Consider the following 56,651-nt stretch of genomic DNA (forward strand, 5'->3'; position numbering starts at 1 on the left):
CTCCAAAATGTACCTGGACCCCGCCCGGCCCGGCGTGGAGGACCTGCTGGATATGATCACCGCCGGCGTGCGCAGCTCCATGACCTACGCCGGAGCCCGCTCCCTGGCCGAATTCCGCGACCGCGCCGTCGTCGGCATCCAATCCGCCGCCGGCTACGAAGAAGGCCGCCCCCTCCCACAAAGCTGGTAACCGCACCGCCCGGGCGGGAATCCGTTTTCCGCCCGGGGGGCCTGGGGTAAACTGAAGCCCTTATGGACAGCTCCTCTAGGGGCCGGCCGACGAAGCAGCAGGCGTCACGGAACCGTGACCACGCCCGCCGGCCTTCGTCCGAGGCCGGCAGACCCCGACTTAATGCCCATCACCCCCTTTCTGATGCCGTCCCCGGCCGGGCGGTGAACCGTTCATGGAGTGGCTCTATCTAGCGGCGGGCCTCCTGCTGATCCTCGGCACCGGCTTCTTCGTCGCCGTCGAGTTCGCCCTCGTCGCCCTTGACCAGACCACCGTCCAGCGGGCCATCGAGCAGGGCGATAAGAAGGCCGTACCGCTGCTGCGCTGCCTCAAGTCGCTCTCCACCCAGCTCTCGAGCTGCCAGATCGGCATCACGCTGACCACGCTGCTCACCGGCTATGTCATGGAGCCGTCGGTCGGGCGCCTCTTGGAGGGCCCGCTGGCCGCGCTCGGGCTTTCCGAGGGCGTGGCGTCCTCGGCGTCGCTGATCATCGCGATCGCCCTGGCCACGCTGCTCTCCATGGTGCTGGGCGAACTGGTGCCCAAGAACATGTCGATTGCCCTGCCCTTCAAGATCGGCCGCGCCCTGGCACGGCCGCAGCTTATGGTCACGGCGGTCTTCCGGCCGGCCATCTTCGTGCTCAACGGGTTCTCCAACCGCGTGCTGAACATCTTCGGGCTCGAGGCCAAGGAGGAGATTTCCGGTGCGCGATCGCCGGCCGAACTCTCCTCGCTGGTGCGGCGGTCGGCCCAGCTGGGCACGCTCGACCAGGGCACGGCGAACTTCCTAGCCCGCACCTTCAGCTTTTCCGACCGGACGGCGGCCGATGTCATGACCCCGCGCATCCGGATGGAAACCATCGATTCCGAGCAGACCGTCGCCGACGTCGTCGAGGCGGCCCGGCGCACCGGGTACTCCCGGTTCCCCCTGATCGGAGAGTCGGCCGACGACATCCGGGGCGTCGTCCACGTCAAGAAGGCCGTCGCGGTGCCGCGCGACCGTCGGGCGTCCCTGCCGGCGGGCACCATCATGACCGATGTCCTGCGGGTCCCCGAGACCGTCCACCTCGACTCCCTGCTGCGCGAGCTGCGGGACGCGAACCTGCAGCTGGCCGTGGTGCTCGATGAGTACGGCGGAACTGCGGGGGTTGCGACGCTTGAGGACCTCGTCGAGGAGATCGTCGGCGAGGTCGCGGACGAGCACGACAAGCTCAAGCCCGGGGTGCTGCAGAGCGCCTCCGGCATCTGGTACTTCCCGGGAATGCTTCGCCCCGATGAGGTCACCGAGCAGATTCCCCTGCTCACCGTGCCCGACGATGCAGGCTACGAAACCGTTGGAGGCTTCATGATGGCCGAACTCGGCCGGATCGCCGCCGTGGGGGACACCGTCCCGGTCTCCGGCGGCACCCTTGAGGTGGAGCGGATGGACGGGCGCCGGATCGACCGGGTCCGCTTCCTGCCCGGCCCGTCCGGGGAGCAGGCCACCCGCACCGGCGCCAACGCCCTGGGCGAGGAGGGCCTACGATGAGCGACTGGGCCGGAATTGCCTGGCTGGTGGTGCTGCTGATCGGCAATGCGTTCTTCGTGGGCGCCGAATTCGCCATCATGTCCGCGCGGCGGAGCCAGATAGAGCCGCGTGCCGATGCGGGGTCCAAACGTGCCCAGACCACGCTGTGGGCCATGGAGCACGTCTCACTCATGCTTGCCTGCGCACAGCTGGGCATCACCGTGTGTTCGCTGCTCATCCTCCAGGTCGCCGAACCCGCGATCCACCACCTCTTCGTGGTGCCGCTGGAAGCGTTGGGCATTCCCGAAGGGGTGGCCGACGGCGCCGCCTTCGGCATCGCCCTGCTGATCGTGACCTTCCTCCACGTCACCTTCGGCGAGATGGTGCCGAAGAACATCTCGGTCTCCGCGGCCGACCGGGCGGCGCTGATCCTTGCGCCGCCGCTGGTGATGATCGCCCGCATCGTGCATCCGGTGATCTCGTCGCTGAACTGGCTGGCGAACCAGATCCTGCGCGCCTTGAAGGTCGAGCCGAAGGATGAGGTCACCTCCTCGTACACGCTCGAGGAGGTGCAGTCGATGGTTGAGGAGTCGACCAAGCACGGCCTCGTCGACGACGATTCCGGCCTGATCACCAGCGCCCTCGAATTCTCAGGCCAGACCGCCGAGACGACGATGGTGCCGCTGGCTGACCTCGTGACCCTCCGCACCGACGCCACGCCGGAGGAGTTCGAGCGGGCCGTAGGGCGCACCGGCTTTTCGCGCTTCGCCCTGGTTGACGAGAAGGAGAATCTCACCGGGTACCTGCACCTGAAGGACATCATGTCCATTCCGCAGGCGCTCTACCAGAGGCCGATCACCGAGAACAAGGTGCGCGCCCTTGCCAACCTCAGTCTCTCCGACGAAATCGAGGATGCCCTCGCGGTGATGCAGAAAACCGGCTCCCACCTCGCGCGGGTACTCGGTCCGGGCGGGGAGACCAGGGGAGTCCTCTTCCTTGAGGATGTGATCGAACAGCTCGTCGGGGAGATCCGGGACGCCACCCAGAACCAGGGTGCACGCCGGCTCGGCGAGGCGATGACGGAGCACAGCGGCAATCCGCTGCAGGAGGGGCGGCTGCCGTAGGCCGGGCGCGCGGCGATCTAGGCTAGACTTGATCCGCTAACGTAAACAATTCTCATTAGAGTGGATCGAGGCAGGTATGTCCCGCGCACCCTTGCGCCGCACGGCTTCACTGGCAGGACTCGCCGTACTGGCACTGACGGCTTCGGCCTGTGGCGGAAACGCCGGCGCGGGGAACGCCGCGGACACCGGGTCGGAGCCGCTTCAGGTGGTTACCGGCACCAATGTGTACGGGAGCATTGTCGAAGCGATCGGCGGGGACCGGGTGGAGGTCACGGCGATCGTCGACAGCCTGAGCCAGGACCCGCACTCCTACGAGGCGACCGTCCAGGACAAACTGGCGGTCTCGAAGGCCGACCTGCTGGTAGAGAACGGCGGAGGGTACGACGCGTTCCTGCACCGCCTCGCAGACGAGACCGGCCTGGACCATGACCGGGTCGTGACCGCCGTCAGCGTCTCGGGCCTCGAGGGCGCACCGGCGGAGGACGAGCACACCGGGGAGGCCCATGCCGAGGATGGCGGGCACGGGCACGGCTCGTTTAACGAGCACGTCTGGTACAGCCCTGCGGCGATGAAGTCCCTTGCCGGCGCCCTCGGCGACACACTGGGCACCCTCGATGAGGCGAATGCAGCCGACTACGAGGAACGGGCGGAGCGCTTCCAGGACTCGCTTTCGGCCATCGAGGAATCCCTTGCCGCCGGAGGCGAGGGCGCCTTCGCCGCGACCGAGCCCGTCCCGGTCTACCTCCTGGAGGCGGCCGGGCTCACCGACGCCACGGTGCCCGAGTACACCGAGGCGGTTGAGGAGGGCAACGACGTGCCGGTGGGGGTGCTCAACGAGATGCGGGAACTGCTCGCCTCGGGGAGCGTCGAATTCCTCGCCTACAACGAACAGACCGAAGGACCGCAGACGCAGTCCGTGCGGTCGGCCGCCGAGCAGGCCGGCGTGCCCGTCGTGGACTTCACCGAGACGCTGCCGGAGGGACAGGACTACCTGGCCTGGATGGAGGCCAATGCGGAGTCGGTCCTGGAAGCGCTGAACGCCGGGTGAGTGCCGCAACAGGCCCCGGCGGGCTGGGGCGGGCACCGGTCGTGAGCCTGCGCAACGCCGGGCTGTCCTTCGGTGAGCGCGTGCTGTGGGAGGGCCTTGACCTCGACATCCACCCGGGCGAGTTCTTCGCCGTGCTGGGCCCGAACGGCTCCGGGAAGACGAGTTTCCTGAAGGTGCTCCTGGGGCTGCAGGACCTCGGCTCCGGCACCGCCACCATCAATGGCGGACCGCTGCAGCGCGGCAACCGCGGCATCGGCTACATTCCCCAGCAGCGCCCGTTCGCCGCGGACACGCCGCTGCGGGCGCGGGACCTGGTGGGCCTGGGCGTGGACGGCCACCGCTGGGGGGTCCGCCTCCGGGGCCGCGGACACCGCGACACGGTCGACGCGCTGCTCGCCGAGGTCGGCTCGTCCTCCTACGCCGACGCCCCCGTCGGGAGGCTGTCGGGCGGGGAACAACAGCGCCTGCGTGTGGCCCAGGCGCTGGCCGCCGAACCGCGCGTTCTCTTGTGTGACGAGCCGCTGCTCTCCCTCGACCTGCACCACCAGCAGGCGGTCAGCGGGCTGATCAACCGGCAGTGCCACGAGAAGAACAGTGCCGTTGTCTTCGTCACCCACGAGATCAACCCCATCATCGACTACGTCGACCGCGTGCTCTACCTCGCCGGCGGCCGGTTCCGGGTCGGGGCGCCGGAGGAGGTCATGACCAGCGAGGTGCTCTCGGAGCTCTACGGCAGCCCCGTCGAGGTGCTCCACCACGAGGGGCGGATCATCGTGGTGGGGCTGCCCGGCACGGCGGCCCACCACCACCATCCCGCAGGAGAGGTCTGATCATGGATTTCCAGTCGTTCATGGAAGCGGTCTTCAACTTCGAGAACTACTCCGAACTGCTGCCGCTGGTGCGCAATTCGATCTGGGCCGGAGCCGTGCTGGGCCTGCTCGGCGGGCTGATCGGGACCTTCGTGATGATGCGGGACCTCGCCTTCGCCGTGCACGGCATCGCCGAGCTCTCCTTCGCGGGGGCAGCCTTCGCGCTCCTGGTGGGCGCGAACGTCGTCCTCGGCTCACTGGTGGGATCGGTGCTCGCGGCCCTGGTGCTTGGGGTGATGGGGATCCGCGCCCGGGACCGCAACTCGATCATCGGCGTGGTGATGCCCTTCGGCCTCGGGCTCGGCATCCTCTTCCTCGCTCTTTACGAGGGCCGGGCGGCGAATAAGTTCGGCCTGCTCACCGGGCAGATCGTCTCCGTGGACAATGTGCAGCTGAACCTGCTCGCGGGCTGCGCCGTCGTGGTGATGGCCGCACTGGCCCTGATCTGGCGTCCGCTGACCTTCGCCAGCGCCGACCCGGACCTGGCGGAGGCCCGCGGCGTGCCCGTGCGCGGCCTGTCAATCCTGTTCATGGTGCTGCTGGGCGTGTCGGTCGCGCTGTCCATCCAGGTGGTGGGGGCGCTGCTGGTGCTGGCGCTGCTGATCACCCCAGCCGCGGCCGCACTGAAGGTCACCTCGACGCCGCTGCTCGCGGTGCTCCTGAGCATCGCGTTCGCCTGTGTGTCGGTGGTCGGCGGGATCCTGCTGGCCCTCGGCGGTCGTATCCCGATCAGCCCCTACGTGACGACGATTTCCTTCGCGATATACCTCGGATGCCGGATCCTGGGGAACCGGCGGAGCAGCGCCCGGCCGGCCCGCGTCCGCACGGCGGCCTGACCCCTCGGTCCCTGGCGTTCGAGGTCAGCGCATCGCCTTCGCCGCAGTGCACTCGGGGCACAGCCCGAAGATCTCAACCGTGTGGGCGGCCTCGGTGAACCCGTGCGCGGCCGCCGTCCGCACCGCCCACTGCTCCACCGCTGGGGCCTCGACCTCCACGGTGCGCCCGCAGTTCCGGCACAGCAGGTGGTGGTGGTGATGCTCGACGGCGCACCGGCGGTAGACGACCTCCCCGTCGCCCCGGCGCAGGACATCCACCAGGCCGTCGTCGGCCATCGATTGGAGGACCCGGTAGACCGTGGGGAGGGAGACGGAGTCTCCCCGGGCGCCCAGGAGGCGGTGAAGCTCCTGGGTGCTCACAAAGTCCTCGAGCTCGTCAAGGGCGGCGCTGACGGCCAGCCGCTGACGGGTGACCCGCTGTTCGGAGCCCTTACGCGGGTGCTCCACGTCGGATCGCATGGGAAGCCCTTTCGGCGGAGGGAAGGAGGGGTCATCATCAAGATTATCAGCAGGGGCTGGAGGTATCCTGTGCGCTATGAAGCTCACCAAGTACACCCACTCCTGCGTCCGGCTCGAACAGGACGGATCGGCCCTCGTGATCGATCCGGGCAGCTTCTCGGAGGTCGAGGAGGCCCTCAGGGGGGCATCGGCGGTGCTCATCACCCATGAACACCCCGACCACCTCGACCTTGAGCGGGTCGCGGAGGGGATGGCTGCCGACCCGGGCCTGGAGCTGTGGGCCCCGGCAGCGGCGGCAGCCGCCCTGAGTGCGCGGCTGGGAGCCGGCGCCTCGGACCGGGTGCACGTGAGCGAGCCTGCCATCCAGTTCACCGCGGGAGGTTTCAGCGTGAGGACCTTCGGCGGGCAGCATGCGCTGATCCACCCGCACGTGCCCATGATCGCGAACGTCGGCTACCTCATCAACGACAACGTGTACCACCCGGGGGATTCCTTCATCGTGCCCGACGCCACCGAGGTTCAAACCCTGCTGGTGCCGGTCCACGCGCCGTGGTCGAAGACCGCAGAGGTGATCGACTTCATTACCTCCGTCCGTGCGGCCAAGGCGTACCCCATCCACGACTCGCTGCTCACCGACGGCGGGATTGGCCTGGTCGAGTCCCTTCTCGCCCGGTTCGGGGGGTCCGCTGGATCGCGCTACGAGCACCTGTCGCCCGGCCAGACCGCCGAGGTGTAGGCGGCCCCGGACAGGTCGGGTCCGGCCGGTCAAGCAGGAATTCCGCGCGGGGCGGGCCTTCCGTCCGGTGCGGGCCGCGGTTAACCTCGGGGGACAATGGCAGCTGCGACGCAAGGGGGCGTGATGGCAGGCAGATTCGAAATCTTCCGCGACGATCAGGAACGGTTCCGCTTCCGGCTCACCGGTGAGGACGGGTCGACCCTCATCACCAGCGAGCCTTATGAAGACAAGGAGACGACGGTCGACGGAATCAACGGGCTCCGGGACTGCGCGTCGATGGCCCTGGTCGCCGATCTGACCTGACCCCATCCGCTCCATATGCCTTTCGCGGCGGAGCGGAAGCGGGCCGGTGGAGGAGAAATAGGGCCTTTCGCCCCTGTAGTTCCGGGCGGTGCGCAGACGAACCTTAGAAAGGATCGTTGCGCACGCACGAACCGGAAGAGGAACTGCAATGGCACAAACGACCCCACCCGGTGGACGGATCAGCCGGGATGCAGGGTATTCCCGGCCCGCCCATGAGGGGAACCCGGCCGTGCAGGCCCGGCGGCGGGCTATGGAGAACCACCCATCGAGCATCGGGGCGCGCAAGCTGAGGATCCTTGTGCGTCTGGATCCGGAACTCGCGTCGGCGCGCATCTGCGTCCGGGGCGTTCTCACCCCGGCCAACCTGTATGCGCTCTACTGCATTGCCAGGCGCACCAACGGCCTGCAGCCCGGAATGCCCATCACGGTTGACCTCACGGGGGCCCAGGCCCAGGCCGATGCGCTCCAGGCGCTCCATGTGAGCGCCGCGGAACGGCGCCTGCCGGCCACCGTCGATCCGGCTGGCACCCCCTGCTGGCTCACCGTGCTGGAGCCGGGCCCCGCGACCGGCAGCCGGCGGTAGTTTAGGCACCTCCGCCCCCTGCCGTACCCGCCCGCCAGGGCTCTCGGGGGAAGGTCCGCAGCCCCGGCCCGTCGTCAGCCTTCGGGGGTGTCAATGCTGGGGTCGGCTGTTCGTCCCCGCGGCGCCATCACTCTTCGGGCCAGCCGCGCGCCGTCGCGATGAAGACGGCGGCCTGGGTCCGGCGCTGGAATCCGAGTTTGGCCAAGAGCGAGGACACATAGTTCTTCACGGTCTTCTCCGCGAGGTACATGGTCTGGCCGATTTCCTTATTGGTCAGCCCCTCGCCGATGTAGTGGAGCACCTTGCGCTCCTGCGCCGTCAGGGCATCGAACCGGGGGTCTTCGCCCTCCGACTCGGCCAGTCCGGCGGAGATCTTTTCCTTGACCTCCGGATTGAACAGCGATTCGCCGCGGGCGGCCCGGCGCACCTTGTGCACCAGGTCCGTCCCCAGCACCTCCTTGAGGATGTACCCGGCGGCACCGGCCAGGACCGCACCGCGCAGGGCCTGCTCGTCGTCGTAACTGGTGAGGATGACGCAGCGGAGGCTTTCGTCGACGGAGCGGACGTTGCGGCACACTTCGATGCCGGTGCCGTCGGGCAGCCGGGCGTCGAGGATGGCGACGTCGGGGTTCAGTGCGGGGATCCGGCGGGCGGCCTCCTCTGCGGAGCCCGTCTCACCCAGGACGGCGAATCCCTCGCCCTCGAGCAGGTCGCGCAGGCCGCGCCGCACCAGCTCGTGGTCGTCGAGGATGAACACCGTGGTGGTTCCGGTCGGCCCCGGCTGCGGGTCGCCCGATTCGTGGCGATTCATCGCCCCTCCTCATCCAGCATCGGATTCCCGGCGCATCCGAGATTCCAGACGCTGCCGTGCTCCCCATGATCCACCCGGACGGGCGGTTGCGGCAGGGCCAAAGGTCCGCAGGGCCCCGGGGCGGCGGCCGGTGCTGGGCCGGTGGCGGCCCGAGGCGGGGCGGGCGGTTAACGCACAGCGGCCGGGTACCGGATGCAGACCCCGGTCCCCGGCCGCTGCGGGTTTCCTCAGACGCGGGCGGTGTGCTTCTTGCCCAGCACCAGGGCAAGGGCGATCATGCCGACGCCGAGGAGCAGGTGCAGCCAGTTATCGGCTGCATTCAGCGGTACGAAGTTGCCTGCCGACTCCTGGTCGATTACGAGGCCATAGATCCAGAGCACGAGGTAGATGATGCCCCCGACGAGCAGGTAGGACCGGGCACCCGACGCGCTGCGGGCGAGCATAATCCCGGCGACACCGAACAGCAGGTGGACGACGTTGTGCAGCACGGAAACCTGGAACAGGCCCAGCAGCAGCGCGCCGGAGTGGTGTCCGGCGAAGGCGAGCTGGTCGTACTGAGCGGTGATCCCCGGAACGAATCCGAGGAGCCCGACCAGAAGGAAGACGGCGCCGACGGCCAGGGCCGCCTTCTGGACGGCGGTTCTCGAGGTCGTGCGGGAGTGCTGTGATGTTGTCATGAGTCTTCTCCTGAAGGTGTGCGTAATGGGAACTTGTGGTTTCCACCGCTTATTCGCACTCGGGCGGGCTCCGGATGGGAACGTGATTCAATCTTCAGCGGACTGTTGTACGACCGTTACCACACCGGTTCAGGGAGACGCGCGGGCGGAGGGTCTGTAGGGTCGGAGGCATGAGCGACCTCACCGAGTTCCTCCTGGCGCGCATTGAGGAGGACGAAGAGAACGTCCACTCCTGGTGGCACCAGCAGTCGGTCGCGGTGCTGGACCGGGCGCTCGCCGAATGCGAGGCCAAGCGCCGGATGGTGACCCACTACTGCAGCATCGACTGGACTCGAAACGAGCCGGACGGACGGGACGACGCCGTCGTCTTCATGCGGCTGCTGGCACTGCCGTACGCCGGGCACCCCGGCTACCGCAGGGAATGGCGCCCCTAGGACGGGGCGGGGTGCCCACCCTGCGCTCCCGCGGTCCCCGCGGCCCTCACCCGGGCCAGCGGCCGGTGGCGAAAAATTCCTCAAGGACCGCCTCGAACGGTTCCGGGTCCAGCCCCCGCCCCCTAAGCCAGGCGTCGTCCTCGTAGGACCCGGCATACCGATCCCCGGAATCGCACATCAGCGACACAATGCTCCCGGCCCGCCCCTCGGCCCGCAGAGCCGCCGCGAGCTGCCACACCCCCCACAGGTTCGTCCCCGTCGACGGTCCGGCGTGCAGCCCGGTGAGGCGCTTCAGGTGCCGCGCGGCCGCCACGGAGGCCGAATCGGGCACCTGGATCATTGCATCGATGACCCCGGGGACGAAGCTCGGCTCCTGCCGCGGCCGTCCGATGCCCTCGATCCGCGACGCCCGGCCGGTGGCCGGCGCCGACGGGTCCGCCCAGGCGGGAAAGAACGCCGAGTTCTCGGGGTCGACGACGGCAAGCCGCGTCGAGTGGCAGTTGTAACGCAGGTACCGGCCGATGGTCGCCGAGGTGCCGCCCGTGCCGGCACCGACGACGATCCACTCGGGGATCGGGTGCTCCTCGAGGGCCAGCTGGCCGAAGATCGACTCGGCGATGTTGTTGTTTCCCCGCCAGTCCGTGGCGCGCTCGGCGTAGGTGAACTGGTCGAGGTAGTGGCCTCCGGTCTCGCGGGCGATCCGCTCGGCCTCGGCGTAGACCTGCCCGGCGTCGTCGACGAAGAAGCAGGTTCCGCCGTACTGCTGGATCAGGGCGATCTTCTCGGAGCTCGTGGTGCGGGGCATCACCGCGATGAACGGCAGGCCGAGCAGCTGGGCGAAGTAGGCCTCGGAGACGGCGGTCGACCCGCTGGAGGCCTCAACGATGGTCGTGCCCTCGGTGATCCAGCCGTTGACCAGCCCGAAGAGGAACAGGGAGCGGGCCAGCCGGTGCTTCAGGCTCCCGGTGCGGTGCGTCGATTCGTCCTTCAGGTAGACCGAGACCTGCCATCCGGGCGGGAGGGGGACGGCGAAGAGGTGCGTGTCGGCGGACCGGCGGTTTTCGGCCTCGATCCTTCGGACAGCGTCTGCGGTCCACACGCGGCCGGCGGAGGCGCTGTAGGTGATCATTGGATCAGCCTACAAGCGCTACTGGTGTCGGCCCTGTGCCTGTGGTGGACTGGCGTTCATCAGGACCGGCCCGGTGCCGGCTTAATTTTCTAAGGAGATCTTGATGAAGACTCTGATGGACGTGCAGACGCTGCGGGACCGGATGACCTCCGGGCTGCAGACAGTGCTGCTCGACGTCCGGTGGTCGCTGGGTGATCCCCACGGCCATGGACATTACCGCTCATCGCACATCCCCGGGGCGATGTACGTGGACCTGGAGGAACAGCTGTGCTCCCGTCCGGTTCCGGCCCTGGGACGGCACCCGCTCCCGGACCCTGACGCGTTCCAGGAGACGGCCCGGCAGTGGGGCATCAACCGGCCCGACGACGTCGTCGTCGCCTACGACGACTCGGGCAACCTCGCCGCCGCACGCCTGTGGTGGCTGCTGCGGGACGCCGGGCTGCGCTCGGTCCACCTCCTCGACGGCGGGCTCACCGCCTGGCGCGCCGCAGGGTACGAACTCGAGGGCGGCGAGGAACAGCACTGCCTGGGCTCGGTCGAACTGGGCCGGGGCGCGATGCCCGTGATCGACCTCGACGGCGTGCGCCGCGGCGGGGAGGACCTGCTGCTGCTCGACGCGCGGGCCCCCGAACGCTTCAGCGGCGAGTACGAGCCCGTCGACCCCAAGGCCGGGCACATCCCCGGGGCGCGCAGCGCGCCCACGACGGACAACCTTAGGGCCGACAAGACCTTCCGGCCGCCGGCGGAACTGCGGGAGCGGTTCGCCCGCCTCGGAGCGGCGGGAGCCGGCAGTGTCGCCGTCTACTGCGGCTCCGGCATCACGGCCGCCCACGAGATCGCCGCCCTGGAGATCGCCGGCATCCCCGCCGCCCTCTACCCGGGCTCCTGGTCCCAGTGGTCCTCCCGGCCCGACCTTCCGGTGGCCACGGGAGCCTGAGCAAGAGGCCGGGGCGGAGACGGGCGCCGTCTCCGCCCCGGCTGGCAGGGACGGTGCCCAGCGGGTAGCGTCGAGGCATGAACCCCGGACGTCCCTCGCCCCCGCCGCTGCGGGGAACCATCCCTGCCGGCGGAGCGAGGCGCGCCCCTGGCGAAGGAGAGCCTGTGAGCACTGTTTTTACGCGGATCATCCGCGGCGAGATCCCCGGCCGCTTCGTCTGGGCAGATGACGACGTCGTCGCCTTCCTCACCGCCGCCCCCATCACCCCCGGACACACCCTCGTGGTGCCGCGCCGGGAGGTTCCGCACTGGCTCGAGGCGGACCCGGAGACGCTCACCCGGGTGATGGCCGTGGCCCAGGCCATCGGCAGGGCCCAGGAGCAGGCGTTCGGCGCCAAGCGGGTGGGGGTGCTGCTCGAAGGCTTCGAGGTGCCCCACCTCCACGTGCACGTCTGGCCGGCACAGGGCCCCGAGGACTTCGACGTCCACAACGTCGACCGCAACCCCGACCCGGCCGCCCTCGACGCCGCTGCGGACTCGCTCCGCCAGGCGCTGCGCGCGGCCGGCTCCACCGCCGTCCCTCCGGCCTGAGCCGGCGCCCGACATCCAGCCGGCCGGTGGAAGGAGCTGACATGTGGATCGGCACCATCGAATTCGACCTGCTGCTCGGTGATGTCCATTCACTCAAGGGCAAACGCTCGGTGGTCCGCCCGCTGGTGGCCGACCTGCGGCGCAGGTTCGACGTCGCCGCCGCCGAGGTCGAAAGCCTCGACCTGCACCGCCGCGCCGGCATCGGCGCCTCCGTCGTGGCGGCCGACCGGCGGCACGCCGTCGACGTGCTCGACGCCGTTGAGCGGTTCGTTGCTGCCCGCCCCGAACTCGACCTGCTCAGCGCCCGCCGCCGGCTGCTGAGCACGGAGGACCTTGGCTGAACCCGCCTGACAATGCCCGCCCGGGAACCCTCATGCGGGCGGCTTCAGGCACGCACCCTTAGGCGGCGAGTGCCTCGCCGAGGGCGGCCCGGATGCGCTTTTCGGAGACGCTGTAGGCAGTGCCGAGCTCCTGGGCAAACAGGCTGATCCGCAGCTCCTCAAGCATCCAGCGCACCCGCTGCAGGTCCGGCGCGCTCTTCCGCGCGCCGGCCGCCAGCGCCGCCACGGCGTCGTCGTACTCGTCCTCGAGGCGCTGCACGACGGCGGTGCCCGCACTGTCGCGGGCGACGTTCGAGGCGAGCTTCTCGAGGCGCATCTCGATGCCCCGCAGGTAGCGCGGGAGGTGGCTGAGCTGGGCGTAGCCGGTCTTCGCCACGAACCCGGGGTAGACGAGGTGTTCGAGCTGGCTGCGGATGTCGTTGAGCGCGGTGATCATCGCCAGGCTGGTTGTGCCCTTGAGCAGCTTGGAGATCCTGCGGTGGCTTGAGAGGATCTTCTCCACCGTGGCCGTCACGGTGAACACCGTGTCGATCAGCTCCGCACGCACGAGCTCGTAGAGCGCGTCGAATTCCTGCTGCGTCCAGGGCAGCTGCTCCGGGACGAGCTTGTCGATGGCGGCCAGCGAGCAGTCGGAGATGAGCGCCGCGACGGACCCGTGCGGGTTCTGGCTGAACGTGAGCTTCTCGGTGTTGCTCAGGTGCTCAAGGACGTACTTCGCCGGGCTGGGCACGCGCAGGGACAGCAGCCGGATGACGCCGGCGCGCATGGCCCCGGCCTGCTCGGCCGGGCTGGGGAAGACCCGCAGGCCCACCGCGGTGGTTTCGTCGACGAGTGCGGGGTAGCCGGTCACGAGGTGCCCGGCCACGGTGCGGGAGACCTCGCGCGGTACCGTCCCGAAGGTCCACGCCGTCGCCCCGGTCACTTCCGCAAGTCCCGGTGTGCCCCCGGCCGACGGCGTACCGCGCCCGGGCCCGCCGGCGGACTGCGGCGCTGCGGCGGGGCCTCCGTCTGCCGACGGCGAACGGCCGCCGCGGCGGGCCTTGCCGCCGCCTGCACCCGAGGCCTCCGGGCGGGTGCTTGACGGGGTCGCCCCGAGGGACGACGCGATCGCCCGGCTAACGGCGGGGGCCAGGGAGGCCTTGAGGGCGTCAAGGTCCTGGCCCTCGTCGAGCACCTTCCCCCTCGCGTCGACGACGGAGAAGGTCATTGACAGGTGCGGGGGCAGCACCGACCAGTTCCACGAGCCGGGCGGAATGATGTGCCCCTTCAGGCGGCGCAGGACGAGTTCGAGGGAGGCCTCGAGGTCGTCCTGCGCCGGATCGAAGTCCGCCTCGAGCGCGGCCACGGCGGACCGGGCCACGTCCGGCGCCGGGATAAAGTTCTTGCGGATCCCCTTGGGCAGGGACTTGATGAGCGCCGTGACGAGTTCCACCCGCAGGCCCGGGATCTGCCAGCGGAACGGCCCGGACTCCAGCTGGTTCAGGAACAGCACGGGGATGCGCACCGTGACGCCGTCGGCCGCGCCGGGGGCGCCGGGGGAGAATTCGTAGTTCAGGGGCAGTTCAAAGCCGCCCTGGTGCCAGATGGTGGGGAAGGCCGAATCGTCGAGCGCGTCGGCGTCCTCGGCGAGCAGGTCCTCCGGGTCGAAGTCGAGCAGGTCCGGGTCCGCCTGGCGGGCCTGCTTCCACCACGAATCGAAGTGCCGTTCAGAGACGACCTCCCGGCCAACCCGGGCGTTGTAGAAGTCGAAGAGGGTCTCGTCGTCGACCCTCAGGTCCCGGCGGCGCAGCCGGTTCTCGAGTTCCTCGATCTCCTGCAGCCGGGCCTGATTGCGGTGGAAGAACTTGTGATGGGTCTTCCAGTCACCCTCCACGAGAGCGTGCCGGATGAACAGCTCCCGCGCGACCTCGCGGTCGACGCGGCCGTAGTTGATGCGCCGCTGCGGCACGATGGGCACCCCGTAGAGGGTGACCTTCTCGTACGCCATGACCGAGCCCTGGCGGCTCGACCAGTGCGGTTCGCTGTAACTGCGCTTCACCAGGTGCGGGGCCACCTGCTCGGCCCACAGGGGGTCGAACCGGGCGGCGACCCGGGCCCACAGCCGGGAGGTTTCGACGAGTTCGGCGGCCATCACCCAGTCGGGGGACTTCTTGAACAGGGCCGAGCCGGGGAAGACCGCGAAGCGGGTCCCGCGCGCGCCGGCGTATTCGCGCTTGCGCTGGTCGTAGAGCCCGATGTGGCTCAGCAGGCCCGAGAGCAGGCTGATGTGGATGGCGTCGCTGTTGCCCACCGGGTCGACGGCGCCCGGGGCGAGGGTGATGCCCAGCGGCTTGGCGAGCTGGCGCAGCTGGGCGAAGAGGTCCTGCCACTCCCGGACCCGGAGGTAGTTGATGAACTCATTGCGGCACAGCTTGCGGAACTGGGTCGAGGACAGTTCCTTCTGCTGCTCCTCGAGGTAGCGCCACAGGTTGAGGTAGCCGGTGAAGTCGGAGTGCTCGTCGAGGAAGCGCTTGTGTTTCTCGGCGGCGCTCTGCTGCTTGGCCGGCTGGTCGGCGGACGGGCGCTCGCGGGGGTCCTGGATGGTCAGGGCCGCCGCCAGGATCATGACCTCCTTGGCGCAGCCCCGGCCGGCCGCTTCGACGATCATGCGGCCCAGCCGCGGATCGACCGGCAGCTGGGCGAGCTTGCGGCCGACGCCGGAGAGCCCGCCGTCGTCGTTCAGCGCCCCAAGCTCGCGCAGCAGGGCCACGCCGTCGGTGATGGCCTTGGCGTCGGGCGGCTCGACGAAGGGGAACTCGGCGATGTCGCGCGGGCTCTTCGTGACGCCCATGGCGGTCATCTGCAGGATCACCGCGGCCAGGCTGGTCCTCAGGATCTCGGGCTCGGTGAACGGGCGCCGGGACTCGAAGTCCTCCTCGGAGTAGAGGCGGATCGCAATGCCGTCGGAGACGCGGCCCGAACGCCCGGAGCGCTGGTTGGCCGAGGCCTGCGAGACGCGTTCGATCGGCAGCCGCTGCACCTTGGTGCGGTGGGAGTATCGAGAGATGCGGGCCGTGCCGGTGTCGATGACGTACTTGATGCCCGGAACGGTCAGGGAGGTTTCCGCGACGTTCGTGGCCAGCACGATGCGCCGGTTGGAGCCGCCGGCGCTGAACACGCGGTGCTGCTCCTGCAGGGACAGGCGGGCGAACAGGGGCAGCACCTCGGTGCCGCGCAGGCGCTGGGTGTTCTGGATCCGGGCCCGCAGCGCGTCGGCGGCGTCGCGGATCTCACGCTCGCCGGAGAAGAACACGAGGATGTCCCCGGCGGCCTCGCGGGAGAGTTCGTCGACGGCGTCGCACACCGCGTCGACCGGGTCGCGTGCCTCCTCGAGGTCGTCGTCGGAGTCGTTGTCGCCGACGGGCTGATCCAGCGGCCGATACCGGATCTCCACGGGGAAGGTGCGCCCGGAGACCTCGATGATCGGCGCCGGCGCTGTGTCCGCGACGGCGGCGTCGGCGGCGAAGTGCCGGGCGAACCGTTCCGGATCGATGGTCGCGGAGGTGATGATGACCTTGAGGTCCGGGCGCTGGGGCAGGATGCGCTTCAGGTAGCCGAGGATGAAGTCGATGTTGAGGCTGCGCTCATGGGCCTCGTCGATGATGATCGTGCTGTATTTCCGCAGCAGGCGGTCGTGCTGGATCTCCGCCAGCAGGATGCCGTCGGTCATGATCTTGATCTTGGTGTTGCGTCCGGTCTGGCCGGTGAAGCGGACCTGGAAGCCGACCTCCTCGCCGAGCTGGACGTCGAGTTCCTCGGCGATGCGTTCGGCCACCGTGCGTGCCGCCAGGCGGCGGGGCTGGGTGTGGCCGATCAGCCCGGAGTCGGCCAGGCCGAGCTCCAGGCACATCTTAGGGATCTGGGTGGTCTTACCCGAGCCGGTCTCGCCCGCAATGATGGTGACCTGGTTCGCGGCGATGGCCGCCATGATGTCCGAGCGGCGGGCGGAGACGGGAAGATCCGCGGGGTAGGAAATTGTCAGTGCCATAGTTGCCTCCCAGTCTAGTGCTCCGGCGCCGGAAGGGCCGGGGCAGGGAGGGAGCGGCCGGGAGGTGGCGTGCCCGCCGACCGGAACCTGTCAGCGGGCGTACACGGTTCCGGCCCGGCCGGCAGCCCGCCGCAGCCGCCCCGCAAGCTCGGCCGCCCGCACCCTCATGGCCTCGGGCTCGAGAATCTCGAACTCAACGTCGAGGGAGGCCAGCTGCATCAGGGGGTAATCGAGCGAATCGAAACCCGCCCGCAGGATCGTAGCGTTGGGGCCGTCGCTGGTCAGCTCAGCGATCTCCGCGGGAATCCGCTGCTCAATCTCCCGGATCCCCGCGGCGAGCCGGATGACGGCGTCGTAGCTGTAGGGGGAGCGGGTGATTGACTTCTGCACATACCGGGCCAGGTCCGTCGCCGGCAGCGGCCGGGCCGTGAACCGCGCGCGGGGGGAGGGGATGCTCCGGCAGCGGTCCACCCGGAACGTGCGCCAGTCCTCCCGGACCGTGTCCCACGCCACCAGGTACCAGCGCCGCCCGGTGTCCACGAGCCGGTACGGTTCGACGAGCCGGCGGGAGGATTCGCCGTCGTGCCGCTCATAGCGGAAGGCCACGATACGGCGTTCAGTGATCGCGGCCGACAGGGCTGTCAGGACCGCAGGATCAACCGGGGTGCTGGGCGCGGCCATGCGGGTGACCGCCGACCTCAGCCCGGAGAACCGGGGCCGCAGCCGCGCGGGCAGCACCTGTTCCAGCTTGGTGAGCGCCCGCACCGAGGCTTCCCCGACGCCGGCCACGGGGCTTGCTGTGACGGCGGTCAGGCCGATCGCCACGGCGAGGGCCTCGTCGTCATCGAGCAGCAGCGGCGGAAGCTGCGCCCCGGCACCGAGCTGGTAGCCGCCGGCGATGCCCGGGGACGCCGAGATGGGGTAGCCCAGCGTGCGCAGCTTGCCGATGTCCCGGCGCACTGTCCGCTCGGTCACCTCCATGCGCTGGGCGAGGGCGGGGCCCGTCCACTCCCTGCGCATCTGTAGCAGGGAGAGCAGGTGGAGGAGGCGGGCCGAGGTTTCCAGCATGAACCCAAACTACCGCGAACCGAGGACAGAACCTGTCCTCATCGCTTCCTAGGCTGGGGGAGGATTCACACCGGGTGGCCTGCGCCGCGGGCCCACGACCTTAGGAGACGCCATGGGCTCGCCATTGAATGTTCTGCTGTACCTTCCCGAGGGGATGGCCGACTGGGAGGTCGGGTACGCGTCCGCCGAACTCTCCGGCGGACAGCTCCTGCGCCCGGAGCGGCAGGTGTTCCTCTCCACCGCGTCGGCCGGCGGCGGCCCGATCCGCACCATGGGCGGCATGACGGTCGTTCCGGACGCGGCGCTCGCCGACACCCCAGGCGAGCAGCTCGATGCGCTGATCCTGCCCGGCGGGACGAGCTGGGACTCCGCCGCCAACGCGGACGTGCTTGACCTGGCGGCGCGGCTGAAGGACCGCGGTGCCCCCGTGGCGGCCATCTGCGGCGCCGTCGACGCCCTGGCCGGCGCGGGCCTCCTCAACGACGTCGCGCACACGGGCAACAGCGCCGACTCCCTCGCGTCCCACGAGGGGTACTCGGGGTCCGCACTGTACCGGGAGGAGCTCACCGTGAGCGACGGCAGGGTCGTCACCGCGGGGTCCTGGGCGCCCGTGGAATTCGCCGCCGAGATCTTCCGCACGCTCGACGTGATGGACGAGGAGATCCTCGGAAGCTGGCTGCTGTTCTGGGGCAAGCGCGACGTCCGCGGGATCTACCAGCTGATGGAGGCGCAGTCAGAATGAGCACCGCCGGAGAACTCGCCGAGCAGCTCTCCTGGCACTGGGAGAACCAGGCGCGGCCGCGGCTCGAGGGGCTGACCGATGCCGAGTACTTCTGGGAACCCGTGCCCGGCTGCTGGAGCCTTCGTCCGCGGGAGGAGGCAACGGCGCCGATCGCGGCCGGCGCGGGGCGGTTCGTCCTCGAGTTCGCCATTCCGGCGCCTGATCCCGCCCCGGTCACCACCATCGCCTGGCGGCTGTCCCACCTGATCGTGGGTGTGCTGGGGGAGCGGGTCGGCTCGCACTTCGGCGGCGAACCGATCACCTACCGCAGCTTCGATTACCCGGAGACGGCCGTCGCCGCCCTGGCCTGCCTCGACGGGCTCTACGGACAGTGGAACCGTGCGGTGTCGGGCCTGAGCGCGGAGGAACTCGCCCGCCCGGTCGGCCTCGCCGAGGGCCCGTTCGCCGAGTATCCGATGTCGGCGTTGGTGCTCCATATCAACCGGGAGATGATTCACCACCTCGCGGAGGTCGCCCTGCTGCGCGACCTGTACCGGGACGGTCCGGCGAAGATGTGACGGCACGGACCGGAGGCAAAGAAAAGCGCCGCCGTCCCGAAGGACGGCGGCGCTTGGATGCCGGTTTTTCCACCCGGCCGGTGGTGCCCTCGATAGGATTCGAACCTACGACCTTCTGCTCCGGAGGCAGACGCTCTATCCCCTGAGCTACGAAGGCATGGGACGGTTTTTCTCCGTCTCCGTAAGGGACTTAATGAGCTTAGCAGGTGGACTCGGCGGAGTGGAAACGCGCGGTTCCCCGGCGCGCGCCCGGGGCTAGTAGCCGAGGAACGCGTCGGTGGTGACCCTGCCTCCGCCGGCTTTCCGCACCGCGGCGCGCAGGTGCGAAATGATCAGCGGCGAGCCCGAGACGTAGACCCGCCGGGAGGGCAGGTCGGGCACCTCGGCGGTCAACTGGTCCGCGCTCGGGTAGCCCGCTCCGGCGTAGCGCCAGCGCGGAGGCAGACCGACGCCGTCATAGGCCGGGTCGTGCGGGGCGAAGAGGGCGACGGGCGTGCCGAACTCCACGAGCTCCTCCCGGTAGGCGATCTCCTCCGCCGACCGCACCACGTACACCAGGACGACGTCGCGGTTTTGGCCGCGCCGGGCCACATCGCGGAGCTGGCTGATGAAGGGGGTGATGCCGATCCCGCCGGCCGCCAGCAGCAGCGGAACCGAGGGGTCCTTCGGCAGCCGGAAGTCCCCGCCGACCAGGGTGCCCGTCACCACGGCGCCGGACTTCAGGCCCAGCAGCGCCTTCTTGAAGCTGCTTCCGGGCTCGCTGACGCGCAGCCCGAAGCTGAGGGTGTCCCGGTCCTGCGGGGCGGAGGTGATGCTGAAGACCCGCCGGGATCCGCGCCCGTCGGTGCGTTCGTGCGGCAGGTTCAGCTCCATGTACTGGCCCGCCTCGAAGCGCACCGGGTGCGACGGGGCGAACACCAGCTCCGAGCTCGTCGGGGTGAGGTCCCGGCGTGCCGTGAACCTCAGCCGGACGCTGCGCCGCTGCCCCATGAGGAACGCGACGGCGTTGCCGATGACGAGCGCGAACTCCGGCCCGAGGAACACCGGCCCGAGCGAGGGCTGGGCGGCGAAGACGACGGCGACGACGGCGGCGGTGACGAGCTGCTGCCAGCGCAGCGGCGGCAGAGTGAGCGGCTCGGTCAGCATGAACCCGACGAGGAAGAGCACCGGGTAGGACACCAGGACCAGCTGGGCCGCGGCCAGCGGCGGAAGCCCGCCCGAGGCCAGGCCCGCGACGAGGATGCCGGTGCTCAGCGCCACGAAGCCGGCGCCCATGATGAGCTTGCGCGTGCGGTACAGCAGCACGAGGGTGCCCACCAGGACGAAGGGGAGCAGGTACGGGTTCGCGACCCACCAGCCCGCGGCGGAGAGTCCGAGCAGAGTGGCGACGACGGCCCCGGCGGCCGCCGGGTTGAAGATGTGCCGGCCGCGCACCGCGAGGAGGAATTTCGAGGCCGCGGCGGCGAGCCCGGCGACGGCGATGCCGCCGAGCCCGGGCCCGTCCAGGGTGGGGAACATGATGAAGAACAGGATGAAGCCGGTGATCAGCGCCGACTCATTGTGCGGGCGCATCCGCAGGATCATCGCCATGATCCGCGTGCCGCCCCAGGTGGAGACCAGGGCGGTGGCCAGGGTGGCGGTGAGCTCCGAGGGGCGGAAGGCGAGCAGGCCCGCGGCCGAGAATCCGAGGGAGGCCGCCGTGAGCAGGATCAGGAGGGAGAGGGTCAGCCGGTACATCGAGATCCGGCCCAGCAGCTGGTCGATACCGTTCATGGGACGAACAGTGCTCCGTTCAGGGTCGGGGAGAAGCGGGCGTGCCCGTCGGAGAATACCTGAACGAAGTCGAAGGCGAATTCCTCGGCCAGCACGTCGGGTTCGGCGAGGAACAGTGCCGTGGCCAGGGCATCGGCGGTCATGGTGTCCGCCGCGAGGACCCAGGTCGCCACCACCGTCGAGACGCTGGTGCCGGTGCGGGCATCGACCACATGGTGGAGGCCATCGCCCCAGGCTCTGCGGTTCGAGGCGGAGGCGCACAGTGCCCGGCCGCGCAGCTGCACGGTGCCGATCACCCGTGCGGGATCGTAGGGATGTTCGAGCCCCACGGTGAGGGCCGTGGTGCCCGAGTGGAGCATATCGCCGCTGGCGTCGACAAGGAATTCGGTATGCCCCGCGTCGGTGAGCAGCCCGCCCACGAGGTCGACGAGCTGGCCTTTTCCGGCGGCACCGACGTCGAGGGTGACGGGCCCGGAGGCCGTGACGACCGGGCCCTCCCAGTCGAGCACCGCATCCCAGGACCGGGCCGGGGCGGGCGGGCCCTTGGGAGTGAAGCTGTAGTGAGCGTCATACCCCTGGTGCTCGAGGACGGACCCGACCAGGGGTGACATCGAGCCGTCCGTGAGCCGGTACAGCCTCCTGTACAGCCGGCCGAGGGCGGCGCCGTGGGCGGGAAGCTCGAGCCGCCCGCCGCCGGCGGCGAGGGCGGCCACCGCGGAGTCGGAGCGGAAGCGCGAATACAGGGCGTCGTAGTCTTCAATCAGGCCGGCGATTGCGGCACGGACCCCGGGTTCCAGCGGAGCGGCAGTGTCGATCTGCCAGCGGGTCCCGATGGCCTCAAAGACGAAGCTGCCCCCGAGCACCATCGACTAGAGCTTGGCTTCGCTCTTGATGAGGTCCGTCGCCTCGGCGAAGCCCCCACTGGTCAGGGAGGAACCGGCCACCTTGTCGACCTTCAGCTCGTCGAGCTTCTTGCCGACAATCTCCTCCTGGATGCCCCCGCTGAACCGCTCCTGGTAGAGCTTCGCCGTGGGGTTCGACGGCATCGGCTCGGTGGTCACCGCCGTCACGACGTCCTTCTCCAGGGTCAGGGTCACCCCGATCTCCTCGGTGCCGCCGGGAGAGACGTAGGAGCCGACCTGGGTGAACTCGCCGTCCTCGTACGTCTGGTCGGACGCGGCGGGGGCCGCTTCGGTGGGCTCGGCGCTGGCCGGTGCCTCGGGTGCTGCACTGCTGGCTGTTTCTCCCGCAGGTTCCGAGCCCGGCGACGGAGCCGTTCCGGCGCAGCCCGCCACACCGAGGAGCGAGGCCGCCGCCAGGGCGTGGAGCACGCGCTTTCCGGTCATGCTGCGGGTGCGGGCGTCGGCCAATCCGGCTTCGAGGTCTTTCACGGCGGTTTCTCCTTGACTGTGGGCCCGGAAATCGCCCGGCCGGGTTGTGCCGGGCGGACAGTGATACTCAACAATTGTGCAGCAGCCCGGCGGGGAACAACCCGGCTGCCCTGTATTCGTTCCCGGGAGGTGTCCGGATGGCGCCCGGAGCGCCCGACCGTGCCCCAGCTGTCCCACCCGTCACACAAAGCGGCGGCCACGGCGTGCGCCGTTATGCTGGACGGGTGACTCCTGAAGAACTCTCCTCCGCTATTTCCGCCTGCCTGAAGACCGCCGTCGCCGACGGGGAGTTCGACATCGAGCTCCCAGCGGAAGTGCGCGTCGAGCGGCCGAAGAACCGCGAGCACGGGGACTGGGCCACGAACATCGCCCTGCAGCTGTCAAAGAAGGCCGGCATGAACCCCCGCGAGTTCGCCGGGATCCTCAAGAACCGCCTCGAGGCGATCGACGGCGTCGCATCGGTCGACATCGCCGGGCCGGGCTTCCTCAACATCACCCTCGACGCCGGAGCCGCCGGCGAACTCGCCCGCACCATCGTGGAGGCGGGCACCGCCTACGGAACGAACACCACCCTTGCCGGCCGCAGAATCAACCTCGAGTTCGTCTCGGCCAACCCGACCGGCCCCATCCACATCGGCGGCACCCGCTGGGCCGCCGTGGGCGACGCGCTCGCGCGCATCCTTCAGTCACAGGGCGCCGATGTCACCCGCGAGTACTACTTCAACGACCACGGGGCGCAGATCGACCGTTTCGCCCGCTCCCTCTACGCCAGCGCCCTGGGCCGGCCGGCGCCCGAGGACGGCTACGGCGGGGACTACATCGTCGACATCGCCAACCGGGTGCTCGCGAAGGACCCCTCGATCCCCTCGCTGGACGAGGCCGACGCGCTCGAGCAGTTCCGCGCCATCGGTGTAGACCTCATGTTCGGCGACATCAAGAAGTCGCTCCACGAGTTCGGCGTCGACTTCGACGTCTACTTCCACGAGCACTCCCTGTTCGAGAACAACTTCGTCGAGGGCCTGCTCGAGCAGCTCAAGGGCTCGGGGAACCTCTTCTTCGAGGACGGCGCCTGGTGGCTGAAGTCCACCGACTTCGGCGACGACCGCGACCGCGTGGTCATCCGCTCCGACGGCACGCCCGCCTACATCGCCGGCGACATCGGCTACATGGTGAACAAGCGCCAGCGGGGGTTCGACCTGAACATCATCATGCTCGGTGCCGACCATCACGGCTACGTAGCCCGGCTCAAGGCCGCCGCCGCGGCGCTGGGCGACGACCCCGACACCATCGAGGTGATGATCGGCCAGCTTGTGAACCTGGTGAAGGACGGCACGCCCGTGCGGATGTCCAAGCGTGCGGGAACCGTCGTCAGCCTTGAGGACCTCGTCGAGGCGGTGGGCGTCGACGCCGCCCGCTACACCCTCGCGCGGTTCTCGGCGGATTCGAACATCGACATCGACCTTGACCTGCTGACCAAGCGCAGCAACGAGAACCCCGTCTTCTACGTCCAGTATGCCCACGCCCGCACCCACGCCGTGGAACGCAACGCCGTCTCCGCCGGCGTCGACACGAGCAGCTTCGACGCCTCGACCCTGGGCCATCCCACCGAGGGCGAACTCCTCGCCGCCCTCGGGCAGTTCCCCGGCGTTGTGGCGCAGGCAGCGGCCTTTAGGGAGCCGCACCGGGTCGCCCGCCACCTCGAGGTCATCGCCGGCACCTACCACCGCTGGTACGACGCCTGCCGCATCGCCCCCATCGGCGGGGAACCCGTCGAGGAGGTCCACCGCAGCAGGCTCTGGCTGAACAACGCCACCCAGCAGGTGCTCGCGAACGGACTGTCGCTGCTCGGCGTCTCCGCCCCGGAAAGGATGTAGGCATGGCGGCCGGATCACCCCTCGCCCCCGACTGGCTCACCATCCCCGCCGACCCAGCCGCGCTGGAGCGCAAACTGTGGGCCCGCGACGTGGAGCGCTCCGCCGACGGGGTGCTCGCCGTCGACGGCGTGTCCGTCGAGGAACTGGCCGCCGAGTTCGGCACGCCGCTGTTCGTCGTCTCGGAGGCCGACTTCCGTGCCCGCGCCGCCGGCTTCCGGGACGCCTTCAGCGCCGCCTTCGCCGCCATCGGCGGGGAAGTGGACGTCTACTACGCCGGCAAGTCCTTCCTCTGCTCGGAGATCGCCCACTGGGTGTCCGAAGAGGGGCTGAACCTCGACACCTGCTCCGGCGGTGAGCTCGCCGTCGCCATGCGCGCCGGACTGCCGGGGGAGCGGCTGGGCCTTCACGGGAACAACAAGTCGGCCGCGGAGATCGGCCGCGCGCTGGACCTGGACCTTGGCCGGATCGTCGTCGACAGCCTCCAGGAGATCGCGATCGTCGGCGACCTGGCCGAGGCCCGCGGGGTGCGCGCCAACGTGCTGCTGCGCCTGACCCCGGGCGTCCACGCCTCCACCCACGAATTCATCGCCACCGCGCATGAGGACCAGAAGTTCGGCCTGTCCCTGGGCGCCGACCCGTCCGATCCCGGGGGACGCTCCCCGGCCTCCCGCGCGGTCGACGCCGCGCTCGCACACCCCGGCCTGCGCCTGCTCGGGGTCCACTGCCACATCGGCTCGCAGATCTTCGAGGCCGAAGGCTTCGAACTCGCCGCCCGCCGCCTGCTTGGCTTCCTGGCCGCCGTCCGCGACCGGCACGGCGTCGAACTTCCCGAACTGGACCTCGGCGGCGGCTACGGCATCGCCTACACCGAGGCCGACGTGCCGCGCGGACCGGAGGAGATTGCCGGCGCGATGGCCGCCGTTGTGGGCTCCACCTGCGCCGACCTCGGACTCGCCGTCCCGCGGATCTCGATCGAGCCCGGGCGGGCGATCGTCGGCCCCTCGACCTTCACCCTCTACACCACCGGTACCACGAAGACGGTCCACGTCGACACGGTCCCGGCCGGGCCCGGGCAGCCGGCCACCGAGCCGCGGCGCTACGTCTCGGTCGACGGCGGGATGAGCGACAACGCCCGGCCCGTGCTCTACGACGCCGACTACTCCGCTGTGCTCGCCTCGCGTGTCTCCGGGGCCGACCCGGTCCTGTCGCGCGTCGTCGGCAAGCACTGCGAGAGCGGGGACATCGTGGTGCGCGATGTCTACCTTCCCGGCGACACCGCGGCGGGGGACCTGCTCGCCGTGCCCGGCACCGGCGCCTACTGCTGGGCGCTTTCGAGCAACTACAACTACCTCGGCCGCCCGCCGGTGGTGGCCGTCGCCGAGGGAACCGCCCGGCTGATCGTCCGCGGCGAGACCGAAGAGGACCTGCTGGCCCGCGACGTCCAGCGCGCCGCCACCCCGACCCCAGGAGCCCGATCCAGCGCATGAACCTCACTGAAGCCTCCGCGAAGCCCCTGCGCGTCGCCCTCCTCGGCGCCGGAAACGTCGGTTCCCAGGTCGCGCGCATCCTCCTCGACGACGCTGCGGCGCTCGGCTCCCGCGCCGGCGCGCCCCTCGAGCTCGTCGGCATCGCCGTGCGCTCCCTCGACACCGACCGCGGCACGGCCCTTCCGCAGGAGCTGTTCACGACCGACGCGGAGTCGCTCGTTGAGAACGCCGACATCGTCATCGAATTGATGGGCGGCATCGAACCGGCCCGCTCGCTGATCCTGCGGGCCATCGAGCACGGAGCCACGGTGGTCAGCGGCAACAAGGCCCTGTTCGCCCAGGACGGCCCGGCCCTTTACGAGAAGGCCGACGCCGCCGGAGTGCAGCTCTCCTACGAGGCCGCCGTCGCCGGGGCGATCCCGATCCTGAGGCCCATCCGCGACAGCCTCTCGGGGGACCGCATCACGCGGGTGCTCGGCATCGTCAACGGCACCACCAACTACATCCTCGACCAGATGGACGCCACCGGGGCGCAGTTCGCCGACGCGCTGCGCGCTGCGCAGGAGCTCGGCTACGCGGAGGCCGATCCAACCGCGGACGTCGAGGGGCATGACGCCGCGGCGAAGGCGGCCATCCTCGCCTCGCTGTCCTTCCACACGCGCTTCGCCCTGGAGAACGTCTACTGCGAGGGCATCACGCAGGTCACCGCCGATGACATCGCCGCGGCCCGGGCCGACGGGTACGTCATCAAGCTCCTTGCCATCGCGGAACTGCTCTCCGACGAGGCCGGCGACCCCGGCGTCAGCGTGCGGGTGCATCCCACGCTCCTGCCCCGGGACCACCCGCTGGCCGCGGTGCACGGAGCGTTCAACGCAGTGTTCGTCGAGGCCGAAAACGCCGGGGAACTGATGTTCTACGGCCAGGGCGCCGGCGGCACCCCCACCGCCTCGGCGGTGCTCGGCGACGTCGTGAGCGCCGCCCGCCGCATGATGCTCGGCGGCCCGGGCCGCACCGAGACCACCACCGGGCACGTCCCGGCGCGGAGCATCGACACCGTGAGCACCAGCTACTGCATCGGGCTCGATGTCGCCGACCAGCCGGGGGTGCTGGCGCGCATCGCGACGATCTTCGCCGACAACGCCGTCTCCATCGAAACCATGAGGCAGAGCATCCACCAGCCGGGCCCCGGCGCCGAGGGGACCGCGGAACTGCGGATCGTGACCCACCGCGCCACCGAGGCCTCACTGGCGGCAACCGTCAAGCAGGTCGCGGCGCTGCCCGTCATCAATTCAGTGACATCCGTTCTTCGAGTAGAGGGAATCTAAGTGGCACACCAGTGGCGCGGAGTAATCCGCGAATACGCCGACCGACTGCCCGTGACCGAGTCCACCGAGGTCGTCACGCTCGGTGAGGGAGGCACCCCGCTCGTGCGGGCCCGGGCTCTCTCGGAGCTCACCGGATCCGAGGTCTACCTGAAGGTCGAGGGGATGAACCCCACGGGCTCCTTCAAGGACCGCGGCATGACCATGGCGATGACCGCGGCCGTCGCTGCCGGCGCCAAGGCCGTCGTCTGCGCCTCCACCGGCAACACCTCGGCCTCCGCCGCCGCCTACGCAACCCAGGCCGGCATCACCTGCGCCGTGCTGGTGCCCGACGGCAAGATCTCGATGGGCAAGCTCAGCCAGGCCATCGCCCACGGCGCCCAGCTGCTGCAGGTCAACGGCAACTTCGACAACTGCCTCGACGTCGCCCGCAAGCTCGCCGAGGCCTACCCGGTGTTCCTCGTGAACTCGGTGAACCCGGCGCGGCTCGAGGGCCAGAAAACCGCCGCGTTCGAGGTCGTCGACAGCCTCGGGGACGCCCCCGACTACCACCTGCTTCCGGTCGGGAACGCGGGCAACATCAGCGCGTACTGGAAGGGCTACAAGGAATACGCGGCGCCCTACGCCACCGCCGACGGAGAACTCGCCCCGGTGGCGACGAAGACCCCCGTGATGTGGGGCTTCCAGGCCGAGGGCGCCTCGCCGCTGGTGAAGGGCCACCCCGTCACCGAGCCCGACACCATCGCCACGGCCATCCGGATCGGCAACCCGGCCTCCTGGGACCTCGCCGTTGCCGCGCGCGACGAATCCGGCGGCCTGATCGAGGCCGTCAGCGACGACGAGATCCTCGAGGCGCACCGCTGGCTGTCCTCCCGCGAGGGCGTCTTCGTCGAACCCGCCTCCGCCGCCGGCGTGGCCGGGCTGCTGAAGAAGCACGGCGAGGGCCTCGCCCCAAAGGGCAAGACCATCGTCATCACCGTCACCGGCCACGGGCTGAAGGACCCCCAATGGGCCCTGCGCACCGCCGACGGCTCCGACGTCGAGCCCACCAAGGTCGAGTTCGACGTCGTGAGCGTCGCGGCCGCCCTGGGGCTCGAAGAGACCGCGGACCGGGCACGTGCCTGAGGACGCGGTGCTCTCGGCCCCCGCACGCCTCGTCGACTCCGGCCAGGCCGTCCGGGTCACCGTGCCGGCGACGAGCGCGAACCTCGGCCCCGGGTTCGACAGCCTGGGGCTGGCCCTCGGCCTGTTCGACACGGTGCGCGTGCGCACCGTCGACTCCGGCACCACGGCGGTGTTCCCCACGGGGGAGGGCGCGGGGGCCCTGCCCACCGACGGCTCCCACTTGGTGGCCCGCGCCCTGCTCGGAACCCTCGCCAACGCCGGCTGGTCGGCGCCCGGCCTGGAAATCGAGACGGTCAATGTGATCCCCCACGGGCGCGGGCTGGGCTCCTCCGCCGCCGCCATCGTGTCCGGTGTGCTCGCCGCGAACGCGCTGCTGCCCGAAGCCCATCGGCTCGACGAGGCGGCGGTGCTTCAGTGGTGTTCAACCCTTGAGGGCCACCCCGACAATGTCGCCCCGGCGCTGCTCGGATCGCTGGCCATCTCCTGGGAGACCGGCAGGGCCTTCCAGAGCACCCGGGTGGAGGTCCACCCCGACATCATCCCGATCGCCGCCATCCCCGACACCGCCCTGTCCACCGAGAGAGCCCGCGGGCTGCTGCCGACGTCGGTGCCGCACGGGAGCGCCTCGGCGAACGCCGGCCGCGCGGCGCTGCTCGTTCACGCTCTCACCGTGAGGCCGGACCTGCTCCATCCCGGCACCCGCGATGCGCTGCACCAGGAGTACCGCGCCTCGGTCATGCTCCCGAGCGCGGTGCTCATGCAGGCATTGCGGGCGCAGGGCTTCGCGTCGGTGATTTCCGGTGCCGGGCCCACCGTCATGACCTTCGCCGTCGGCGAGGAGGAGGCAGCACGGGCACTCGGGGCCGCCCGCGCGCTTGCCGCCGCGTCCGACACGCCGGGCGGCTGGCGGATTCTTCGGCTCGATGTTGCGCGGGAAGGTGCTAAAGTGGAAGTGCACCAAAGGTAGGAACCGTACTTACGGTTCTGAAGAGTGCCTCTGTTGAGCCGGCCGTCCTTGTCTTAGACCGCCGAGAAACTGCAGTTTTATCAGCAGTGGCGCAATCTCCGGTGTAGCCTCCGAAATCATCGTTGTGCGGCCAGGTTCGACCTGACGCACCGAATTCCCCAGGCTTCCAGCACATGCGGCGAACCTGCCCATAACAGGTCAGCCGAACTCCTCCTGCCCATCTAGAGCGGCAGCGGGGCTAACCTACGCGGCACACTCGTGAAGTGGCCGCCCGACGAGGGGGAAGGATCCTTCGTGACTGATACCACTGACCTGTTGCCAGGTGTGGATACATCCAGCGCTGAACCAGTCAGCGCACCGGCTTCAAAGAGCAGCGGACTCGCTGGCCTGAAGCTGGCCCAGCTCCAGGCGCTTGCCGGACAGCTGGGAATCACCGGCGGTTCGCGGATGCGCAAGAGCGACCTGGTGTCCGCGATTTCGGATCACCAGCGCGGTTCCGCCGTGGCCGACCGCCAGCAGGCACCGGCCGTCGACCGCCAGCAGGCCCCGGCCGAGCGCCCGGACGCAGCCCCCGAGGCCGCCGAAAGCGCCGCCCCGGCCGAGCGCGCCCCGCGCACCCGCAACCGTAACCGCCGCGCCGGAAGCGACGGCGTAGTCACCGCCCAGGGCGCATCCGAGGCCGCTTCCGACACCGCTGTCGAGACCGCCGCCGCCGAAGCCCCCGCCGAGGCCGCAGACCGCGGCAACGGTGACCGCGAAGGCTCGGGACGCAACCAGCGCAACCGGCGCGGACGCCGGGGCGATGACCGCGCCGAGGCCCCGACCGCCGACGGCGCCGACGCCGAGGAGACCCGCACCGCCGGAGATTCCGGCAACGCGCAGCAGGGCGAAGGCCGAGACCGCAACGAGCGCCGCAGCCGCAACCGGGGCGAGCGCGAGGACGATACCCGCGGTGAGCGCAACGGGGACAACCGGGCCGACACCCGGAACGACAACCGGGCCGACACCCGCAACGACAACCGGGGCGACCGCGGGGACAGCCAGGACGAGGGCCGCGGCCGCAACCGCCGCAACCGCACCGGGCGCAACTCCCGCGACGAGGAGCGCACCAGCAGGTTCCGCGACCGCAACGAGCGCAGCGACCGCCGCCGCGGGCGCAACGCCAACCCGGACGTCGACGACGTCGAGGTCACCGAGGACGACGTGCTTCTGCCCGTCGCCGGCGTGCTCGACATCCTGGAGAACTACGCCTTCGTGCGCACCTCCGGCTACCTGCCAGGCCCGAACGACGTCTATGTCTCCCTGGCCCAGGTCAAGAAGTACAACCTGCGCAAGGGCGACGCCGTGGTCGGTGCCATCCGTGCACCCCGCGACGGCGAGACCCAGGCCAGCACGCGCCAGAAGTTCAACGCCCTGGTGCGGGTGACCTCGGTCAACGCCATCCCCGCCGAGGACCTTCGGGACCGCGTGGAGTTCGCCAAGCTGGTGCCCCTCTACCCGTCCGAGCGGCTGCGCCTGGAGACCGAGCCCAAGAAGATCGGTCCGCGCGTGATCGACCTCGTGGCTCCGATCGGCAAGGGCCAGCGCGGTCTCATCGTGTCCCCGCCCAAGGCCGGTAAGACGCTGATCCTGCAGGCCATCGCCAATGCGATCACCATCAACAACCCCGAGGTCCACCTCATGATGGTCCTCGTCGACGAACGTCCCGAAGAAGTCACCGACATGCAGCGGACCGTCAAGGGCGAGGTCATCGCCTCGACCTTCGACCGTCCCGCCGATGACCACACAACGGTTGCCGAACTCTCGATCGAACGCGCCAAGCGCCTCGTGGAGATGGGCAAGGACGTCGTCGTCCTCCTCGACTCGATGACCCGCCTGGGACGCGCCTACAACCTGGCCGCCCCGGCTTCGGGCCGTATCCTCTCCGGCGGCGTCGACTCGGCGGCGCTGTACCCGCCGAAGCGCTTCTTCGGTGCGGCACGCAACATCGAGAACGGCGGATCGCTGACCATCCTCGCCACCGCGCTGGTGGAGACCGGGTCCAAGATGGACGAGGTCATCTTCGAGGAGTTCAAGGGCACCGGCAACATGGAGCTCCGCCTGTCACGCCACCTGGCCGACAAGCGCATCTTCCCGGCCGTTGACGTCAACGCCTCCGGCACCCGGCGCGAGGAGAACCTCCTGTCGCCGGACGAGGTCAAGATCATGTGGAAGCTCCGCCGGGTGCTCTCCGGGCTCGAGCAGCAGCAGGCACTCGAGCTGCTGACCAACAAGATCCGGGAGACGCAGTCCAACGTCGAGTTCCTGATGCAGGTCCAGAAGACCACTTTGGGGTCCAAAGACTCGGATTAGCGTCCGTCCAGCCGCCCACGGGCGTGCAGGTCACTTTCGTGGTCGGCACGCCCTGGGCGGCTGTTTCGTTAACGCGGACCCGTCTGGTAGCAAACCGGCACCGCGTCGAGGCCGCAGCAGCTACCGGCCCTGCCGGCGTTCCCCTGCGATTTCTGCGTCCCCGAGTAATCACTAGACTGGCTTGCACGAGCCGAAAGAGGTAGCACCAATGTTTGAGTCCATCCAGGGCCTGCTCGACGAGCACGCGGAACTGCAGCTTCAGCTGTCCGACCCCGCCGTCCATGCCGACCAGTCGCTGGCACGGAAGCTCGGACGCCGGTACGCCGAGCTCGGCCGCATCGTCGACGCGCACAACCGCTGGAGCACCCTCGAGGACGACCTCGAGGCGGCGCGCGAGATGGCGGGGGAAGACCCCGAACTGGCCGCCGAGGTGCCCGTGCTCGAGGAGCAGCTCGCCGCAGCGCAGGAACGCCTGCGCCGCCTGCTGATTCCCCGGGACCCCAACGACAGCCGCAACGTCATCATCGAGGTCAAGGGCGGGGAAGGCGGCGACGAGGCGGCCCTGTTCGCCGGGGACCTGCTGCGCATGTACGTGCGGTACGCCGAATCCCGCGGCTGGAAGACCGAGCTCATCTCCGCCACCGAGTCCGACCTCGGCGGCTACAAGGATGTGCAGATGGCCATCAAGGGCAGCTCCAACGACCTCGCCGAGGGCGTGTACGCCCGCCTGAAGTTCGAAGGCGGCGTCCACCGCGTCCAGCGGGTTCCGGTCACCGAGTCCCAGGGCCGTATCCACACCTCCGCCGCCGGCGTCCTCGTCCTGCCCGAGGTCGACGAGCCCGAAGAGGTCGAGATCAGCCAGAACGACCTGAAGATCGACGTCTACCGCTCCTCCGGTCCGGGCGGCCAGTCGGTCAACACCACCGACTCCGCGGTGCGCATCACCCACCTTCCCACCGGGATCGTGGTGGCCATGCAGAACGAGAAGTCCCAGCTGCAGAACCGCGAGGCGGCCATGCGCGTGCTTCGCTCGCGCATCCTCGCGCACGAGCAGGAGAAGATCGACGCGGCGAACTCCGACATCCGCAAGTCGCAGATCCGGACCATGGACCGCTCCGAGCGCATCCGCACCTACAACTACCCCGAGAACCGGATCGCCGACCACCGCACCGGGTACAAGGCCTACAACCTCGACGCCGTCATGAACGGCGACCTCGAGCCGGTCGTGCAGTCCGCCATCGAGATGGACGAGCAGGCCCGCCTCGACGCCATCGGCACGGACGACTGACTCGGTGGATCCCGAAACGCCGTTGAACGACGGGCTGCGTGCCGCCGCGGCCACGCTGGCCGCGGCAGGGGTGCCCAGCCCCCGCGTCGACGCCGAACTGCTGGCGGCGCACCTCCTGGGTGTGGGCGTCGGACGGGTCCGCGCCCTCGCGCTGACCGGCGCGACGGTCCCCGCAGGCTTCCCCGAGCTCGTCGCCGAACGGGCCCAGCGGGTCCCGCTGCAGCACCTTACCGGAACGGCCTACTTCCGGCACGTCGAACTGGCCGTGGGGCCCGGGGTGTTCATCCCTCGGCCCGAAACAGAGTCCGTGGTGCAGCTGGTGGTCGACCATGCCGCCGCCCTCTCCGCCTCATCCACGATCCGCACCGACGGGGACGCGCCGGGTGCCGCGGCCGGGGAGCGGCCGGCCCTGAAGATCGTCGACCTGGGAACGGGGTCCGGCGCCATCGCCGCCGCCCTCGCCGACGAGGTCCCCGGTGCGCACGTCTACGCCGTCGAACTCAGCGAACTCGCCGCCGCCTGGGCAGAGGTCAACCTCCGCCCGCGCGGCGTGAGGCTCGTTCGAGGCGACCTCGCGACAGCGCTTCCCGAGCACGACGGCAGCTTCGACATCGTCGTGTCGAACCCGCCCTACATTCCCGCGGCCGCCATTCCCCACGAACCCGAGGTGGCCCTCCACGATCCGCCCGAGGCCCTGTACGGCGGGGGAGAGGACGGCATGGTGCTCCCCACGGCGGCGGCGGCCTCGGCGGCGCGGCTGCTGAAGCCCGGCGGCTTCTTCGTGATGGAGCACGCCGAAGTGCAGGCCGAAGCCATCGCGGCGATACTCCGGCGGGCCGGCACCTTCTCGGACGTCACCACCCACCTCGACCTCAACGGCAGGCAGCGGGCCACCAGCGCCGTGCTCGCTCCGCTCGGACAGACAATCCACCCCGCCTGACCCGCCGCCACCTCCGCGGCGGCGGGCCTCCCCGACCCAAGGACGAATGCATGACCAACGTAGCCGTAGCGGCCGTCACCTTTGACCGCCACGAGGAACTCGGGCTCCTGCTCAAGGGCCTCGCCCAGCAGAGCGTCCCCGTTACCTCGGTCGCCCTCGTCGATTCGGGCACCCGCCCGGCGGCCGACGTCGTTGCGGCGGCGGACGGCACCATCAACTACCTCCGTTCGGAGGCCAACCTGGGCGGGGCCGGGGGGTTCGCCTACGCCATCCTCGCCGCGCTGGCCAGCGGCGCCGACTGGATCTGGCTGATGGACGACGACGGGCACCCCGAGGACGCCCGCTGCCTGGAGGTCCTCCTGGCAGCGGCCGGGGAACACGGCCTGGACATCGTCAGCCCTCTCGTCGTCGCCACCGAGGATCCGAACCGGCTCTCGTTCAACTTCCGCATCAACGGCCTGCTGACCAACGACCGCACCCGGCTCGAACCTCTCGGGTACCTGCCGGACATGCTTCACTTCTTCAACGGGGCGCTGATCCGCCGTGAGGTCTTCCACACCGTGGGCCTGCCGGACCTGAAGTTCTTCATCCGCGGCGACGAGGTGGACTTCCTCGCGAAGGTCAAGAAGGCCGGCCTGAAGTACGGGACGGTGGCGACCACCGCGGTGCGACACCCCGCCTCCTGGGCCGAGATGAAGCCGATCTTCCGCGGTTTCATCACCCCGGTCATCCCCGAGGGCGACTTCAAGCGGTACTGCTACTTCCGCAACCGCGGCTACCTCACCCGCCGCTACCGCAACCTGCGCTGGTTCGCCGCCGACATTATCGGCTTCCCTTACTACTTCCTCTCGGTCCGGGACGGCGTCGGCCTGGTGCGCTGGGCGCGGGCCTATTCGGCCGGCTTCCGCGGCAGGGGCTTCGGGGCGCCGGAGGAGCTGATGAAAAGCACAGCCCGCTGAGTCCGTGAACCACCGGTCGGCGGGCCGGTGCGCCCGCCGGCCCGCCGCGGTTCGAGCCCGCGCCGGTAACGACCCGCGCAATGAAAGAATGGTCCCGTGACAACTACCTACGACTGCACCGATCCCGGCCAGCGCGGCGAGGGGCTCGCCGCCGCCCAGCGGGCCCTTGCCTCCCAGCAATGCGTGGTCCTGCCGACGGACACGGTGTACGGAATTGCCGCCGACGCCTTTTCGCCCCGTGCCGTTGCCGCACTGCTCGCCGCGAAGGGGCGCGGACGCAACATGCCGCCCCCGGTGCTGATTCCCCGGCCGCAGACGATGGAGGGACTCGCCACCAGAATCCACCCCGATGCCCGCGCCCTCGCCGAGGCGTTCTGGCCCGGCGGGCTGACGCTCATCTTCCACACCCAGCCCTCGCTCACCTGGGACCTCGGGGAAACCTTCGGCACCGTGGCCCTGCGGATGCCCGACGACCGGGTGGCCCTTGACCTGTTGACGCTCACCGGCCCGCTCGCCGTCTCCTCGGCCAACCGCACCGGACAGCCCGCCGCGCGGACCGCGGCCGAGGCACTTGAGCAGCTCGACGGTGCGGTGGCCGTCTACCTCGAGGACGGCCCGCGCGCGCCGGACGCTGTGGGCTCCACCATAGTCGACGCCACCTCAGGAGTGCTGCGGGTCGTCCGCCAGGGCACGCTGTCCCTTGAGCGGCTGCGCGGGGTGGTGCCCTCGATCGTGGGGGCAGATGGGCAGGCACCGGATCCGGCCGGCGGAGCTAGCCCCGCTTTGGGAGCGCACGCCGCAGGAGCAGATGTACCCGCCGCGGGAGCAGACGCGCACGCCAGGGGAGCAGGCCCGCACGCCGCCGGAGCGGACGTACCGGCCGCGGGAGCAGACGCGGACGCCGCGCCGGCCGGAGAGCCGGGCCGCGGCCCGGTGAAGCACCAGCCGGACCGGGGCTGATCAGCTCAGCGGGCGGCCCCGGTCAGCGGGGGCATCGGCTGCCAGGCCGGGTCCCGGCGGATCCGCCGCCCTTCCCGCCAGCCGCGCGCCAGGGCGGGAAGTCCGCTGACCGAGCGTTCGACGGCCACCAGGCGCAGCACTTCCTTGCCCGCCGTGAGCAGGGTGCCGAGGGCGAAACCCGCAGGTGCGTACCGCCCCCGGGTGCGCAGGTACTGGGCGACCAGGCCGCGGTTGCGCATCGAGTAGAACCTGCTGAGGTCGCTCGAGTCATTGAGGTGCCGGACCCCCAGGCTGATCTGGCGCTGCGGGCGCGTCTTCGCGAGCACGTACGCGTCAACGTAGGCCACCTCATGGGTCTGGGAGATGAGCCACCCGTAGGTTGAGTCGTCGCCGCCGAGGAAGAACCGGGGATCGGGGAGCCCCACCTCCCGGACAACGCTGGCATGCACAAGCATCCCTTCAAAGCAGCCCACGTTCGTGCGGAAGACGGGGGAGTGCCGGAAGACGTCGCCGGGCACCGGCAGGTGGATCCCGAGGAAGTCGACGAACCGGTGCTGCCAGAAGAACGGCCGCCCGGCGGCGTCCCAGCGGCGGCCGTGGAGGCACTTGTACCGCCCGGTGAAGGGGGCGAGGGCCGCCAGGGCGCCGGGCACCGCGGTGACGTCGTCGTCCATGATCCACAGCCAGTCGGCTCCCTCGGCCAGCGCCCGCTCCATGCCGGCCGCGAAGCCGCCGGCACCGCCGGTGTTGGTGGCAAGCCGGTGGTGAAGCACGGGGAAGGGGGTCTGCGCCGCAACCTCGGCGATCACCGCGGGCGTGTCGTCGGTGCTGGCGTTGTCGACGACGACCACCGCGGTGGGCGCGGGACGAAGCGCGCGAACCGAGTCCAGCAGGCCCCGGAGGTAGTCCGAACGGTTGTAGGTGGTGATCACGAGCATCAGGTTCTGCCCCTGCAGCGCACCGGGTGCAGCGGCGGCCTCGATGTCGTTCAAGCTGTTCCTTCCGGACCCGCGGCACGCGCCCGGCGAGGGGCGTGCGGAGGTTGTGCGGCTAGTATTCTCGGGTAGAACGAGTCTATTACACCGCCACAGGCCGCCGGCCGGGCCTGCCGATGCGGGAGCGCGTCGGCGCTGAACCTTCTGCACGACGTTGTTAGGAACCATGAGACGAACCGACGGCACCAGTGAAGCCAGGGGCACGGGCACCGAGCCCGGACGGCCGAGGACGGACAAGCCCGCGCTCTGGCTCTGGTCCCAGTACCTGCTCGACGCCGCCGCCTGGGTTGTTGCGATCCTGCTCGCGCTGGTCCTGCGGTACGAACTGATCGTCAACGACATCAATGCCGAGGGTGTGGTGGTCTTCTGCGCCGCCGCGGTCGTGGCGCAGCTCTTTGTCGGCCTCAGCTTCGCCCTGTACCGCGGGCGGTACAGCTTCGGCAGCTTCCACGAGGCAAAACTGCTCGTGATCGTCACGGTGATCGTGTCGGTGCTGCTGGTGCTCATCAGCGTCGCCTTCTTCACGGTCATCGAAATTCCCCGCAGCATCGGCATCATCGCGTTCCCGTTCGCCTGTATCTTCCTTGCCTCCACGCGCTACCTCAAGCGCATGTACGTCGAAAGCAAGGCCCGGCCCGGCGAAAACGCCCAGCGCACCCTGATCTACGGTGCCGGATTCCTCGGCAACTCGCTGGTCTCGCGCATGATGCAGGACCCCGAGTCGCCGTACTTCCCCGTCGGACTGATCGATGACGACCCGGCCAAGAAGCACCTGCGGCTTGCCACAGTGCCCGTGCTCGGCCGGCTCGAGGACCTCCCCGAAGTGGTGGCCCGCACCCGGCCCTCGGTGCTGGTGATCGCATTCTCCGACGTCGAGGCCGCCACGGTGCGCAGGGTGTCCGACCTGGTCGCCGGGCTGAACATCAAGGTGCTCGTGCTGCCGCCGCTGCGCGAGATGCTCGACGCCGGCTCCGGGCTTTCGGACTTCCGCGAGGTGGCCGTCGAGGACCTCATCGGGCGCCGCCCGGTGGACATCCACGCCGACGAGGTCTCGGGCTACATCACGGGCCGGCGGGTGCTCGTCACCGGTGCCGGCGGCTCGATCGGCTCCGAACTGTGCCGCCAGCTGGCCGGCTTCCACCCCGCCGAACTGATCATGCTCGACCGCGACGAGACCGGGCTGCAGACCACCCAGATCTCCCTGACCGGACGGGGACTGCTCACCGGACGGGACACAGTGCTCGCGGACATCCGGGACGCCGACACGCTGCTCAATATTTTCGAGGACCGCCGCCCCGAGGTCGTCTTCCATGCCGCGGCGCTCAAGCACGTCTCGCTGCTGGAGCAGTATCCCGAGGAGGCGTGGAAGACGAACGTGCAGGGCACGGTGAACGTCCTGCGCGCGGCGGCCGCCGCGGGCGTCACGAACTTCGTCAACATCTCCACCGACAAGGCCGCCGACCCCACCTCGGTTCTTGGCCACTCGAAGCGGGTGGCCGAGAAGGTCACCGCGTGGCACGCGGCGAGCACCGGACAGAAATACGTCTCGGTGCGCTTCGGCAATGTGATCGGCAGCCGGGGCTCAATGCTTCCCCTGTTCACCGAGCAGATCCGCAGCGGCGGGCCCGTCACGGTGACCGACCCGGAGGTCACGCGGTTCTTCATGACGATCCCCGAGGCCTGCCAGCTCGTGGTGCAGGCCGGAGCCATCGGCCGCGGCGGGGAGGTGCTGATCCTCGACATGGGGGAGCCGGTGAAGATCCTCGACGTCGCACAGCGCATGATCGCCATGTCCGGCAAGGAGGTCCCGATCGTCTTTACCGGCCTGCGGCCGGGGGAGAAGCTGCACGAGGACCTCGTTGGCGTCGACGAGAACGACTCGCGCCCGCTGCACCCGAAGATCTCCCACACTCCGGTCGCCCCGCTGGACCCGGCACGGCTCGACCTGCAGGAATGGAAGAACCGCGGCTCCTTCACCGCGGTGGCGCAGGCAGGCTTCCCGAAGACCCCCCAGGGCAGGGCCCTCTCGTGAGCGTCCTGCTCGTTCTCGTCGCCGGCGCGGCCTTCGCCGTCAGCGCCGTGCTTCCCTTCGTTGTGAAGCCCTTCCTCGGGCGGCTGGGGGTCCTCGATGTCCCCAACGACCGCTCCTCGCACACCACGGTGGTTATCCGCGGAATGGGCATCGCCGTCGCCGGCGGAATCACCGTCGGCCTGGTGCTCGCCCTGCTCACCGGGCTCGTCGCGGTCGACCGGTCGCTGCTCCTGATCATCCTGGCCATGCTGGGCGCGGCCGCCGTGCTGGGCTGGATCGAGGACCTGCGCGGGGTCTCAATCCTCACCCGCGCCGGCCTTCAGCTGCTCATCGGCGCGCTCGGGACGGCGGCCCTGGCCGCCGCCATCGGCCAGAGCTACTGGTGGGTGCCCGTCGGTGCCGTGGCCGTGGCGGCCTACATCAACGCGGCCAACTTCATGGACGGCATCAACGGCATCTCCGGTATGCACGGGGCCGTCGTCGGCGTCTTCTACGCCATCGGGGGAGTCCTGAGCGGCCAGCAGTGGCTCACCGTGACCGGCGTCGTCATCGCGATGGCGTTCCTCGCCTTTCTGCCGTGGAACCTCGGCCGCGGCTTCGTCTTCCTCGGCGACGTGGGAAGCTACCTGCTGGGTGCCTCGATCGCGGCGACGGCCGTCACCGGGCTGCTCGCCGGGGTGTACCTCGAGTACCTGCTCTCCCCGGTGCTCATCTACCTCGCCGATACTTTCACCACATTCCTGCGCCGTGCCCGCCGCGGGGAGCGCCTCTACGCTTCCCACCGCTCCCACGTGTACCAGCGCCTGACCGACACGGGCCTGGGCCACGTCCAGGTGGCACTGCTGGTCACGCTCAGTTCGGCGCTGACCGGTGCCGCTGGGTTCGCCGTCGCCAACGCCCAGGCGCCGGTGGCCGTCGCTGGCTCCCTGTTCGCCGCAGTCGTCGTCGCCCTCTACGTGAACTCGCCGAGGATCTTCGCCGCCCGTGCGGCCCGCCGCCGGGTGCGCCGTACCGCCTAGGTTCCCGGCCGGGCCGCGCCCGCACCGGCCGAATTCTATCTGCTGTAGAATAGAATGGCCTGCGGGAGCGCCGGCCGCTGCCCCGGCCGCGGTCCAACGGAGCCCGCAGACCCACCACTCCCCTCCACGGACGGAATGCATTGAGTACATCGGACGCCCCGGGTGTCAACGGGAGCCCGGCACCGCCCGGTGTTTCCGGCCCCACGGCCTCGCCGTGGCTGGACATCCTGAAGAAGTGCCTGCTCGCCACCGGCGCCGCCGCACTCCTGCTGTCCGCCGCGGCCGGCCTGATGGCCGGAGGCGGGGGAGCGCTCAGCGCCGCCTTCGGCTACGCCGTCGTCGCCCTGTTCTTCGGTATCAGCCTCCTCATCGGCCACTTCGCGGGCAGGACCAACCCCTCAGGGGCCCTCGGGCTCTTCGCCGTGACCTACGCGATCAAGGTCGTGGGGTTCGCGGCGGTCCTGTTCCTGCTGGGCACCCCGCCGTGGCTCGAGAGCACCTGGTTCTTCAGCGCCGCCGTCGGCACCGTCGTACTCTGGCAGGTTGTCGAGGTCTTCGTCTTCTCGAAGGCGCGCCACCAGCTCTACAACGACGATTCGGAGGCCGGCAGTGAGCGGTGAACCAGGGCCCGCAGCGGGCCGAGGGCAGGACGATCGGGGTCGGTACGGCGAGGGCGGTTACAACGCTGGAATCGCCGTGTTCAGCTACATCGCTGGCGGGATCCTGGTCTGGAGTTTGATAGGGTGGGGGCTGGATAATCTTCTGGGAACACGTTGGATAGTGCTCGCAGGGGCTCTCTTGGGTGCCGGGGGCGGTTTCTACCTCTCCCACATGCACAACCTCACCCGATCGCAACTCTCTGATTCCGGCAGCGCGCCGCAGGGCCGCCCCGAGCCTCCAGAGAACAGCCCGAAGTGATGCCTAAAAACTTAATCAGCCGGAGCAGTGTCGCTGTCACCGGTGGAATCATGCCCAACGATGGACACTGCAGAGAGGAAACGCGTTGATCGCGCTTGCGCTCCCGGCCGAAACAACCGATGAGGGTTTCGTTGCCCCCACGATTGAAGACACCCACTATCCGGACATCCTCCCCTGGGGCGGTGAATACGGCGTCTGGTTTGAAGGTGGCTTCGGCAAGCAGATGCTCCTTGTCATCTTCTCCGTCATCCTGATCGCCTCCTTCTTCATGGCCGCTTCGCGCCGCCGCCAGATGGTTCCGGGCAAGCTGCAGTTCCTCGGGGAGTCCGCCTACGGGTTCGTCCGCAACTCCATCGGCAAGGACATCATCGGCGGCCGGGACTACCTGAAGTACGTTCCGTGGCTGTTCGCCGCATTCTTCTTCGTCCTGGTCAACAACATCTTCGGTGCGATTCCGTTGCTGCAGATCCCGACCTTCTCCCACCCGGGCAGCGCCTATGCCATCGCCGCGATCTTCTACATCCTGTGGATCGCCATCGGCGTCAAGAAGCACGGCCTGCGCTACTTCAAGCTGGCCGTCGTGCCCTCGGGCGTGCCGTGGTACATCATGCCGCTGCTGATCCCGATCGAGATCATCTCCAACTTCCTCGTCCGGCCCGTCACGCACTCGCTCCGGCTCTTCGCGACGATGCTCGCCGGCCACCTGATCATCACCCTTGCGGGCTCCGCGATCGAGTACATGGCGCTCTCGGGCAGCATCCTGCTGCAGGGAACCGGTGTGCTCGTCCTGGGCGGCGCGGTGGCGATGTATATGCTCGAAGCTTTGATCATGGTCCTCCAGGCGTACGTTTTCACCCTGCTGGCCGCGATCTACATCGAGGGCGCGCTTCACGCCGACGCCCACTGATCACAAATTCTTCCCCGTCGGGGATGATCCCAAACAACCTGCCGCACCAAGGCGGCATCTTGAAAGGAACACAATGGAAGTACAGGGTAGCCTCAACCTCGTTGGATACGGTCTCTCCGCAATCGGCGGTGGTATCGGCGTGGGTCTCGTATTCGCCGCCTACATCAACGGCGTAGCACGTCAGCCCGAGGCACAGCGCGTTCTTCAGCCGATCGCCTTCCTGGGCCTGGCTCTGACCGAAGCCCTCGCGATCCTCGGTCTGGTCTTCGCCTTCGTCATCGGCGCCTAAGAACTCCAGGCTGGAAATCCGAAGACCAGTTGAAGAAAGACGGGTGAAACATGTTTAATGCAGCCATTATGGCAGCGGAAGAGGGCGCAAACCCGCTCGTCCCGAACGGGTGGGAAATCCTTGTCACGCTAGCGGGCTTCGCGGTCCTGATGTTCATCGTCATCAAGTTCGTCATGCCGGCGTTCGAGAAGACGTTCGCAGAACGCACGGAGGCCATCGAGGGCGGTATCGCCAAGGCGGAAGCCGCCCAGGCCGAAGCCAATGCGGCACGCGAGGAGTACAAGCAGCAGCTTGTCGACGCCCGCGCGGAGGCCAACCGCATCCGCGAGGAAGCCCGCGCCGAAGGTGCACAGATCCTCGCCTCGCTCAAGGAGAAGGCGGCCGCCGAGTCGGCACGCATCACCGAGCAGGCCCACGTCCAGATCGAGGCCGAACGCCAGGCCGCCGTGGTGTCCCTGCGGGCCGAGGTCGGCACGCTGGCCACCGAACTGGCAAGCCGCATCGTCGGGGAGTCCCTGGCCGATGACGCACGCTCCGCGCGCGTCGTTGACCGCTTCCTCGCCGATCTGGACAACCAGAGCGCAGGTGCAGCGAAATAATGGCCGGTGTATCAAGCCAGTCCCTCGCCACGGTCCGCCGGGAGCTCGAAACACGGCTCCCCGGCGCCCCGCTGTCATTGGCCGAGGAGCTTTTCGGAGTCCTCTCCATCCTCGACAGCAATGCGGGCCTGCGCCGTGCGCTGACCGACCCTTCCCGCACGGGCGGGGACAAAGCCATGCTGGTGGACCAGCTCGTGGCGGGCAGGGTCTCGGCTGACGCCGTTGCAGTGGTCAAGGAGCTCGTCGCCGAACGGTGGGCCAACGCCCGCGATATCGGCGATGCCCTGGAGACCCTCGCTGCGACGGTGGCCATCTCGGTGGCGGAATCCCAGGGGAGCGGCCCTCAGGGGCTGGAAAAGCTGGAAAGCGACCTGTTCTCCTTCATCGCCGTCGTCGATTCGAACCACGATCTTCAGCGTGCGCTGTCCGACCGCCAGGCGGGCCCGGAGGCGAAGGCGGCCCTTGCGCTGCGTCTCGTCCCCGAGGCCGGTGATGCGGCCAAACTCCTCATCCGCCAGGCGGTGACCGCACCGCGCGGACTCAAGCCGGCGGCGCTCATCAAGCGCTTCGTTGAACTGGTTGCCGCCCGGCAGCAGCGCTGGATTGCCACTGTCAGCGTCACCCGTCCGCTGACGGCGGAGCAGCAGTCCAGGCTTGCTGCGGGCCTCAACCGCCTTTACGGGCGCGAACTGCAGGTCAACATCAACGTTGATCCTTCCCTGATCGGCGGTGTGCGGGTCAGCGTGGGCGACGAAATGGTCGATTCCACGGTGGTCACGAGGCTGTCCGAGCTCCGCCGCAGGCTGGCGGGATAGGCGCCTTTTCGCGCCAAGCAACATCCAACATTGAATTACACACAGGTCACCGCCGTCGGCGGTGATCGCAACACAGGAGAGCAGGGACTGCAGATGGCCGAATTGACCATCAACGCCGAAGATGTCCGTAATGCGTTGAACGAATTTGCGGCGTCCTACGAACCCGGAAATGCGGAGCGCGTCGAAGTTGGCCGCGTCACCACCGCAAGCGACGGCATTGCCAAGGTTGAGGGTCTGCCTTCGGTCATGGCGAACGAGCTGCTGCGTTTCGAGGACGGCACGCTGGGCCTGGCCCAGAACCTTGATACCCGCGAGATCGGCGTGGTCGTCCTCGGCGACTACGGCGGCATCGAAGAGGGCCAGGAAGTCCACCGCACCGGGGAGATCCTTTCGGTTCCCGTCGGTGACGCCTTCCTCGGCCGCGTCGTCGACCCCCTCGGCCAGCCGCTCGACGAGCTGGGCGAAATCGCTGCCGAGGGCCGCCGCGCCCTCGAGCTCCAGGCCCCCGGCGTCACCATGCGCAAGTCGGTCCACGAGCCGATGCAGACCGGCCTGAAGGCCATCGACGCGATGATCCCGATCGGCCGCGGCCAGCGCCAGCTGATCATCGGCGACCGCCAGACCGGCAAGTCCGCGATCGCGATCGACACGATCATCAACCAGCGCGACAACTGGGCCTCCGGAGACGTGAACAAGCAGGTCCGCTGCATCTACGTCGCCATCGGCCAGAAGGCCTCGACCATCGCCGCCGTGCGCCAGACCCTCGAAGACAAGGGTGCCCTGGAGTACACGACGATCGTGGCCTCCCCGGCCTCGGATCCCGCAGGCTTCAAGTACCTTGCCCCCTACGCAGGCTCGGCCATCGGCCAGCACTGGATGTACGGCGGCAAGCACGTCCTGATCGTGTTTGACGACCTGTCCAAGCAGGCCGAGGCCTACCGTGCCGTGTCGCTGCTGCTGCGCCGCCCGCCGGGACGTGAAGCCTACCCGGGCGACGTGTTCTACCTGCACTCCCGCCTGCTGGAGCGTTGCGCCAAGCTCTCCGACGAGCTCGGTGCCGGCTCGATGACGGGTCTGCCGCTCATCGAGACGAAGGCCAACGACGTCTCGGCGTACATCCCGACCAACGTCATCTCCATCACCGACGGACAGATCTTCCTCCAGTCCGACCTCTTCAACGCCAACCAGCGTCCCGCGGTCGACGTCGGTGTGTCGGTGTCCCGCGTCGGTGGTGCGGCCCAGGTCAAGTCCATGAAGAAGGTCTCGGGCACGTTGAAGCTCGACCTGGCGCAGTACCGCGACATGCAGGCCTTCGCGATGTTCGCCTCGGACCTCGATGCGGCCTCGCGCCAGCAGCTGACCCGCGGCTCGCGCCTGACCGAGCTGCTGAAGCAGGGCCAGTACTCCCCGATGCCCGTCGAGGAGCAGGTCGTCTCGATCTGGGCCGGCACCAACGGCCACCTCGACGAGGTTCCCGTCAGCGACGTCCGGAAGTTCGAAAGCGAATTCCTCGACCACCTGCGGAACCGCTCGTCGGTCCTGACGACTCTCGCCCAGACGAACAAGCTCGAGGACTCGACGGTCCAGGAGCTTGAGAGCCAGGTCGAGGCCTTCAAGCAGGGCTTCTTCGGCCAGGGTCCCGAAAGCCTCACGGCCAACGAGAAGCACGACGCCCTTTCCGAGGACGCAGTGGACCAGGAAAAGATCGTCAAGCAGAAGCGCTAAGGGCCACCGGCCGCCGTCCCGCAGGAAAGCGGGACGGCGGCCGGCGCCTGGAGCCTTAGTCGCTCCCCGGACGGGGAGCGAAGGAAAGGACAAGTATGGGAGCCCAGATTCGGGTCTACCGCCAGAAGATCTCCTCAACGACCTCGATGCGGAAGATCTTCAAGGCGATGGAACTGATCGCGACTTCTCGCATCGGCAAGGCGCGCACCCGCGTCGCGGCGTCGCTGCCCTACGCCAATGCGATCACCCGTGCCGTTTCCGCAGTGGCGTCGCAGTCGGAGATCGACCACCCGCTGACCACCGAGCACACCGAGGTGCGCCGCGCCGCGGTGCTGGTCATGACCTCGGACCGCGGCCTCGCCGGTTCATACTCCGCCAGCGTGCTCAAGCAGGCCGAATCGCTGCTGGAAATGCTCCGCAGCGAGGGCAAGGAAGTGAAGGCGTTCCTCGTTGGACGCAAGGCGCAGGCGTACTTCGACTTCCGCAACCGTTCCTACGAGAAGGCCTGGACCGGCGGCACCGATGCGCCGGAGTTCGCCACCGCCCGTGAGATCGGCAGCGCGCTCGTCAAGGAGTTCATCACCGGCTACGAAGACGGCGGCGTCGACGAGATCCACGTCGTGTACATGCGCTTCCGTTCAATGGTGACGCAGGAGCCAACAGTCATCCGGCTGCTTCCGCTCGAGGTCGTTGAAGAGGAAACCTCGAACGCCTCCGATCTGCTGCCGCTGTACGAGTACGAGCCGGAGCCGGAGCGCGTCCTCGACGCACTCCTGCCGCGCTACATCGAGTCCCGGATCTTCGCGGCTCTGCTGCAGGCGGCCGCCAGCGAACTCGCCGCCCGTCAGCGTGCGATGAAGTCGGCGGGGGACAACGCCACCGAACTGATCAAGAAGTACACGCGCCTGAGGAACACCGCCCGCCAGGCGGAGATCACGCAGGAGCTTTCGGAGATTGTTGCCGGCGCCGACGCGCTCAGCGCCTCCTGATCCACAAGATAAACTTAGTTCCACGCCATCTACGTAAATGAAGTGAGAGAGATGACTGCCCAGACTGTTGAACACGGTACGGACTCAGTTGCCCCCGGAGCTACCGGCCGTATTGCACGTGTCATTGGCCCGGTTGTCGACGTCGAGTTTCCGGCTGACGCGATCCCCGCAATCTACAACGCGCTGACCTGCGAGATCACCCTCAACGGTGAGACGCACATGATCACCTTCGAGACCTCGCAGCACCTCGGCGACAACCTGGTCCGGGCGATCTCGCTCCAGGCGACCGACGGCCTCGTCCGCGGCACCGTGGTGCAGGACACCGGTTCGGCGATTTCCGTGCCCGTCGGCGACGGCGTCAAGGGCCACATCTTCAACGTGCTGGGCAAGCCCCTCGACGTCGAGGAATCCGCACTGGAGATCACCGAGCGCTGGCCCATCCACCGCAAGGCTCCTTCATTCGCCTCCCTCGAGGGCTCGACCGAGATGCTCGAGACGGGCATCAAGAGCATCGACCTGCTGACCCCCTACATCAAGGGTGGAAAGATCGGCCTGTTCGGCGGCGCCGGCGTCGGCAAGACCGTCCTCATCCAGGAAATGATCACCCGCGTCGCCCGGAACTTCGGCGGCACCTCCGTGTTCGCCGGTGTGGGTGAGCGTACCCGCGAGGGCAACGACCTCTGGGTGGAAATGGAAGAGGCGGGCGTCCTCAAGGACACCGCGCTCGTATTCGGCCAGATGGACGAGCCGCCGGGAACGCGCCTGCGCGTCGCGCTGTCGGCCCTGACCATGGCCGAGTACTTCCGCGACGTCCAGAAGCAGGACGTGCTGTTGTTCATCGACAACATCTTCCGCTTCACCCAGGCCGGTTCCGAGGTCTCGACCCTGCTGGGCCGCATGCCTTCCGCCGTGGGCTACCAGCCGAACCTCGCCGACGAGATGGGCCTCCTGCAGGAGCGCATCACCTCGACGAAGGGCCACTCGATCACGTCGATGCAGGCGATCTACGTCCCCGCCGACGATTACACCGACCCGGCGCCGGCAACCACCTTCGCGCACCTCGACGCGACGACCGAGCTCTCCCGCGAGATCGCCTCGCGCGGCCTGTACCCGGCCATCGACCCGCTCGCGTCGACCTCGCGCATCCTGGATCCGCAGTACATCGGCCACGACCACTACAACACCGCGGTCCGGGTCAAGCAGATCCTGCAGAAGAACAAGGAACTCCAGGACATCATCGCGATCCTGGGTGTCGACGAGCTGTCCGAAGAGGACAAGATCGTCGTCTCCCGTGCGCGCCGCATCCAGCAGTTCCTCTCGCAGAACACCTACACCGCCAAGCAGTTCACCGGCGTTGAAGGCTCGACCGTGAGCATCAAGGACACCATCGAAGGCTTCAGCGCCATCTGCAACGGTGACCTCGACCACATCGCCGAGCAGGCGTTCTTCAACATCGGCGGGCTCGACGACGTCGAGCGCCAGTGGGCGAAGATCCAAGAGCGGACCGGAAAGTAAAGCTCATGGCCTCTGCAGAGCTCGAAGTCGAAATCGTCGCGGCCGACCACTTTGTGTGGTCAGGCCCGGCGACCATGGTCAAGGCGCGCACCAGCGAGGGCGAGATCGGGATCCTTCCCGGACACTCGCCGGTGCTTGCCCTGCTCGGGGAAGGCGAACTCGCCATCCAGCCGGTGAGCGGTGAGCGCATCGTGGTGGCCGTCGACAGCGGATTCTTTTCCGTCGACAGCAACCGTGTGGTGATCGTTGCCGACAACGCCACGATCGGCGATTCGGTTTCAGCGGGAAACCGCTGACCCCACCGCCATGGACGGTCTGAGTCTGCTGTTGATTCTCATTGCGGCCGTCTTCGGCGTGCTGGTTCTGCTGGTCGGCGCCTTCCTGCTGCGCCGCTACCAGCTGGGCCGGACGCTCGGTACCTTCGACGCCTCCATCCGCCTCCCCGACAAGGGGTGGCGGATGGGGGTTTGTCGTTATACGGACACCCATCTCGAATGGCTGCGGCTGATGTCGCTCAGCCCCGTGCCGCCCCACCGCTACCTGCGCAGCTCGCTTGAGCTCAAGGGGTGGCGCCAGCCCACCGAGGCCGAGGTCGGCCGCGTACTGCCAGGCTGCATTGTGGTCACCCTGGCCTACGAGGGCTCCGAGCTGCAGCTGGCCATGAAGTATCCGGTCTACGCGGGCCTGTCCTCCTGGCTTGAGGCCGGCCCGGTGATCGGCATCGGCACCTGGCGCTAGGTGTACCCGGCCGTCAGGGCAGTTTCAGCCAGACCCCGGCCCTCAGGACCCCCAGCAGGCCGAGCCCGGGGGACACGATCACCGCGTCGGCGCGCAGCCCTGGTCGAAGGCTGCCCAGCTCATCGGCCAGCCCGAGCACGCCGGCAGGCACCGCCGACGCCGACACCACGGCGTCGTGGAGCGCAACTCCGGCCTCCACTGCGCAGCGCACCACCTCCAGCAGCGTCCGGGTGCCCCCGGCCGGTGCCTCCGACGGGCCCCTGCGGGCCACGCCGTCGCGCACCGTAATCTCGCTGCGGCCCAGCCAAAACACCCCCTCGCCGCGCCCAGCGGCCGCCGTCGAATCACTGACCAGGCAGATATTGGCCGGTCCGGCGAGCGTGAAGGCCATCCGCGCGGTGTCGGCGTGGAGGTGCACATTATCGGCGATCAGTTCGACGGCGATCTCCCCGGCGCGCGCCCGCTCGAGCAGCAGCGGCACCGGTCCGGGGGAGCGGTGGTGGATGGCGGGCATCGCATTGAACAGGTGCGTTGCCATCGGCCTGCCGCTGTACCCGTCAAACCCCGTCGAGGCGAGCTCCTCATTGATCAGGTCCAGGGCGGCGGAGGCCTGTTCGGCGGTGCAGTCGGTATGCCCGATGGCGGGAATGATCCCGTGCGTGACCAGGTCGTAGACGAGCGTGTCGGTGCCCTCGAGTTCCGGGGCGTACGTCATGGAGATCAGGTGACCCCCCGCCGCGGCCGCCAGCTCCGTCAGCAGGCCCTCATCCGGTTCGGAAAGATGCGCCGGGTCGTGCATGCCGGCGCGCGCGGGGGACAGGAACGGGCCCTCAGCGTGAATCCCCGCGATCAGGCCCTCGTCGGCGGCGGCGGACAGGAGTGGAAACGCCCGCAGGAGGTCCTCGCCCGGTGCGGCGCCCGTGCTGGCGAGCAGCGTCGTCGTCCCGCTGTGGTGCTGGAAGGTGACGGCCGTGCGGATGTCCTCGGCGCTGCCGGAGGTGAAGTCGGCGCCTCCCCCGCCGTGGCAGTGGAGGTCGACCAGCCCGGGGAGGATCAGCGCTCCCTCGGGCAGCGGCGGGGTGCCCGGCCCGTCCGCCGGCCGGGCCGGCCCGGCGTAGGTGATGCGCGAACCCTCCCAGCTGAGCACCGCGTCCTCGATGATGCCCGAATCGGTCACCATCCGCCCGGAAAGGTGGTTGGACGTGCCCTGCAGGTTGGCCATGGTCCGATTCTATGCGCCGGAACCGGCCCGTGCCGGGGTTCAGAAAAGGCGGGATTCCTTATCGTCCACGCCGCGCATGGCATCGTAGTCGAGCGTGAGGCAGTCGATGCCCCGGTCCGCGGCCAGGGTGCGGGCCTGGGGTTTGATCTGCTGTGCCGCGAAGATCCCGCGCACCGGCGACATCAGGGGGTCGCGGTTGAGCAGTTCGAGGTAGCGGGTGAGCTGTTCCACGCCGTCGATGTCGCCGCGCCGCTTCAGCTCGATGGCCACGGTGGCCCCCGAACCATCGCGCGCCAGGATGTCCACCGGCCCGATGGCGGTCATGTACTCGCGCCGGATCAGTGTAAAGCCTTCGCCGAGCAGCGTGATCTGCTCGGCGAGCAGGCGCTGCAGGTCCGCCTCGACCCCGTCCTTCACCAGTCCCGGGTCGACGCCGAGGTCGTGTGAGGACTCGTGGAGCTGCTCGCGGATATTGATCACGAGCCGGTCATCGCTCTTGGCGTGCTGGACGGTCCACACCTCGGTGATGCCCTCGGCGGCGTCGGCCTCGTCGGGAGCGCTGACGCGCAGCGTGGCGGGCGGGCTCATCCAGTTCAGCGGCTTGTAGGAGCCGCCGTCGGAATGCACGAGGACCGACCCGTCGGCCTTCACCACAAGGAGCCGCGTCGCGAGGGGCAGGTGGGCGCGGAGCCGTCCGACGTAGTCGACGGAGCAGCGGGCTATCACTAAACGCACAATCAACCTTCGGATCTACTGCGGGTGGATGCCCGGCCGCGGTCAGGGTGGTCGATCCACCGACGGTCGGACCTGTCCATTCTAGGGGTCTCCTGGGTCGGGTCCGGACTCCTGCGGGGTCGTCAGGATTCCTACGGCGGGGCAGTTCGGGGTCTGCCGGAGCAGCCACTACGTGGCCGGCTTTGCGAAAGACGAGTGTTGCCCAGCCCTGAAGCACGCACCCACACTTAACTCAGGCAACAATACTGGGCCACCCCAGACATGCCTCCCGGAAGCAATCCCTAATGAGTCCCCAAGTTGCCTCCCCCAGACCCATCCCCGCATGGCCACTCCCACACGCAGATTCGACTACCCGCAGCGTTGCGAGGCAGGAAATCCCCATGAAATCACGCAGGTACATCACAAGTCTCGCCGCCGTCGGGCTGCTCGTCGGCGGTACGGTCGGATCCCTCGCGCCGGCAGCACACGCCACGCACACCCGGGCGCACACGTGCACCCAGGCCGGCGGTGTCTATACAGAAGCGGCTACACAGAGCGGTGACCGGTGCGTCGTCACCACGACGACTCCATCGGTCATCGTGGCCGGCGCACCCGAGACGACGTACAGCGATGCGGTGCCTTCCGGCTCTCCAACAGTCGTCGATTCGCCTCCCGTACCGTCAGGCGAATCGACGACCGAGACCCAGACGCGTGATGTCGGAGATCCTGTCGTGGTGGAGTCCGAGCGCCGCGGTACTCCCTCGGTCAGCTCCGAAGAGATCGACGCCGGGGAGTCCACGGCGGTCCCGGTGGTCGTCGCCGGCACGCCGGTGACGACCACCCGCACCGAGCGCGGGACACCGACCAGCGCCGACGCACCCGGCACACGGAATTGCCAACGCGTCAACAATGACAAGGCAGCCAAGCCCGTCGAGCGGTGCGAGCGGACCGTCGTAACCACCACCACGACGCCGACGACCGTCATCACCACCGTCACGACCCCGCAGGAGCGCGTCACCACGACGACCCAGCCGCGGGAGACCGTCACCACGACGACCACGCCGGTGACCGAGGTGTCCACCTCAACACAGCAGCGGGAATCCTGTCTGACGACCACGCAGCCCACCTCGTTCACCAGGACCACGACGCAGCCGACGACGCAGACGCGCACGGTGTCCATTCCGCAGACGAGGACCACGACGACCACGGTGAGCACGTACCGGTATGCGCTTAACACCACGGCCCCGCTGGTGCTCGTGGTATTTCCTGTTGCCGCCAACCCGCGGATAGTCGTCAACGAGAGGTCCCTTGCCCCGCTGGTGACGACCTTCGAAGAGGCCGGCACGCCGGTGGTCAGCGTTGATACGCTCGCTGGGCCGGACGAGGTGAACACGGTCTGCGCACCCACCGACCCTGAGGTAACCGTCACGGAAGGCGGGACCACCAATGACGTGCGGCAAGTAACGACTCCGGCCGATCCCAAGGTCACCGTAACCCGGGAGAACATGGCTCCGACGGTGTCCGAAACCAGGGCGCCCGGGGAGCCGATCGTGACGATGAGTACCCGCGGGACCGGTGACACCTGTTACAACAACCCCGCCACCGCAGAGCAGCGGGCCAGCCGCTGCTAGCAGGTAAACAGCGAAACAGGCCTCCGCCGGTGCGGGTTCGTACCGGGGGGCCTGTTTCGTGAATGCGTGCTCCATTTGGGATTCATCCCGATTCCACGGACCGCCCCCCGGTCAGGCAGACTTGGACCATGCCCCGCTCGAACCGCCCCCGCCGCGCCAAGGGGTCCTCCCGCGGCGGTGCGCCGGCTCCGGCTGAGCTGGACCTGGAGCGCGCACGGGCCGGATTTCCGCTGCGCGTGAGCGCCCCCGACGGCGAATGGTCGGTGCGCCGGATCACGGAGCGCAACGCGGCCAAGGAGTACACCTGCCCCGGGTGCCACCGGGTGATTCCGCCGGGGCTTGCCCATCTGGTGGTGTGGCGGGAGGATTCGCTGCTCGGGGCGGAGTCGGCCCTGGCCGACCGCAGGCACTGGCATGTGCACTGCTGGAACACCCGCAGCTACCGGTACTGAGGGCGCGCCGCCGGCGCACTCGGGCCCCGGTGGGCACCTAGAATGGGGAGATGGCCAGTGATCCCCAGGACTACGACTTCACCCCAAGCACCGGACCGATCGACATCCGCGCATCGACGGTGCTGCCCGCCGACCGGCGGAACATCGAACTGAAGACCGCCGACGGCCTGACGCTCGTCGGCGAGTTCGCCGCACCCCTGGACGGGGAGCCGAAGGCGACCCTGATCACGCTTCACCCGCTGCCGACCCACGGCGGGTTCATGGACTCCCACCTGTTCCGTAAGGCTTCCTTCCGGCTGCCGGCCCTCGCCGGGATCGCCGTCCTGCGGTTCAACACGCGCGGCACCTGCTCGCCGCGGGGGTGCAGCGAGGGAACCTTCGACGGCGGCGGCGCGGAACGCCTGGATGTCGAGGCGGCGGTCCGGTGGGCGGTCGACCAGGGCCTGAAGAACATCTGGCTCGTGGGCTGGTCCTTTGGCACCGAGCTGTGCCTGAAGTACGGCGCCTCGGACCCGGTGGCCGAGCATATCGAGGGCGCGGTCCTGATTTCCCCGCCGCTCCACCGCGCGGACGACGCCGACCTGGACACCTGGGCCGCCTCGGGGCTGCCCCTGACGGTGCTGGTCCCCGAGCTTGACGATTACCTCCGCCCGCCGGCCGCGCAGGAACGCTTCGCAGCCATCCCGCAGGCGGTGGTGACCCCGGTCGACGGCGCCAAGCACCTGTGGGTGGGGGAGAAGTACGCGGCCCGGGCGCTGAACGAGATTGTCGAGGTCGTCCTTCCCGGGCAGGCAGCACCGCTGCCCGTCCAGTGGGAGGGCGAGGCGGCCACCGCCTCCTGAGCGCCGGACGGCGCCCCTACTGCTGGTCCTGCCGGGCGATGAAGACCTCCTTGAGCAGCAGCATGATTGCGGCCGCGGTGGGGATGGCGATGAGGGCGCCGAGCACGCCGAGCAGGCTGCCTCCCGCGATCACCGCGATGACGGCGACGGCGCCGGGCACCGCCACGGCCCGCTGCATGATGCGCGGGGAGATGAAGTAGGCCTCGAACTGCAGGTACGCAAGGTAAGGGATGGCGAACAGCAGCGCGGTCTGCCACCCGACGGTCAGGGCCACCAGGCTGACGAAGCAGGCGGCGATGAGCGCCCCCACCAGCGGTATGAACGCCAGCAGGACGACGATGAAGGCGAGCAGCACCGAGAACGGCACGCCCACCATGGACATGACGATGAAGGCGAACGCGCCGTTGAGCAGGGCCACGCAGGCCTGCCCGATCACGTACATGCCCACGCTGCGGGTGATTTCCTCGGACAAGGACTGCACCCGGGCCCGCCGCGACCGGGGTGCCAGCCGGTAGGCCCACTTCTTCATCGACGGGAGCGAGGCCAGGAAGTAAAGGGTCAGGACCAGCACGATCAGGGTGCCGAACAGGCCGTTGAGGATGACGGTGCCCACGCCCAGGACGCCGCCGAAAATCCCGCTGACTATCCCGTCTTCGGCGAAGAAGTTGTTGATTTCCGCCGTGGCCCGGTCGCGGACCTGGAACTGCTGGTCCAGGGTGCGGAAGAAATCGGAGTTCAGGAAGGTCTGGGCGTAGGCAGGGCCGCGCTCGATGATCTGGGAGGTCTGGTTCACGATCGTGGGGATCAGCGTGGCGAAGAACCCCACCACCAGTCCCACCAGGAGCGTCAGGGACAGGGTGATTCCGGCGGGGCGCGGCACCCCGCGTTCGTCGAGCCACCTCACGACCGGGTCAAGGCCCAGGGCGATGAACATTGCCGCCCCGATCCACAGCAGCAGCTGCCCGACGTTCATGATCATGAAGTAGGCGAGCAGCGCCAGGCCCACCCCCACACTGGCCATGAAGCCGAAGTGGATCGGGTGCTGACGCATCGAGCGCGGAGGCAGCCCGCCGAACTTCAGGCGCTCGTCGGTGAGCTGGACCGTGGGGTCCACGGGCACGGGCAGCGGGTCCACCTCGGGCGGGAACTCAAACCGCCGCCGCGGCTGGGCCCCCGGGATCGGCCGCCGCAGCCGGGTGAACAGCGATGCCATCCGGCCCTGGGCGAGGGCAGGGTCGGGGCCGCGCCCGCGGCCGGCAGGGTCGATTTCGCCGCCGCCGCTGCGGTCGACGGGACCGGCCTCGGGCCGCGGCAGCGGCTCGTTGACCGGCACTTCCTCATTGTTGCTCACGCTGCGGTCTGCTTTCACTGGTGCTGCATTCCACTTTGAATCACAAGCGAAACACTACAGCCGGGCTCCGGGGAAGAGAGGCCTTTCCGCGGACGGCCGGCGGGCGTGGTGCGCGCCGGGCAGCGGAGGCTGCCCCGGGGCCGGAGTGAGCCGGTGCACACAAATCAGTTCCCCACGGGCAACTTCGTTACCATAGGAAGACCAATCGAGAGAAAGTGCAGCCTGGCCCGTCCGTGCCCGCGGACGGCCGGCGGTGCGCCGCGGATCGGGAGGTCCGCTCCACAAGACAACGAATAGGTACCCGCGTGCGCGTGAAAACTGCAGTTTCGATCATTATTGCCGGCGTGCTGCTGATGCTGATTGGCATCGGCCAGCGCACGTTCTGGGCCCCGCCGGAGACGGTGACCTTCAGCGTGCCCGCCGGAGCGGAGACCGGACCGGTGACGGTCATCGACGCCGCGGCGCGCAACAACGACGCCGGTGACGTCGACATCGCCGTGAAGAGCGGCGGTGCGTTCACCCTTGCCGTGGGCAGGGCGGCGGACGTCGACGCGTGGGTGGGTGACGCGGCCCACCTGCGGGTCACCGGCGTCGGAGACGAGGAGCTCAAGACGGAGTTCACCGACGGCGAGGCCACCGTGCCCGATCCCCGCGGCGCGGACCTGTGGACGAGTGAGGAAACGGCGGAGGGCTCGGTGACCCATTCCTGGATCAACCCGGCCGAGGGCGACTTCTCCATCCTGCTCGTCTCCGACGGAACCGCAGCGGCCCCCTCGGACATCTCCATCACCGAGCCGAACGATGCCTCCACACCGCTGGCCGTGCCACTGATCGTCGCCGGGGCCCTTCTTGCGGTCCTGGGGATCGCACTGCTCTTCGTCGCCCCGCGCAGCACCGGGTCCGGCCGCGGCCGCTCGACCCCGGCGCCCGAGGGGTCGCGGGCCTACCTCCGCCAGCAGCGCGCCGGTGCCGACCGTGGGGCCCGTGCGCGCCGAATGGTCCACCCGGTGGCCGTGGCCGCCGCCGCACTCCTGGCCGGAACGGCCGTGGCAGGCCCGGCCGCCGCGCAGCCGGCAATCCAGCAGCAGACCAAGCCCGCCGAGGGTGGCTCCGGGGAGGGACGACCGGGCGCCCCGGCCGTGCTCGAACCCCAGCTCGAGCGCATTCTTGACTCCGTCGCGACCACCGTGGCCGAGGCCGACGCCGCCGCCGACTCCAAGCTGCTCCAACCCCGCACCGCCGGCGCGGCGCTCGAGCTGCGCACCGCCGGATACGCGGTGCGCGCCAAGGACAAGAAGGCCTCGGCCCCGGCTCCGGTGGCGGGGTCACCGGTGCTCACCCGCATCGTTCCCGCCGCAGGGGAGTGGCCGCGCACGGTCCTGGCCCTGACCAAGGGAGAGGGGAACCCCGTGCCGCAGGCGCTGGTGCTGACCCAGGACAGCCCGCGGACCAACTACAAGCTGGTCTCCGCAATCCAGATGCTTCCGGGCACCACCTTCCCGGCCTCCGCGGCCGACGGAGCGCTCAAGGAACTGGCACCCGATGCCGCGGACGGGCTCGCCATGGCGCCGCAGGCCGCGGTGGCCGCGATCGCGGACTTCCTGACCTCGCCGAAGGGCAAGCACAACGGAACCTTCGAGGCGAACTCCTTCGCCGACGCCATCACCGGATTCCAGTCCGGTGTGGTCGCCGACCGGAACAACGCCGCGGCCACCATCTCCTTCCGCCACGTCGCGCAGGCGCCGAACACCCGGGCGCTGGGCACCGAGGACGGCGGCGCCGTTGTCTTCGGATACCTCAAGCACACCTACTCGAGCGTGCCGAAGGGCAGGGGAGATTCCATCGACCTCAACGGGACGATCTACGAGACCCTCACCGGCCGGGAAAAGACCGAAAAAGGAATTGACGTCAACTACGGTGAGGCCGTGATGATGTACGTACCACCGGCCGGCAGCAAGGACAAGATCCGCGTGATCGGCGCCGCGCAGCAGCTGCTGGCCGCCAAGCTCAAGTAGACGCCCCAGCCCCGGTTTACGAACCCCGATCCGAAAGGCAAACCATTGTCCACACCAGCCGGCCGCGGCAACGTGCCGCCGTCAATGAACCTTCACGGCGCCGTCGACCTTGCCGCCGTCAAGGCCCGCGCGGAGGCGGCGGCCCGGCCGGCCGCGGACCGGCCCCCCGCCGCCAGCCCGTACGTCGTCCAGGTGACCGAGCAAACGTTCCCGCAGCTGATTCAGCTCTCCGCCACGGTCCCGGTGATCGTCGACCTGGGTGCGTCCTGGAGCGAGCAGTCGGCCCAGGTCAGCGCCGTCCTCGAGGCGGCGGCCATTGACTTCGACGGCCGGTTCCTGCTGGCCAAGGCCGACCTCCAGGCCCAGCCGCAGATCGCCCAGGCGTTCCAGGCGCAGGCCGCGCCCACCGTCGTGGCGGTGGTCAAGGGCCAGCCGGTG

56 protein-coding genes and 1 tRNA gene (1 of these 57 running past the window's edge) are annotated in these 56,651 nt (G+C 69.1%); 43 read left to right on the top strand and 14 right to left on the bottom strand.

The annotated features are described in order from the left end of the window. From E2F48_RS00005 to E2F48_RS00030, 6 genes are all read left to right on the top strand, one after another. Positions 1–190: IMP dehydrogenase (locus E2F48_RS00005; RefSeq protein ID WP_185149764.1), on the top strand; the 190-nt coding region annotated here is incomplete at its 5' end. Positions 191–404: 214 nt separating this feature from the next. Next, positions 405–1,757 carry a hemolysin family protein gene (locus tag E2F48_RS00010; protein ID WP_133402006.1) on the top strand — a complete coding sequence of 451 codons (1,353 nt, stop codon included), beginning with the start codon at positions 405–407 and terminating at the stop codon, positions 1,755–1,757. Beyond that, positions 1,754–2,860, top strand: coding sequence for a hemolysin family protein (locus E2F48_RS00015; protein WP_133402007.1), 1,107 nt, complete (start codon positions 1,754–1,756; stop codon positions 2,858–2,860). The genes E2F48_RS00010 and E2F48_RS00015 overlap by 4 nt, the downstream gene beginning before the upstream one ends. Positions 2,861–2,936: 76 nt before the next feature. Then, complete coding sequence (locus E2F48_RS00020) at positions 2,937–3,908, top strand: metal ABC transporter solute-binding protein, Zn/Mn family (protein ID WP_133402008.1); 972 nt, start codon at positions 2,937–2,939, stop codon at positions 3,906–3,908. A gap of 41 nt (positions 3,909–3,949) precedes the next feature. Next, positions 3,950–4,738 (top strand): metal ABC transporter ATP-binding protein, encoded by a 789-nt coding sequence (locus E2F48_RS00025; protein ID WP_133402650.1) that lies wholly within the window; start codon positions 3,950–3,952, stop codon positions 4,736–4,738. A gap of 2 nt (positions 4,739–4,740) precedes the next feature. Beyond that, complete coding sequence (locus E2F48_RS00030) at positions 4,741–5,613, top strand: metal ABC transporter permease (protein WP_133402009.1); 873 nt, start codon at positions 4,741–4,743, stop codon at positions 5,611–5,613. Between the two features lie 24 nt (positions 5,614–5,637). Here the strand turns inward: E2F48_RS00030 and E2F48_RS00035 are convergent, their stop codons facing one another. Then, complete coding sequence (locus tag E2F48_RS00035; RefSeq protein ID WP_133402010.1) at positions 5,638–6,072, bottom strand: Fur family transcriptional regulator; 435 nt, start codon at positions 6,070–6,072, stop codon at positions 5,638–5,640. 76 nt (positions 6,073–6,148) lie between these two features. Between E2F48_RS00035 and E2F48_RS00040 the strand changes: the two genes are divergently transcribed. The 3 genes from E2F48_RS00040 (at position 6,149) to E2F48_RS00050 (ending at position 7,694) form a co-directional block, all read left to right on the top strand. Further along, on the top strand, positions 6,149–6,808 hold the full coding sequence (locus tag E2F48_RS00040) for an MBL fold metallo-hydrolase (protein ID WP_133402011.1): 660 nt from the start codon (positions 6,149–6,151) through the stop codon (positions 6,806–6,808). Between the two features lie 123 nt (positions 6,809–6,931). Further along, positions 6,932–7,111, top strand: coding sequence for a YegP family protein (locus tag E2F48_RS00045; RefSeq protein ID WP_120165170.1), 180 nt, complete (start codon positions 6,932–6,934; stop codon positions 7,109–7,111). Positions 7,112–7,259: 148 nt separating this feature from the next. Next, on the top strand, positions 7,260–7,694 hold the full coding sequence (locus E2F48_RS00050; RefSeq protein WP_133402013.1) for a hypothetical protein: 435 nt from the start codon (positions 7,260–7,262) through the stop codon (positions 7,692–7,694). Between the two features lie 127 nt (positions 7,695–7,821). Here the strand turns inward: E2F48_RS00050 and E2F48_RS00055 are convergent, their stop codons facing one another. Both E2F48_RS00055 and E2F48_RS00060 read right to left on the bottom strand, forming a co-directional pair. After that, positions 7,822–8,505 (bottom strand): response regulator, encoded by a 684-nt coding sequence (locus E2F48_RS00055; RefSeq protein ID WP_133402014.1) that lies wholly within the window; start codon positions 8,503–8,505, stop codon positions 7,822–7,824. A gap of 227 nt (positions 8,506–8,732) precedes the next feature. After that, positions 8,733–9,182 (bottom strand): DUF4383 domain-containing protein, encoded by a 450-nt coding sequence (locus E2F48_RS00060; RefSeq protein ID WP_133402015.1) that lies wholly within the window; start codon positions 9,180–9,182, stop codon positions 8,733–8,735. Positions 9,183–9,352: 170 nt separating this feature from the next. On the opposite strand from E2F48_RS00060, the gene E2F48_RS00065 reads away from it, so the two are divergent. Next, on the top strand, positions 9,353–9,616 hold the full coding sequence (locus tag E2F48_RS00065; protein ID WP_133402016.1) for a DUF6221 family protein: 264 nt from the start codon (positions 9,353–9,355) through the stop codon (positions 9,614–9,616). A 46-nt stretch (positions 9,617–9,662) separates the two neighbouring features. On the opposite strand, the gene E2F48_RS00070 is transcribed toward E2F48_RS00065, so the two are convergent. Beyond that, positions 9,663–10,745, bottom strand: a complete 1,083-nt coding sequence (locus E2F48_RS00070; RefSeq protein WP_133402017.1) for a PLP-dependent cysteine synthase family protein — start codon at positions 10,743–10,745, stop codon at positions 9,663–9,665. Positions 10,746–10,848: 103 nt separating this feature from the next. Between E2F48_RS00070 and E2F48_RS00075 the strand changes: the two genes are divergently transcribed. The 3 genes from E2F48_RS00075 to E2F48_RS00085 all read left to right on the top strand — a co-directional run bounded on the left by E2F48_RS00075 (position 10,849) and on the right by E2F48_RS00085 (position 12,613). Beyond that, entirely contained in the window at positions 10,849–11,682 is an 834-nt protein-coding gene (locus E2F48_RS00075) for a sulfurtransferase (RefSeq protein WP_133402018.1), read from the top strand. A 164-nt stretch (positions 11,683–11,846) separates the two neighbouring features. Beyond that, the gene (locus tag E2F48_RS00080; protein WP_133402019.1) at positions 11,847–12,272 is read left to right on the top strand and encodes an HIT family protein; all 426 of its coding nucleotides are present in this window, start codon (positions 11,847–11,849) and stop codon (positions 12,270–12,272) included. 41 nt (positions 12,273–12,313) lie between these two features. After that, on the top strand, positions 12,314–12,613 hold the full coding sequence (locus E2F48_RS00085; RefSeq protein ID WP_133402020.1) for a DUF503 domain-containing protein: 300 nt from the start codon (positions 12,314–12,316) through the stop codon (positions 12,611–12,613). A gap of 58 nt (positions 12,614–12,671) precedes the next feature. Here E2F48_RS00085 and hrpA read toward each other — a convergent pair whose 3' ends face one another. Beyond that, a complete protein-coding gene (gene hrpA / locus E2F48_RS00090) occupies positions 12,672–16,640 on the bottom strand; it encodes an ATP-dependent RNA helicase HrpA (protein ID WP_133402021.1) in 3,969 nt (1,322 codons plus the stop codon). 90 nt (positions 16,641–16,730) lie between these two features. Then, on the bottom strand, positions 16,731–17,708 hold the full coding sequence (locus tag E2F48_RS00095; RefSeq protein WP_133402022.1) for a helix-turn-helix transcriptional regulator: 978 nt from the start codon (positions 17,706–17,708) through the stop codon (positions 16,731–16,733). Positions 17,709–17,820: 112 nt separating this feature from the next. Here E2F48_RS00095 and E2F48_RS00100 point away from each other — a divergent pair, with 112 nt between their 5' ends. Further along, a complete protein-coding gene (locus tag E2F48_RS00100; RefSeq protein ID WP_133402023.1) occupies positions 17,821–18,450 on the top strand; it encodes a DJ-1/PfpI family protein in 630 nt (209 codons plus the stop codon). Then, positions 18,447–19,007 carry a DinB family protein gene (locus E2F48_RS00105; RefSeq protein ID WP_133402024.1) on the top strand — a complete coding sequence of 187 codons (561 nt, stop codon included), beginning with the start codon at positions 18,447–18,449 and terminating at the stop codon, positions 19,005–19,007. Before E2F48_RS00100 ends, E2F48_RS00105 begins: the two co-directional genes overlap by 4 nt. A gap of 81 nt (positions 19,008–19,088) precedes the next feature. Here the strand turns inward: E2F48_RS00105 and E2F48_RS00110 are convergent. The 4 genes from E2F48_RS00110 to E2F48_RS00125 all read right to left on the bottom strand — a co-directional run bounded on the left by E2F48_RS00110 (position 19,089) and on the right by E2F48_RS00125 (position 22,171). Then, positions 19,089–19,164 (bottom strand) — tRNA-Arg (locus tag E2F48_RS00110). Positions 19,165–19,262: 98 nt separating this feature from the next. Continuing rightward, positions 19,263–20,780: an FAD-dependent oxidoreductase gene (locus E2F48_RS00115; RefSeq protein WP_133402025.1), complete on the bottom strand. Its 1,518-nt coding sequence runs from the start codon at positions 20,778–20,780 to the stop codon at positions 19,263–19,265. After that, a complete protein-coding gene (locus E2F48_RS00120; protein ID WP_133402026.1) occupies positions 20,777–21,646 on the bottom strand; it encodes an FAD:protein FMN transferase in 870 nt (289 codons plus the stop codon). Before E2F48_RS00120 ends, E2F48_RS00115 begins: the two co-directional genes overlap by 4 nt. 3 nt (positions 21,647–21,649) lie before the next feature. Next, positions 21,650–22,171, bottom strand: a complete 522-nt coding sequence (locus E2F48_RS00125; RefSeq protein ID WP_246018434.1) for a hypothetical protein — start codon at positions 22,169–22,171, stop codon at positions 21,650–21,652. 224 nt (positions 22,172–22,395) lie between these two features. Here E2F48_RS00125 and argS point away from each other — a divergent pair, with 224 nt between their 5' ends. From argS to E2F48_RS00175, 10 genes are all read left to right on the top strand, one after another. After that, a complete protein-coding gene (argS, locus tag E2F48_RS00130) occupies positions 22,396–24,045 on the top strand; it encodes an arginine--tRNA ligase (protein ID WP_133402027.1) in 1,650 nt (549 codons plus the stop codon). A 2-nt stretch (positions 24,046–24,047) separates the two neighbouring features. After that, entirely contained in the window at positions 24,048–25,532 is a 1,485-nt protein-coding gene (lysA, locus tag E2F48_RS00135; protein ID WP_133402028.1) for a diaminopimelate decarboxylase, read from the top strand. Continuing rightward, positions 25,529–26,857: a homoserine dehydrogenase gene (locus E2F48_RS00140; RefSeq protein WP_133402029.1), complete on the top strand. Its 1,329-nt coding sequence runs from the start codon at positions 25,529–25,531 to the stop codon at positions 26,855–26,857. The genes lysA and E2F48_RS00140 overlap by 4 nt, the downstream gene beginning before the upstream one ends. Next, complete coding sequence (gene thrC, locus E2F48_RS00145) at positions 26,858–27,979, top strand: threonine synthase (RefSeq protein WP_133402030.1); 1,122 nt, start codon at positions 26,858–26,860, stop codon at positions 27,977–27,979. Continuing rightward, complete coding sequence (gene thrB, locus E2F48_RS00150; RefSeq protein WP_133402031.1) at positions 27,972–28,946, top strand: homoserine kinase; 975 nt, start codon at positions 27,972–27,974, stop codon at positions 28,944–28,946. The genes thrC and thrB overlap by 8 nt, the downstream gene beginning before the upstream one ends. Positions 28,947–29,240: 294 nt before the next feature. Beyond that, positions 29,241–31,298, top strand: coding sequence for a transcription termination factor Rho (rho, locus tag E2F48_RS00155; RefSeq protein ID WP_133402032.1), 2,058 nt, complete (start codon positions 29,241–29,243; stop codon positions 31,296–31,298). Between the two features lie 208 nt (positions 31,299–31,506). Then, positions 31,507–32,586 (top strand): peptide chain release factor 1, encoded by a 1,080-nt coding sequence (prfA, locus tag E2F48_RS00160; RefSeq protein WP_133402033.1) that lies wholly within the window; start codon positions 31,507–31,509, stop codon positions 32,584–32,586. Positions 32,587–32,590: 4 nt separating this feature from the next. Continuing rightward, complete coding sequence (gene prmC / locus E2F48_RS00165; RefSeq protein ID WP_133402034.1) at positions 32,591–33,526, top strand: peptide chain release factor N(5)-glutamine methyltransferase; 936 nt, start codon at positions 32,591–32,593, stop codon at positions 33,524–33,526. A gap of 50 nt (positions 33,527–33,576) precedes the next feature. Next, on the top strand, positions 33,577–34,485 hold the full coding sequence (locus E2F48_RS00170; RefSeq protein ID WP_133402035.1) for a glycosyltransferase: 909 nt from the start codon (positions 33,577–33,579) through the stop codon (positions 34,483–34,485). Positions 34,486–34,581: 96 nt separating this feature from the next. Beyond that, positions 34,582–35,445 (top strand): L-threonylcarbamoyladenylate synthase, encoded by an 864-nt coding sequence (locus tag E2F48_RS00175; protein ID WP_133402036.1) that lies wholly within the window; start codon positions 34,582–34,584, stop codon positions 35,443–35,445. Between the two features lie 5 nt (positions 35,446–35,450). Here E2F48_RS00175 and E2F48_RS00180 read toward each other — a convergent pair whose 3' ends face one another. After that, a complete protein-coding gene (locus tag E2F48_RS00180; protein WP_165968652.1) occupies positions 35,451–36,437 on the bottom strand; it encodes a glycosyltransferase in 987 nt (328 codons plus the stop codon). A 169-nt stretch (positions 36,438–36,606) separates the two neighbouring features. On the opposite strand from E2F48_RS00180, the gene E2F48_RS00185 reads away from it, so the two are divergent. From E2F48_RS00185 to E2F48_RS00245, 13 genes are all read left to right on the top strand, one after another. Beyond that, positions 36,607–38,472 (top strand): polysaccharide biosynthesis protein, encoded by a 1,866-nt coding sequence (locus E2F48_RS00185; RefSeq protein ID WP_133402038.1) that lies wholly within the window; start codon positions 36,607–36,609, stop codon positions 38,470–38,472. Then, positions 38,469–39,491, top strand: a complete 1,023-nt coding sequence (locus E2F48_RS00190) for an MraY family glycosyltransferase (protein ID WP_246018435.1) — start codon at positions 38,469–38,471, stop codon at positions 39,489–39,491. Before E2F48_RS00185 ends, E2F48_RS00190 begins: the two co-directional genes overlap by 4 nt. Before the next feature lie 140 nt (positions 39,492–39,631). Continuing rightward, positions 39,632–40,111 (top strand): Cg1360 family ATP-synthase-associated protein, encoded by a 480-nt coding sequence (locus E2F48_RS00195; protein WP_133402040.1) that lies wholly within the window; start codon positions 39,632–39,634, stop codon positions 40,109–40,111. Beyond that, positions 40,101–40,409 carry a hypothetical protein gene (locus E2F48_RS17520; protein WP_133402041.1) on the top strand — a complete coding sequence of 103 codons (309 nt, stop codon included), beginning with the start codon at positions 40,101–40,103 and terminating at the stop codon, positions 40,407–40,409. The genes E2F48_RS00195 and E2F48_RS17520 overlap by 11 nt, the downstream gene beginning before the upstream one ends. Positions 40,410–40,494: 85 nt before the next feature. Then, positions 40,495–41,316, top strand: a complete 822-nt coding sequence (gene atpB / locus E2F48_RS00205; protein ID WP_120165200.1) for a F0F1 ATP synthase subunit A — start codon at positions 40,495–40,497, stop codon at positions 41,314–41,316. Positions 41,317–41,389: 73 nt separating this feature from the next. Further along, positions 41,390–41,605, top strand: a complete 216-nt coding sequence (locus E2F48_RS00210; protein ID WP_019481292.1) for an ATP synthase F0 subunit C — start codon at positions 41,390–41,392, stop codon at positions 41,603–41,605. Positions 41,606–41,655: 50 nt separating this feature from the next. Next, the gene (locus E2F48_RS00215) at positions 41,656–42,204 is read left to right on the top strand and encodes a F0F1 ATP synthase subunit B (RefSeq protein ID WP_133402042.1); all 549 of its coding nucleotides are present in this window, start codon (positions 41,656–41,658) and stop codon (positions 42,202–42,204) included. Further along, on the top strand, positions 42,204–43,019 hold the full coding sequence (locus tag E2F48_RS00220) for a F0F1 ATP synthase subunit delta (protein WP_133402043.1): 816 nt from the start codon (positions 42,204–42,206) through the stop codon (positions 43,017–43,019). Before E2F48_RS00215 ends, E2F48_RS00220 begins: the two co-directional genes overlap by 1 nt. Positions 43,020–43,112: 93 nt before the next feature. After that, on the top strand, positions 43,113–44,744 hold the full coding sequence (gene atpA, locus E2F48_RS00225; protein ID WP_133402652.1) for a F0F1 ATP synthase subunit alpha: 1,632 nt from the start codon (positions 43,113–43,115) through the stop codon (positions 44,742–44,744). 95 nt (positions 44,745–44,839) lie between these two features. Further along, positions 44,840–45,733, top strand: coding sequence for a F0F1 ATP synthase subunit gamma (locus tag E2F48_RS00230; protein ID WP_133402044.1), 894 nt, complete (start codon positions 44,840–44,842; stop codon positions 45,731–45,733). Between the two features lie 51 nt (positions 45,734–45,784). Continuing rightward, on the top strand, positions 45,785–47,248 hold the full coding sequence (gene atpD, locus E2F48_RS00235) for a F0F1 ATP synthase subunit beta (RefSeq protein ID WP_120165205.1): 1,464 nt from the start codon (positions 45,785–45,787) through the stop codon (positions 47,246–47,248). Positions 47,249–47,253: 5 nt separating this feature from the next. Further along, positions 47,254–47,544 (top strand): F0F1 ATP synthase subunit epsilon, encoded by a 291-nt coding sequence (locus E2F48_RS00240; protein WP_120165206.1) that lies wholly within the window; start codon positions 47,254–47,256, stop codon positions 47,542–47,544. 10 nt (positions 47,545–47,554) lie between these two features. After that, complete coding sequence (locus E2F48_RS00245; protein WP_120165207.1) at positions 47,555–47,986, top strand: DUF2550 domain-containing protein; 432 nt, start codon at positions 47,555–47,557, stop codon at positions 47,984–47,986. A gap of 13 nt (positions 47,987–47,999) precedes the next feature. On the opposite strand, the gene E2F48_RS00250 is transcribed toward E2F48_RS00245, so the two are convergent. Further along, entirely contained in the window at positions 48,000–49,208 is a 1,209-nt protein-coding gene (locus E2F48_RS00250; RefSeq protein WP_133402045.1) for an N-acetylglucosamine-6-phosphate deacetylase, read from the bottom strand. A 39-nt stretch (positions 49,209–49,247) separates the two neighbouring features. Continuing rightward, positions 49,248–49,943, bottom strand: coding sequence for an endonuclease NucS (nucS, locus tag E2F48_RS00255; RefSeq protein ID WP_133402046.1), 696 nt, complete (start codon positions 49,941–49,943; stop codon positions 49,248–49,250). A 380-nt stretch (positions 49,944–50,323) separates the two neighbouring features. On the opposite strand from nucS, the gene E2F48_RS00260 reads away from it, so the two are divergent. The 3 genes from E2F48_RS00260 (at position 50,324) to E2F48_RS00270 (ending at position 52,847) form a co-directional block, all read left to right on the top strand. Next, positions 50,324–51,553 carry a hypothetical protein gene (locus tag E2F48_RS00260; RefSeq protein ID WP_133402047.1) on the top strand — a complete coding sequence of 410 codons (1,230 nt, stop codon included), beginning with the start codon at positions 50,324–50,326 and terminating at the stop codon, positions 51,551–51,553. 128 nt (positions 51,554–51,681) lie between these two features. Next, complete coding sequence (locus E2F48_RS00265) at positions 51,682–52,005, top strand: hypothetical protein (protein WP_133402048.1); 324 nt, start codon at positions 51,682–51,684, stop codon at positions 52,003–52,005. Between the two features lie 50 nt (positions 52,006–52,055). Next, positions 52,056–52,847 carry an alpha/beta hydrolase gene (locus E2F48_RS00270; RefSeq protein ID WP_133402049.1) on the top strand — a complete coding sequence of 264 codons (792 nt, stop codon included), beginning with the start codon at positions 52,056–52,058 and terminating at the stop codon, positions 52,845–52,847. 16 nt (positions 52,848–52,863) lie between these two features. On the opposite strand, the gene E2F48_RS00275 is transcribed toward E2F48_RS00270, so the two are convergent. Further along, positions 52,864–54,198 carry an AI-2E family transporter gene (locus E2F48_RS00275; RefSeq protein WP_425455735.1) on the bottom strand — a complete coding sequence of 445 codons (1,335 nt, stop codon included), beginning with the start codon at positions 54,196–54,198 and terminating at the stop codon, positions 52,864–52,866. Positions 54,199–54,509: 311 nt separating this feature from the next. On the opposite strand from E2F48_RS00275, the gene E2F48_RS00280 reads away from it, so the two are divergent. After that, on the top strand, positions 54,510–56,213 hold the full coding sequence (locus tag E2F48_RS00280; RefSeq protein ID WP_133402050.1) for a DUF8094 domain-containing protein: 1,704 nt from the start codon (positions 54,510–54,512) through the stop codon (positions 56,211–56,213). A 45-nt stretch (positions 56,214–56,258) separates the two neighbouring features. Further along, a protein-coding gene (locus E2F48_RS00285) for a co-chaperone YbbN (RefSeq protein ID WP_133402051.1) crosses the window boundary here: on the top strand, positions 56,259–56,651 show its beginning. It continues 558 nt past the right edge of the window; the window shows 393 of its 951 coding nt (coding positions 1–393); its start codon is at positions 56,259–56,261; the stop codon falls past the right edge of the window.

It is taken from the genome of Arthrobacter crusticola (genome assembly GCF_004357995.1).
In the GTDB taxonomy this organism is placed as follows: Bacteria; Actinomycetota; Actinomycetes; order Actinomycetales; family Micrococcaceae; genus Arthrobacter_D; species Arthrobacter_D crusticola.

What these genes read in the sequence shown, in the direction of transcription:
- E2F48_RS00010 (WP_133402006.1), top strand. Translation starts at nt 405, where the DNA reads ATGGAGTGGCTCTATCTAGCGGCGGGCCTCCTGCTGATCCTCGGCACC.
- E2F48_RS00015 (WP_133402007.1), top strand. Translation starts at nt 1,754, where the DNA reads ATGAGCGACTGGGCCGGAATTGCCTGGCTGGTGGTGCTGCTGATCGGC.
- E2F48_RS00020 (WP_133402008.1), top strand. Translation starts at nt 2,937, where the DNA reads ATGTCCCGCGCACCCTTGCGCCGCACGGCTTCACTGGCAGGACTCGCC.
- E2F48_RS00030 (WP_133402009.1), top strand. Translation starts at nt 4,741, where the DNA reads ATGGATTTCCAGTCGTTCATGGAAGCGGTCTTCAACTTCGAGAACTAC.
- E2F48_RS00035 (WP_133402010.1), bottom strand. Translation starts at nt 6,072, where the DNA reads ATGCGATCCGACGTGGAGCACCCGCGTAAGGGCTCCGAACAGCGGGTC.
- E2F48_RS00040 (WP_133402011.1), top strand. Translation starts at nt 6,149, where the DNA reads ATGAAGCTCACCAAGTACACCCACTCCTGCGTCCGGCTCGAACAGGAC.
- E2F48_RS00045 (WP_120165170.1), top strand. Translation starts at nt 6,932, where the DNA reads ATGGCAGGCAGATTCGAAATCTTCCGCGACGATCAGGAACGGTTCCGC.
- E2F48_RS00050 (WP_133402013.1), top strand. Translation starts at nt 7,260, where the DNA reads ATGGCACAAACGACCCCACCCGGTGGACGGATCAGCCGGGATGCAGGG.
- E2F48_RS00055 (WP_133402014.1), bottom strand. Translation starts at nt 8,505, where the DNA reads ATGAATCGCCACGAATCGGGCGACCCGCAGCCGGGGCCGACCGGAACC.
- E2F48_RS00060 (WP_133402015.1), bottom strand. Translation starts at nt 9,182, where the DNA reads ATGACAACATCACAGCACTCCCGCACGACCTCGAGAACCGCCGTCCAG.
- E2F48_RS00065 (WP_133402016.1), top strand. Translation starts at nt 9,353, where the DNA reads ATGAGCGACCTCACCGAGTTCCTCCTGGCGCGCATTGAGGAGGACGAA.
- E2F48_RS00070 (WP_133402017.1), bottom strand. Translation starts at nt 10,745, where the DNA reads ATGATCACCTACAGCGCCTCCGCCGGCCGCGTGTGGACCGCAGACGCT.
- E2F48_RS00075 (WP_133402018.1), top strand. Translation starts at nt 10,849, where the DNA reads ATGAAGACTCTGATGGACGTGCAGACGCTGCGGGACCGGATGACCTCC.
- E2F48_RS00085 (WP_133402020.1), top strand. Translation starts at nt 12,314, where the DNA reads ATGTGGATCGGCACCATCGAATTCGACCTGCTGCTCGGTGATGTCCAT.
- hrpA (WP_133402021.1), bottom strand. Translation starts at nt 16,640, where the DNA reads ATGGCACTGACAATTTCCTACCCCGCGGATCTTCCCGTCTCCGCCCGC.
- E2F48_RS00095 (WP_133402022.1), bottom strand. Translation starts at nt 17,708, where the DNA reads ATGCTGGAAACCTCGGCCCGCCTCCTCCACCTGCTCTCCCTGCTACAG.
- E2F48_RS00100 (WP_133402023.1), top strand. Translation starts at nt 17,821, where the DNA reads ATGGGCTCGCCATTGAATGTTCTGCTGTACCTTCCCGAGGGGATGGCC.
- E2F48_RS00105 (WP_133402024.1), top strand. Translation starts at nt 18,447, where the DNA reads ATGAGCACCGCCGGAGAACTCGCCGAGCAGCTCTCCTGGCACTGGGAG.
- E2F48_RS00115 (WP_133402025.1), bottom strand. Translation starts at nt 20,780, where the DNA reads ATGAACGGTATCGACCAGCTGCTGGGCCGGATCTCGATGTACCGGCTG.
- E2F48_RS00120 (WP_133402026.1), bottom strand. Translation starts at nt 21,646, where the DNA reads ATGGTGCTCGGGGGCAGCTTCGTCTTTGAGGCCATCGGGACCCGCTGG.
- lysA (WP_133402028.1), top strand. Translation starts at nt 24,048, where the DNA reads ATGGCGGCCGGATCACCCCTCGCCCCCGACTGGCTCACCATCCCCGCC.
- E2F48_RS00140 (WP_133402029.1), top strand. Translation starts at nt 25,529, where the DNA reads ATGAACCTCACTGAAGCCTCCGCGAAGCCCCTGCGCGTCGCCCTCCTC.
- prfA (WP_133402033.1), top strand. Translation starts at nt 31,507, where the DNA reads ATGTTTGAGTCCATCCAGGGCCTGCTCGACGAGCACGCGGAACTGCAG.
- E2F48_RS00170 (WP_133402035.1), top strand. Translation starts at nt 33,577, where the DNA reads ATGACCAACGTAGCCGTAGCGGCCGTCACCTTTGACCGCCACGAGGAA.
- E2F48_RS00185 (WP_133402038.1), top strand. Translation starts at nt 36,607, where the DNA reads ATGAGACGAACCGACGGCACCAGTGAAGCCAGGGGCACGGGCACCGAG.
- E2F48_RS00210 (WP_019481292.1), top strand. Translation starts at nt 41,390, where the DNA reads ATGGAAGTACAGGGTAGCCTCAACCTCGTTGGATACGGTCTCTCCGCA.
- E2F48_RS00215 (WP_133402042.1), top strand. Translation starts at nt 41,656, where the DNA reads ATGTTTAATGCAGCCATTATGGCAGCGGAAGAGGGCGCAAACCCGCTC.
- E2F48_RS00220 (WP_133402043.1), top strand. Translation starts at nt 42,204, where the DNA reads ATGGCCGGTGTATCAAGCCAGTCCCTCGCCACGGTCCGCCGGGAGCTC.
- atpA (WP_133402652.1), top strand. Translation starts at nt 43,113, where the DNA reads ATGGCCGAATTGACCATCAACGCCGAAGATGTCCGTAATGCGTTGAAC.
- E2F48_RS00230 (WP_133402044.1), top strand. Translation starts at nt 44,840, where the DNA reads ATGGGAGCCCAGATTCGGGTCTACCGCCAGAAGATCTCCTCAACGACC.
- atpD (WP_120165205.1), top strand. Translation starts at nt 45,785, where the DNA reads ATGACTGCCCAGACTGTTGAACACGGTACGGACTCAGTTGCCCCCGGA.
- E2F48_RS00240 (WP_120165206.1), top strand. Translation starts at nt 47,254, where the DNA reads ATGGCCTCTGCAGAGCTCGAAGTCGAAATCGTCGCGGCCGACCACTTT.
- E2F48_RS00245 (WP_120165207.1), top strand. Translation starts at nt 47,555, where the DNA reads ATGGACGGTCTGAGTCTGCTGTTGATTCTCATTGCGGCCGTCTTCGGC.
- E2F48_RS00250 (WP_133402045.1), bottom strand. Translation starts at nt 49,208, where the DNA reads ATGGCCAACCTGCAGGGCACGTCCAACCACCTTTCCGGGCGGATGGTG.
- E2F48_RS00260 (WP_133402047.1), top strand. Translation starts at nt 50,324, where the DNA reads ATGAAATCACGCAGGTACATCACAAGTCTCGCCGCCGTCGGGCTGCTC.
- E2F48_RS00265 (WP_133402048.1), top strand. Translation starts at nt 51,682, where the DNA reads ATGCCCCGCTCGAACCGCCCCCGCCGCGCCAAGGGGTCCTCCCGCGGC.
- E2F48_RS00270 (WP_133402049.1), top strand. Translation starts at nt 52,056, where the DNA reads ATGGCCAGTGATCCCCAGGACTACGACTTCACCCCAAGCACCGGACCG.